The organism is Flavobacterium xizangense (genome assembly GCF_054075145.1).
Genome location: NZ_JBSIPG010000003.1, coordinates 288357 through 346027, shown reverse-complemented (window position 1 = coordinate 346027; position 57671 = coordinate 288357). Strand labels below are relative to the sequence as shown.

Sequence of the window (57671 nt, the reverse complement as noted above, 5' to 3'; positions counted from 1 at the left end):
TTACCAAACGATCAATCTATAAATCTATACGCCAGTTTATGTCTTTTTGAAGGAACGAATGTAAGTGTGGGACGAGGAACCGAAAAACAATTTCAAATTTATGGTTCTCCATACTTGACAAAAACAAATTTCAGTTTTACTCCAAAGCCAAATTTTGGGGCCAAAGATCCTCTTTATAACGGAAAAGAATGCTTTGGCGAAGATTTAACTTCATATCCTAAACTGACCAAATTAGAATTAAAATGGCTCATAAAAGCCTACCAAAATACCAACGACAAAACGAAATTTTTTAATGCTTTTTTTACCAAACTTGCCGGAACAAAAAAACTACAACAGCAAATAGAATCTGGAGTTTCAGAAAAAGACATTCGCGAAAGCTGGAAAAAAGATCTGAAAGCTTTTCACATCATGAGAAAAGCCTATTTGCTCTATTAAACAAAACTGTTTCTTAACCCCAAATTGACTATTTTTTATCAAAATAGAGACCCCTTATACAAAATATCGAAAGCATAAATATCATAAAATCTGCTGTTTCAAAAACCAAAAAAGAAAAGAAAAATGAAAAATAAAAATCCTGAAACTGAGCAAGAATCTTTATACAAAGATTTGGATCAAATGAGCGTGAAAGAACTTCTTATCAACATCAATACAGAAGATAAAAAGGTACCACATATTATAGAAGAACAGATTCCTAAAATTGAAAAACTGGTTAAAGCAATTGTAAAAAAAATGCAATTGGGTGGCCGATTATTTTATATTGGAGCAGGAACTTCTGGCCGAATCGGAATTTTAGACGCATCAGAATGCCCGCCTACTTTTGGTGTTCCGCATGACATGATTATCGGAATTATTGCTGGTGGTGATACAGCTATCAGAAAAGCGGTTGAAAATGCTGAGGATGATACGGAACAAGCATGGAAAGATTTAGCCAAATTTGAAATCTCAAGCTTAGATTTTATTATCGGGATTGCGGCTTCTGGAAATACTCCTTATGTTCTAGGAGCTTTGAAAAAAGCAAAAGAGCACAATATCAAAACAGGAAGTATTTCGTGCATCAGCAATGGACTTATTGCACAGGAAGCAGATTATCCTATTGAATTGATTGTCGGACCAGAATTTTTAACTGGAAGTACCAGAATGAAATCGGGAACAGCACAAAAACTAACCTTAAATATGATCTCGACTTCAGTTATGATCAAATTAGGAAAAGTCAAAGGCAACAAAATGGTTGATATGCAACTTTCTAATGAAAAACTGGTAAAACGTGGTATTAAAATGATTATGGAAGAACTTGATATTGAGTACGATTTAGCCGAAGAATTACTGCAGAAACACAAAAGTGTGAGAGCAGTTTTACAAGCTCACAACAAAAATCAGTAAAAAGCCACACTATTAAAATCTTTTTATAGATTTATACAAATCAAAAACTACATTTTTTCAATTTTTGAGTTTAACGGCGGCCTAGCAGAATTCAAAACCTGTTAGGTCTTATTAAAAAAAGGCCGTTTTAAATAATTTATAAAAGAAACACCAAAAAATAAAATGACACCAAGTACCATTCTTCTCCTTATTATCGTTTATTTCGGAACATTATTTTATATCTCACACAGAGTCAGCAAGAAAGATAGCGGAAACGATGCTTTTTTTACCGCCAATAAAAATTCAAAATGGTATTTAGTAGCCTTCGGAATGATTGGAACTGCGCTTTCCGGAGTGACTTTTATATCGGTTCCGGGTGAAGTTGGTGCCGTAAGTGGTGAACAATTCAAATATTTTCAGTTTGTTTTAGGTAATGCACTGGGTTTCATTGTTATTACAAAATTATTATTGCCTTTGTATTACAGAATGAATCTGACTTCGATTTACGGTTATATTGAGCACCGAATGGGCGTTTTTAGTTATAAAACAGCTGCTTCTATTTTCTTAATTAGCAGAACCATTAGCTCGGCGTTCCGACTTTATTTGGTGGTGATTGTTTTGCAGCGTTTTGTTTTTGATTTCTATCATATTCCGTTTGCTTTCACGGTTTTGATTTCACTATTGCTTATTTTCTCTTATACTTATAGAGGCGGCTTAAAAACCATTATTATTACAGATACTTTGCAGACTTTCTTCTTAGTAACTTCAGTTTTCCTTACTATTTATTTTATCTGCGACCGAATGGATTTGAGTGCCATCAGTGCTTTTGAAGAAGTGAAAAACAGTAATTATTCGAAAATCTTTTTCTTTGATGATTTTATGGGAAGTAAATTCCACTTTATAAAACAAATTTTAGGCGGAATGTTTGTTACAATTGCAATGACAGGTCTGGATCAGGATTTAATGCAAAAAAACCTGAGCTGTAAAAACATTGGCGAAGCACAAAAAAACATGTTCACTTTTACAGGAATATTTGTTGTCATCAATATTTTCTTTTTGAGTGTTGGCGCATTGTTATACATTTATGCTAATAAAAACGGAATCGCAATTCCAACTGATTTAGTGACAGGAAAACCAAGAACCGATTTATTATTTCCTGAAATTGCTTTAAATCATTTAGCACTAATTCCTGCCATCGTATTTTTATTAGGAATTATTGCTGCGACATTTGCCACTACAGATTCGGCCTTGACAGCCTTGACGACTTCTTTTTGTGTGGACTTTTTAGGAATGAACAAAGCAGAAAACAATCATAAGAAAAACACAGTACGAGTGAGGCATTTGGTTCATATCAGTTTTTCAGTTTTAATCTTTTTTATCATTTTGATTTTTAATTCGATAAATGACAGTTCTGTTGTCGGAATGATCTTTAAAGTGGCTTCTTATACTTATGGTCCATTATTAGGATTATATGCTTTTGGTTTATTCCAAAAAACAAGAAATGTCAACGATAAACTGGTTCCATTTATTTGTTTGCTTTCTCCATTTTTTACGTATTTAATCAATGAAAATTCGAAAGCATTATTTGGAGGATATGTTTTTGATAATGAATTAATCGTTTTAAACGGACTAATTACCTATTTAGGATTATATTTTACAAGTTCACGAAGTACTACCAGAATAAGTTTCTAAACAGCATAAGAATTACCCGAATAATCAATTGAAAGCTAAATTTTAGATTCAATTGTTTCAAAAAAAATTACATGAAAAATTCAATCTTAAAAATAAGTCTATACGCCGCTTTTATCTTTTTAATCACCAATTGTGCTTCCAAAAAAAATACAAATACAATTGATACCAAAAAAGGCATTTCTTTAAAAGATACCGTTGTGTATGATCAAAAAAAAGAAAGCGAAAAAAAGACTTTTTTCAAAGATTCCGACAAAGAAACGGCTTGGGTTGACAGCATTTATAATAAAATGTCGGTTCAGGAAAAAATCGGGCAATTGTTTATGGTTTCGGCTTATTCTAACAAAGATTCAGTTCACGTTAATCAAATAAATAAATTAGTTACCGATTATAAAGTTGGAGGTGTTATCTTTTTTCAAGGCGGGCCAGTTCGTCAGGCAAAATTGACCAATTTATATCAGTCAAAAGCAAAAGTTCCTTTGTTTGTTGGAATTGATGCCGAATGGGGATTAGCCATGCGTTTAGACTCTACATATCGTTATCCTTGGAACATGACTTTAGGCGCGATTAAGGATTTGAGTTTAATTGAAAAAGTGGGAAGAAATATGGCTGCCGAAAATAAGCGAATTGGCGTTCATTTTAATTTTGCCCCGGTTTTAGATATTAATACAAATCCTAAAAATCCAATTATCGGAAATCGTTCTTTTGGAGAAGATAAAGTAAACGTAAGTGAAAAAGCAATTGCTTTAATGAAAGGAATTCAGGGCAACGGCGTTTTCTGTACCGGAAAACATTTTCCAGGTCACGGCGACACTTCAACCGATTCGCATCACGCCTTACCTACTGTTAATTTTTCTAAAGAACGTCTTGATTTAGTTGAGTTATATCCATACAAAAGAATGTTTAACGAAGGTTTGGTTTCTGTCATGGTCGCACATCTTAATATTCCAAGTTTAGAATCACAGCCAAATTGTCCTTCTTCAGCTTCCTATAATGTAGTTACAAATCTGCTTCAAAAAGAATTAGGTTTCGATGGATTAATTTTTACTGATGGTTTAGGGATGAAAGGCGCTGCCAATTTTAAAGGTCCGGGAGATTTGGAAGTAGCCGTGATTTTAGCTGGAAATGATATTTTGCTTTGTCCTGATAATGTCCCAGTTGCTTTTCAAAAACTGGAAACCGCTTACAATGAAAAAGTAATTACAGAAGAACGATTGGCGCATTCTGTAAAAAAGATTTTGCATTACAAATACAAAGCAGGATTAAACAAATACAAGCCAATCGATATGGCGAATATTTATAACGATCTAAATCCTTCTAGTAATGATGCTTTACATTATAAATTGTATGAAAATGCAATTACAGTTTTAAAGAATGATAAAGAAATACTTCCTATTAAAGATTTAAGCGAAAAAATTGCTTACATAAAACTTGGTGAGGACACGAATAGTACTTTTGTTTCCACCTTAAAAAAATACACCGAAATCACAGAAGTTAAAGACACCAATCTTGACAGTCTGAACAAGGAATTGAAAAAATTTGACAAGGTTATTATTAGCTATCACAAAGTGAATAAACCTTGGGAAAAACAAGAATTTACTTTAACCGAATTGCTTTGGCTGAAAGAAGTCGCAAAACACAACAAAGTAATTCTGGATATTTTCGCAAAACCATATTCCCTTTTATCAATTGATAATTTTGAGGATATTGAGGGATTGGTGGTTTCCTATCAAAACTCAGATATCAGTCAGGTAGTTTCTGCAGAATTGCTTTTTGGAGCGATTGATGCGAAAGGTAAACTTCCTGTTTCGATTAATGATGCTTTCCATGTCAACGATGGTTTAACTACCGAAAAACTAAATCGGCTTGCTTTTACAGCTCCGGAAAATGTCGATATGAATCCTGCGATTTTATCTAAAATAGATGCTGTGGCACAAAAAGCAATTGATGGTAAAATGGCGCCAGGAATGCAGGTTTTGGTGGCAAGAAAAGGAAATGTAATTTTTCAGAAATCATACGGAGCGCAGACTTACGATAACGGAAAAAAAGTAACCAATTCTGATTTGTATGATGTCGCTTCGATTTCAAAAATGATTTCGACACTGCCAAATGTGATGCAATTGTATGATAAAAGCAAAGTAACGCTAGACACCAAACTGAAAGATATGTTGCCGTTTTTTGCCAAAACAAACAAAGAAAATATCATTTTCAAAGATTTGCTAAATCATTACGCAGGACTTCAGGCATGGATTCCGTTTTACAAAGCGACTTTAGACAATAACAATCAACCTTCTGATAAATACTATCGTAAAATAGCCGAAACTGGTTTTACAACAAAAGTTGCCGACAATCTTTATATTCGAAATGATTATCACGATACGATCATGAAAATCATTGCTCAAAGTCCTGTTTCACAAAAAAAAGAATACAAATACAGCGACTTTACTTTTATCATTTTAAAAGAATATCTAGAAAGAAAAACACATAAAAAACTGGAAGATTTAAGCAAAGAAAATTTCTACAGCACATTAGGAATGACGAACACGTTTTACAATCCGCTGGATAAATTTGATAAAAGCAATATTGCTCCAACTGAAATTGATAATTATTTCAGGCATCAGGCAATTCAAGGTTATGTACACGATATGGCGGCCGCGATGGAAGGTGGAATAGCGGGTCACGCCGGAATTTTTTCAAACAGTATGGATGTTGCCAAAATGATGCAGCTGTTTCTACAAAAAGGAAATTACGGTGGTATTCAATATTTTTCTCCACAAACTTTTGATGCTTTCAATACTTGTTATTACAAAAATCAAGGCGTTCTTCGAGGTTTAGGATTTGACAAAAGAGTACACAAAGGGGGACCAACTTGCAACTGCGTTTCTGAATCAAGTTTTGGACACACAGGTTTTACAGGAAACATGGCTTGGGCTGATCCTGAAACCGAAATTGTCTATATATTTCTTTCTAACAGAACATATCCAGAAATAGTTAATGATGAAAATAAATTAGCCAAAGGAAATATCAGAGAAGACATTCAAAAAATAATCCAAGAAGCAATCATAAAGTAAAGCAAGAATCTTGCATCTTGCCTCTTTCCTCTAAAAAAATATCTAACCACAAAAAAAACAAAACCCAATGACTAAAGAACGTTTAACTTCACTTGATGTATTTAGAGGATTTACCATCTTCTTGATGACAATTGTCAATAATCCAGGAAGCTGGTCTTCTATTTATCCCCCTTTAGAACACGCAGAATGGCACGGCTGCACGCCTACCGATTTAGTTTTTCCGTTTTTTGTTTTCATAATGGGAACTGCAATTCCTTTTGCAATGCCTGTAAAACATTTTGATGGAAGTGTCTTTAATAAGATCTTAGTTCGTTCACTTCGAATTTTTTGTTTGGGATTATTTTTAAGCGTCTTCAGCAGAATTCATTTATTTGGTTTAGAAGGAATTCCGTTATTGGGAGTACGATTGGTAATCGCTTTTGCAGTTGCTTATGCCCTTTTAGGAAATTTTTCAATGAAAGTCAAAACCTATCTTGCCGTAGGAATCTTTTTAATCTTGATTGCACTATCATTCAGCGGTCTTGAACATTTTGAAGATACAAGAATTCCAGGCGTTTTACAGCGAATTGCAATTGTATATTTCTTTACTTCTATTTTGTATTTAAAGACCAATTTAAAAACACAGCTTTTAGTTTTAGCGACGCTTTTAATTGGATACTGGTTATTGATGGCCTTTGTACCCGTTCCCGGATTTGGTCCTGCCAATTTTGAAAAAGGAACTAATCTAGCGGCCTGGATTGACGATACACTTTTAAACGGACATTTATGGGCATCTTCTAAAACTTGGGATCCAGAAGGAATCTTAAGCACATTACCAGCAATTGGAACCGGAATTTTAGGAATGTACATTGGTCAATTATTAAACTTATCAATCGATAAAATTGAAATTGTCAAAAAAACAGCCATCACAGGAATTGTTTTATTAATTGGAGGTTTACTTTGGAACATCATTTTCCCGATTAACAAATCACTTTGGACAAGTTCTTACGTTTTATATACTGCCGGAATTGCTACTATTTTGTTGACGCTTTTATATTTTATAATTGATGTAAAAGGTTATAATAAATGGACCAAACTATTTTTAATTTGGGGTGTAAATCCTATGATCGTATTTTTCTTTTCTGGAATAATTCCGAGAGTTTTAAGCGCTATAAAAGTTGCTGATCCAGAAATAGCCGGAGAAGAAATCAGCTTTCAAACTTCAATATACAAACACGGAATTGCTACTTGGTTTGAAAATCCATTAAACGCTTCATTAGCTTACGCTTTATTATACGCGACTTTCTGGTGTGTTATTTTGTGGGTTTTCTATAAAAAGAAATTGATTTTTAAAGTATAATTTCTTTTTTAATTAGAATAAAATCTTATTCGCATCATTGCTATTTTTAAATCAATGATGCGAATATTTTTTTATAGTTTTTAGAATCTAAGATTCAAGATTAAGAACTTCAATTTCACTCAAATCTGCAGAAAATTGCACGAAACTCGCAGGAAATCCAGCCTTTATTTTTCCGATTTTATCTTCCATTCCAATTGCTGAAGCCACTCTTGTATTTGCCATTTTTATTGCTTCATCTGCTGAAACATTCAAATGATTATAAGCATTTTGCACTGCTTCTTTCATAGAAATTGTAGCACCTGCCAAATTCCCATCTTCATTTCTGTAAAAACCATTTTCTAAATGCGCATCAAAATTATCCCATTTAAAATTGGCTACTTTTCGCCCTAAAAATGTCGCGTCGCTTATTAAAAAGAATTTTTCCTGCTTTAATTTATATGCCACTTTTGCTGCTGCATAATCACAATGTGCTCCATCCAAAATAATAGGCGCAAACACTTTTTCATTTTCAAAAACTGCCCCAACCAAACCCGGTTCACGATGCCCAAATTGTGTCATTGCGTTAAATAAATGTGTTACCAGATTTATTCCTTTCGAAAAATAAAATTGCGCTTCTTTGTGGGTTATTGTAGAATGTCCAACTGAAATGATAATGCCACTATCTAACAACATTTTCAGTTGTTCTTGTGTAAAACATTCAGGCGCAATTGTAATTACTTTTATAATATCTTTTCCATGTTTGATAATTTCTTCAAGTTCTTCATTCGTTGGTTTTCGAACCTGATCAATACTGTGCGCGCCACGTTTTAACGGATTTAAAAATGGGCCTTCCAAATGCATTCCCAAAACTCCGTTATTGTATTTTGCTTTATAATCACGTACCGCATCAATTCCTTTTAGGATTGTTTCTTTTGAAGACGAAATTAAACAAGGCAAAACATGCGTAGTTCCAAATTTCAAACTTGAATCATAAATATCCTGAATGGTTTCTTCATTGGGCGTTTGGCTAAAATAATATTGCTCTCCGCCGTTAATCTGAATGTCAATAAAACCTGCTGCAATATGATTTCCTTTAAGATCAATTTGTTTTATATCGTTTGGAATTTCCTTTTGTACTGAAATGATTTTTCCGTTTTCAATAACAATAACACCATTTTCAATTATTTCTTCACCTGTATGTACTACAGCATTTACAATCGCCTGTTTCATGATTTTTGTTCGCTCTTTTTCTTTCAAATTTAAAGAGTAAGATCGGATAAATTATCCACATTCACGTTATATTTTAGTGGATTTTTTAAGAATTTGAAACAATTTATTGCCTGCCAAAAAACGATATAAAATCTCGAATTTACACAAAAAAACGGAATAGCAGTTTCGCTATTCCGTTTTTACAATTTAACCTTGGGTAACAATAAATAAAAATTAATTAAAACTATTTTTAAAATTACAAATGCCACTTTGGAGCCAATTCAGATAATCATCGATATCTGGATTATATGCTGAAGTTTCATTTAGCGCTTCGCCTTCATTATTTACCAATACGTAAAAAGGCTGAGCATTTGTTTTGTATTTAATGGTTTGGAATTCACTCCATTTTTGTCCAATATATTTAATTTTTCTGCCTGTCAATTTTGATGCAACCTGTTCGTTTTGAGGTAATTCTCTTTTATCATCAACATATAGAGAAATCAAAACAAGATCATCTTTCAAAACCTTAAGGACTTTTTTGTCAGACCAGACATTATCTTCCATTTTTCGGCAATTCACACAGGCGTGTCCCGTAAAATCAATCATTACTGGTTTTCGCATTTTTTTGGCGTATGCCATTCCCGAATCATAATCGGTAAAAGCGATAATATTGTGGGGTCCAAATTCTGCTCCGGATGGCAATTTTGATGGTAATTCATCGGAATTTGTTCCTAAGCCGTTCGGAATTTCGCTGTAATTCAACGGTGGCGGAAAACCACTGATTAATTTCAAAGGCGCACCCCAAATACCTGGAATCAAATAAATTGTAAAAGATAAAACGACGATTCCAAGACTTAATCTCCCAACGCTGATATGCGATAACGGACTGTCATGTGGCAATTGTATTTTTCCCAATAAATACAAACTCAGCACTGCAAAAATCGCAATCCAAATCGCTAAAAAAGTTTCCCTTTCTAACCAATGTAATTGCAGCACCAAATCGGCATTGGATAAAAATTTAAAGGCTAAAGCCAATTCTAAAAATCCTAAAAATACTTTTACCGAATTTAGCCATCCACCCGATTTTGGCAATGAATTTAACCAACCAGGAAAAGCCGCAAATAAGGTAAACGGCAAAGCCAAAGCCAGAGAAAAACCCAACATTCCCATGAAAGGTGCAATTCCGCCTCTTGAAGCAGCTTCGACCAATAATGTTCCAACAATTGGGCCGGTGCATGAAAACGAAACAATCGCTAATGCCAAAGCCATAAACAATATTCCGATAATTCCGCCTCTGTCTGCCTGACTGTCTACTTTATTGGCTAATGAATTGGGCAGCATAATTTCAAAAGCGCCCAAAAATGACATTGCAAAAACAATTAAAAGCACAAAGAAAATCAGGTTAAACCAAACATTTGTGGAAAGCGCATTCAGTGAATCGGCACCAAAAGCCCAGGTTACAACGGCTCCTAGAAAAATATAAATCGTAATGATAAAAATACCGTAAAAAATAGCTTTTCTAATTCCCTGCGATTTACTTTTGCTTTGTTTGGTAAAAAAACTTACCGTCATAGGAATCATCGGGAAAACACATGGCGTGAGCAAAGCGGCAAAACCAGAGAAAAACGACAATATAAAAATCGTCCATAAACTATCTAATTCGGCTTTATTCAGCTTTTTGTGAACAACTGATTTTGTTGGTAAAACTGTTTTTTTCTGAACCGGAATTTCGGGTTTAACTTCTGCCAATAATGAATCTGTTTTTATTTCTTCAACAACTTCAACAGGAGCAATTTCTTTTACAATTGCGGCATTGGCATTAATCGTGGCGTTTACATCAAACTCAAGTTCATCATAACTCGGCGGAAGGCAATTTTCATCATTGCAAACCATATATTCCACCTCTGTTTTGATTTTAAAAGACTTTTTTCCAATGTTTTTTATACGTTGTCTAAATGTAGTTTCTTTTTCAAAAAACTTAATTGACATTTTGAAAACAGGATCATTTATGGTTTTTCCTTTCTCTTCTCTTACATTTCCAATCAATTGAAAATCTTGGCTTTTAGTAAAAACAAAATGAGTCGGAATTGGGCCGCCGTCAGAAACTTCCTGGCTGTATAAATGCCAGCCTGTGTCTAAAGTTGCTTTTGCCTGCAATTCATATTCAGTATCTGAAATCTTTTCGACACTGGTTTTCCACTTAATGGGAGTATAAATTTGAGCCTTTACCATTATTGTAAACAACAACAGCAAACTCACTAAAAATATGTTCTTGTTCATGGGTAAAATTTTAGAAAAGAGGGCTGAATAGCAAAAAACAACCCTCTCGTAAAATCCGATATTACAACTAATAATGCTTACTAATTCAAAATATCAATTGATTACGGAAGTACAAATTAAATTCTAGTAGATTATTTTGAGGGTTTGAAGACAATTTGATACGAATCGGCTTTGTTTAAAAACGAATTCGCAAAATTCTGAATATCTTTTGCAGTAATGGATTTTACAATATCTTCATAATTTTTAGGATCATTCATATTGAAGTTTTCCCTAAAGTAATTGTAAAGCAGATCGCTGGTATATTTATTGAAATTTTTACTGTCCTCTCTTGACTTCAAATAATTCGTTCTCGTTTTCTCTAAATCTTCAGAAGCGATTTCTCCTTTTTTAATTTTATCAATTTCCTGATAAACAATAGGCACTAAATGATCTGCTCTATTTGCATCACAATCAAATGAAATTTCAAGTTTAGTCGTTGGTACAGGATACTTTGTAGAAACGCACTGCACATAAGCGCCATAAGTACCACCTTCTTTTTCACGAAGACTTTCTGTATACCTTAAAGTCAAAATATCTCCAAAAAATGATGCCAACATTTTATTCTTTTCAGAGTAAGAATAGGCTTTTGTATAGTTGATTTTTACAGCACTTTTTGGCGTTTCCATTTTAATAAAAACTTCTTTATTTATTTTTTCCGAAATCCATTTTGCTCTATTATCCTTATATCCTTCTTTACGCTTAACTCCTTGAATGCTGGCAATATATTTTTCTAATAAAGGTTTTAAAACTTCAGGCGTTACATCACCTACTATATTGAATTCAAAATTTGACACATCAGAAAAGCGATCTTCATAAATTACTTTCATTTTATCAAAAGACAAATCATCAATGTACTTTTGGTCTATTGAATATACTCGCGGATTATTTTTTCCGTACACAGCAACTGACACACTATCTGACATTTTAGAATTAATATCTTTTTCTTTATTTTTTAGAAAATTTTGAAATCTTTGTTTCATCAATAAAAATTTCTCCTGATCAAATCTTGGTCCCTCAAAACGCAAATAAACCAACTGCATCATTGTTTCAATGTCTTTCACATTAGCTGACGCTGATACAAATTCAGACGAAGGACTAATTCCAACACCAGAACTAACTATTTTTCCTTTCAATATTTTCTCTAAATCAGTATCTGAAAATGAACCTAATCCCGACATCATAGCAAAATCTGCGCAACGTTGAGCTGATGGCATATCATCACCGTCATACAAAGAAGTTCCTCCATAACTATCTGCTTGCAGACTAACCGTCTTTTTATTTTTATCAGCAAATTTATAATGCACTTTTACGCCATTGCTTAAAATATAAGTAGTCGCACCAATTTCTTTAGTTTCTTTTTCTGATACTATTTTACCTGGCTTTAAATCTGTTCCATCCATAAGTGATTTAGCCACAAAAGTATCAACATATGGCTGTAACGATGAGTCGTTTTCCGCTTTCTGAATAATATCAAAAGCTTTTTCCTGAGTTAGATTTTCTTCGCCTTCTACTCCAGTTACCGTAATAACACGATTTTGTTTTGTGTATAATTTGGCAATTTGTTCTTGAAGAATTTTACTATCTAGACTTTTCAAAATGCTTTTCGTCATTTCAAATTCTACTTTCGGATCTGCAATTACTTCGTGATTCAAATAATTGTCTTTTACCATTCCGATTACTTGTTTATGCGAAATCTCATTTAGTTTTTCTAAATAATTTTCGTAACCCGAAATAGTTTCAGTAACGGATCTTTCAATTTCTCCTTTTGAAAAACCAAATTTGTACGCTCTAACCCATTCGTTCATAACAGTTGTAAAAGCTTCCGCTTGTTTCCCCGGTTTCGGACTTAGGCTTAAAGCAAAAACATCATTCAAACGAGAATATTTTTGATATCCAATTTGTGCTCCTTTAAAAGGACATTCCTGTTTCTGAGCCATTTCAGATAAACGATTGCTAATGATCCCAAAAGCAATGCTTCTCTGTGTTGATTTTTCTAAATCGGAAAAAGTCCCCGTTGGTTTTTCGGCGGAATGGCGAACCATGAAAGTGATATTTGAAGCCGAAATTTCTTTATCCAAAGCCAATTTAAAAGTTGGTTCTTCTTTCTCAGGAATTGCAATTTCAAAACGTTGTTTAGGATTTTGAGGCGTCGGAATATCCGCAAAAAGTTTTTTGATTTTTGCTTCAACTTCATCTGAATTAATATCTCCAACAATAGCAATCGCTTGTAAATCGGGACGATACCAATCTTTATAAAAATCTTTTAAAACCTGATATTTAAAGTTTTTGATGATTTCCATATCGCCAATCGGCATGCGATCTGCATAAAGCGAATTGTTGTAATAATAAGGCGCCAACTGATTGTAAATTCTTGCTCGGGCATTTTGTCTTGTACGCCATTCTTCTGTAATTACGCCACGTTCGGCATCGATTTCTTCATTTGTAAGCGACAAAAAATTTGACCAATCGTGCAAAACCAGCAAACATGTATCAACAACGCTTCCATCTTTTGACGGAATATTATCTAAATTGTAAACTGTTTCGTCTGTACTTGTGTATGCATTGATATTTTTCCCGAAAACGGCTCCTTGTTTCTGAAGCGTATTCAAGATTCCTTTTCCTTCAAAATGTTTGGTTCCGTTGAAAGCCATATGTTCCAGAAAATGCGCCAAACCTTTCTGCTGGTCGTTTTCTAATATCGAACCTACATTTTGAATAATGTAATAACTCGCCGTATTTTTATTTACATCTGTTGGATAAATATAATACGTCATTCCGTTTGGAAGAACACCTTTTTTGATTTTTTGATTGACCGCAATTGGGTCTGTTGATTTAAAATTCTGCGCTTTCGCGGATGAAAAACACCCAACGATGAATAATAAAATTGATATTTTTTTGCTGTACTTCATAAAGCTAATAATTAACCTTTCAATAATTTATCCAACTGCACTCTCAATTCCGGATTTGAAGGACGAAGTGCATCGGCATTGATGATATTTCCTTTTGTGTCAAACAATAAGAATCTCGGAATAGCATTCACATCATAGTTTTTAGCCACATCGGAACCAAAATCTTTATCTGCCATCAACTGAATTCCTTTCAATTGTTCTTTGGTAACGAAATCTTTCCATTTTTGAGCGTCTTTTGGTTTGTCTAACGAAAGACTTACAAAGACGATATTTTTTCCGTGATAATCCTCTTCAATTTTTTTCATGTGCGGAATCTCCGCTTTACAAGGTCCGCACCACGTTGCCCATAAATCGATGTAAACAAATTTACCTTTAAAATCTGAAAACGAAACTGGTTTATCGTTTATGTCGTTATACGTAAATTCAAGTCCTTTTTGACCCACATTTTTATGAAGCACTTTTTCGTATTCGATTAAAAACGTTTTACTTGCATCAGAAATCATATACGGTTTGATGCTTGGAGCTATTTTTTCATATTCTTCAATTTTCATTCTTGAAGTTGCTACCGCGTCACGAAGATAAACATCTTTTAGAGCCGGTTCTGTAATATGTGTAATTGCTTCTGCCAAATCCAAACGTTTTGGCGCATCACCACTATTCATTGTTACATAAAAGAAATAATTTGACATTAATGAAAGACCATTTTGCAATTTTAGCAAATCAGCATCTGTAAATTTTTTATCTGTCTGCCAAGTTTTAATAACCGCCGGGCGATCGTCTTTATCAGGAAAAGCACTTCTTGGCATTCTGAAAAAAGTATATGTCAATTCTTCGACATCAGTTGCTACGGCTAATTTTAATAATTTATCAAAAGCTGCATCTTTGGTTTTAATGCTTTTTGAAAATTCATTTGCTTTTGCAACGCCTTTATCAATCCATGGATAAAAATCTACATAAGTAATATTAGTTCCTAGTCTTGAAAACGGTGCAAATTCGTTGTAGATTTCATTTGCTTTTTGAACCAAAGCATTCTGTCCAACATTTTTGCCGTTCAAAACATAATTCTCTTTATTGATTAAAAGGCTAATGTCTAATTTTGGTTCCAAATACAAGCGAATCAATTGATTTCTGCTTTTCATCTGACCGTAATCAACGTAATAAAAACCAGCTGCTGAAACCGGTATCATAAAGCCAAATTCCCCAAGTGTGTTGACTTTTGCAGTTGCAGCGACCGCTGGTTTTCCTTCTTCGACATTATAAAGCGTAACTTCTTTTGCTTTAAAATCGGGAATTGAAACCGTTCCTTTAATAACTGCATATTCCGAAAAATTTGCAGCAAAACTCACCTGAACCGCAAAGCAGATCAAAATGAAATTTAAAATGTGTTTTTTCATGATATTCTATTGTTTTTTGTTGATAATTTTAAATTGAAATTCGCATCGATTGATCGCCTTGTTCTATGATGAAATCTTTGCTTTCTTTGGTTTCTTTAAGCTTTTTGAGATTTTCTGGATTCAGTAAGTCTTTGGCTTCAAAATCATTTATTTGAGTTACTTTGGCACCTTCTTTTACTTTTTTCAAATCTTCATTTTGCTGATCTATGATTCTTTTTACAATCAGGTTTTGGTTTTCATCAAAATCTAAATTCATTCCGCCTAGATAGAAAGAAGATATTTTTTTGAAATTTTTATTGGGTTCCAAATAAACCGTTTTATGCAAAAGATCAATTGTGAAATTGAAACGCTTTATTAAATCAATTCCGAGTGATCCATCGGCGAAAGCCCAGCTTTTATTGGCTTCGTCATATTCCTGCAACGCGATGGTTACGTTTTGAAAATTATTTCCGTTAATCGCTACATTTGGAATTGCCCCGCCGACAATTTTCGTTTGTTTTCCTAAACTGTAATTCACCGAAGTATATTCTGTTTTCAAACTTGCTTCGAGATTATTTTTATGATTGAAAGGTCCATATGCAATTAAATCATAACTTGCTCCAGTATCAAAAGTGAAACTGCCTTCGATTGTTTTTTTATCTTCAAAAGTCAGCTTCATTTTTACTACCGGAAGTCCTGATTTATAGTCAAAAACAAATGGTTTTACTTTTCCCCAGTAATTGAAATTTCCAAAATTGTACAAATCAATCGTCATCGTATCAAAATTGACAGAAGTAATAAAATTGCGAAGCAAATTTGCGCCAAATAATCCGTCGTAAACGCCGTGTTTTGGAAAAATAACCAAGCCTTGATTCTTCAAAACCTGATCGCCAATATAAATGGTATTGTCTGCCGAATACTGCACTTGCTGACTTCCGCCAACCACAGAAGCCGATTTGTTTTTGGTAACCACAACTCCAGCTTTGTATGCGCTGTCAGGATTCAAAGCCATTCCGTCTGCACCAGTATCAAAAAGCATTAAAAACTCGCGATCGGCTTTGTTTAGTTTTATTTTGATGGCGATTCCGTTTTCGACAATTTGAAACGGAATACTTGCTACTTCTTTGACGGTGGCATGTCGGTCAACTTTATACAAACCATCGAAAAAAGTTACATACAAAATTTTATTATCTGAATTGAAAACAATTTGAGACGGCTTTTTTTCTTTTCCTTTGAAACAAAAATCGGCCAAAACAAAAGTTTCATTTTTCATTGCTACCGATTTCCCAATCTGAATAGAATCCAAAACAGGAAATGCGTTGAAAATTCCGTTTAAATAAAATTCATTTGAAGAAGCATCTCCAACACCAACCGTAAACTCTGGAGCCAAAAGACTTTTAATCTCACTATAACTTTTATTTTGAAATGCTTTTTCGAAAGATTCAATAGATTTTTGAATGCTGTTTTGAGCATAAATAGTACATCCAAAAATCAATATTGAAAACAAGAATAACTTTTTCATTTTGGCTTACTTTTGTAAAGTATAGGGATTATTGGCTGCAGGTTTCTGTACCCCAAAATCTTTCAATAAAATGCCTTCAAATTTTGTCCAATCATCTGCAGAATAAATTGGTTTTACCTCATCAAGTAATTTTTTGAATGAAGCTAAATCGTTTGTTTTCTCCAATTCTTTTCTCTTGCGCTGCAAAATGGTAAATACATGATTCTCAACACTTGCTTTTCCGTAATCTTTTTCAAGTTGACTGACATTTTTCAGGAAAAAATCATCGTACTGTCTGCCAATTCTTAAACCTGTAATAATTACAAAAGGAACTTCGGCCAATAAAGAAGGTTGTGCTTTTAAATACGCATCGGCTGTTTCAAAAGAAACGTTTCGTTTATTTGCCAAATAAGCCTGTGCATAAAATTCCGGATATTCTTTTTCCTGAATTTGCGGACTGTATTTTTTAAATATTCCTTTTTTTGATGCTGTTTTTGCATTTTCAAGCAAAGCTGTAAATTGCTCAACACTTTGAAAACCACTTTCAACATCAATCACTTTTCCATCAGCATTCATAAATAAAAATGTTGGAAATCCTGTAACACCATATTTCATGCATAACTTTTTACCAATTTCTTCTTTCAAAATATCCGATTTGAAAGTGACAAAATCTTTGCTTAAAACAGCCGCTACTTTAGGATCTGGAAATACCTCTTTGTCCATTTGTGCACACGGCGCGCAACCTGTGAAATACAAATCGACAAAGATTAATTTTTTTTCCGTTTGAGCTTGTTTTTTAGCCAATTCCCAACTTTCATCAGCTGGATTTGTCTGTGCATTTAAGGCAATAGAAGAGCTGGCAAGCAGCAAAACTGCACTTGCGATTTTAAAAAAACGTTTCATAAGATGTGGTTTTTAGAAACCGAATGAAGAATGAATTTCGCGCTTCATCCGGTTTCGTTTTAGAGTATTTAGATTATCTGGCTCTGAATGCAACATCAACGATTTTGCAAAGACCTTCATATTTGTTTGTTAATATTAAATCGCCGTTTACTGGAGGAACTGTATAAAGTTCCATTGTGCCCGAAGTTCCATAGCTTCCAACAATCAGTTTTTTGTTGGCACCATCTTTTGCATTGCTGATAAAACCAATATAAGTTACTTCTTCTGAGCCTTTGTTGATCATTAATTTAGCCGATTGAGTCCCGTTGTCGTATTCATATACTTTGCTTCCAACCACATAAAATAAATATCCCGAATCTGGACTTACCGCAAATTTTGTTGCTTTATCAAATTCTGGAGCATTCAAAATTTCTTTATAATAACTCTGAATTAAACCTTTAGTGAAACGCAACAAATTGTATTTTCCTGTAGTACGGTTTTTTAATACAGCAACGTTTTCTAAATCATTATAATTTGATGTTGTCATGAAAACCAAATCAGAATTAGTATTATTCCAGTCTAAAACTGATTCAGATGGAACTACTGGAGGCATTGTAGAACAGTTTCCTTTTGAGTAACTGTAACGTACAAAACGACGCGCATTCTGATCAAAGAAAACTGGTGCTCCCGATGATCCACGATTTTCAGCAATAAATGGCGCCGCATAAAATGTTTTTGTTTCCGTTTCCATTATGTTTTGTGGCAAACCATATTTTATATTAAATGCGCGATAGAAATAGTAAATATCTCCTCTTGCATAAAGAAAGTTTTCGGATCCCGTTGGTGATTTCATAAAATCGACTCCAAAATTTGTTGGCAATGCACCTCCTACGGTCTCATAAGCAATATTTTGCTGTTGTGTCCATCCAAAAGAATCTGGATCAATTCTCGCCGTACCATTTTCTGTTGTTGTTACATAAATCCCGTAAGCTGCAGAAGTAGACAAAGCTTGAGAAAAACAAGAAACATCAACTGCTTTTCCTGTCAGTTTTAATGCCGAACCACTCGAATCTAAAACATCTTTCAGAATACGTGGTTGCGCGACACCTGGTATGATTGAAATCATATCTAAACGTGCTTTATTGTTAACATCCCCAATTAAAAGCCAGCCCTCATAAATAGCTGAAACCACGTTTAAAACAAACGGTTTTTGCTGCCAAGTAACGCCAGTTACTTTATCTTTAACAAAATAAAAAACATTATAAGTACCCGGAGCTAGCTTTACAATTCCATCAAAATTTTTAGTTGTCGCGATAAGCGTTTTTGACTCCAAAAGTAGTTTAGCAGGATTAAGTGCTACCCATTCATAGCTGTAACGATCTGTATTGGCAACGTCAACTAAAGTTTCATTCAAATCAGGCGCAATTTTAAAGTAATCACCAGTATAAACTGTATATGATTCTGCGATGCCGGTCGCGTGTATTTCATTTATAGCATTGTAATCGTAATTTCCTTCGTCTTGTGCGCAGCTATACATTAAAACCAACATCAGTGACAGAATAAATTGAATCTTTATATTTTTTAACATAATGTTCTATTTTTAAAATTTACTAAATGATTTTTAAGGAAAGATCATTTCTTTTCCGTCCTCTTCATAAATAGTGTTGCCCGATGCTTTTTGGTCAGCTAGATAACGTTTCATAAAAGCCTGGTAATACAAGAAATCGGCAATTGCAAGTCCAGTCCCTCCCAATTTTTGATTGAAAATCGCTGGATCCAAATGAATCAAGTCGCACATTAAGAAAAATTTCTTTGCCGAAAAAACGCCTAAATACGGTGCATACCAGCCAATAGGCTGCGTCAATTTATCATCAAAAGAGAGTTTGAAAGTAATAAAGCTGATTCTTTTATGGGTCAGTATATTAGTTTCTCTGCTCTTCATTTCAGTCTTAAATGATTCGTTTTCCTCTAAATTCAAAATCAGTAAAAAGCTATTTTTCTTCATATCTTCAGTTCTGAAAATCTTGATAGGAAGATCATTTACCACTTTTCCTGCAGGTATCACAAAATCTGCCGGAATTTCAAAATGAGTTCCAGCTATAGCAGTACTTTTTGGATCGACAACTACTTTTACTTTTCTGTCAACATCGCTTATATTTCCTTGTACTTGAATTGGAAGATTATAAGTTTTACCAACAATTACAGGTTTCTCTAAAGCAAAAGTAAATCCGACGCTATCCGTTACGGTTGTAGTTGCTCCATTATTAATTCCGAAAATGGATGGTGCAAAATATACGCTGTCCTTCCCTGAATATGTTGCAATTTCCTCTTGATCACATGAAGCAAGACCTAAAATTGACAAAAACAATATGCTTAAAATGAATATTTTTTTCATGTTACTTTGTTTTAAATTATTGGAAATTAACTTCAATATCTGGTAATGGCACAACATATTGAAGCGCTCCCATAGTCAGATTCCCAGAAGCTGCTGAGCCGTTAGGGATAGTAGTACTGTTTATTCTTTTGTAATAAAAGAATAACTGTCCCTCTCCTATAAATTCTTTTCTATACTCTTTTGTAACTTCTGTAGCAACATTTGCTGTAGCGGCTAAATTTGTTAAACCACGGTTAAAACGAAGCGTATTCAAAAAAGCAATTCCGTCTGCCGGTACTGGTGCTGTTTCTGCTGCGATCAGGTACATCTCTGAAAGTCTAAACATAGGAATCTGTAGACGGAAAAGCTTTTCTTTGTTTGTTACATCTTCATATTTATAAAATGTCTTTTGCGTTTTACCTCCAACCACAGGAACTTTCCAGCTCGGCAGGCTTCGGTAATCATTATCATTTGATTCAAAAACGGCCGTTAATCTGCTCAATAAAGGAGCATATATCATCCCATCCGATAAAATATAATCGAACAATAATTTTTGTTTTGTATATAATCTGTAATCACTTAAAGCGAAAAAGTTTTCAGATGAAAAAATTCGGTCCGGATTTGCCGCATTTGTAGCTTCTAAAAATGGAGTCCATGGGAAAAATGTCGTCGTTTTAGTAAAATTAATGACTTCGTTTGCAACGGCAAATGCGCCAGTTTTATCTCCAGAATATAATAATACACGCGCTTTAAGGCATTTTACTGCCAAATAATTCATACGCAGACCTCTGTTTGCTGAATAATAAGGATTAGCATCAAAGTCTGTTGTAGCATTATATTTTCCTGCAGTAAGAATTGGATCTTTTTGAAGCAACTCTAAAGCTCGATCTAAATCAGCCAAAATTTTAACCACAACATCTTTTGCCGAAAGCAAAGGCTGATTTGCTGTAACAGCAGTGCTATAATAAGGAATTGCTTGTAGCGAAGGATCGACTTTGTAAATTGGTCCATACAAACGCAACATATCAAAATGCAACATTGCTCTAATCCCGATAGCTTCACCTTTTAAAAGATCGGCTTTTTCTTTTGACACAATTCCGGCATGCTCGTCCATGCTTTCTAAAAACTTGTTGGCATACAAAATAGCTTTATATCCTGCTTCCCAAATATTAGAAAACACAGCTTTAGGATGGCTTTCTGTATAGGCGTAAGATGCTATTTTACTTTTAGAAACATTGCTTGTCATATTGTACTGCTGTCCTAAAATTTCGACTGCATCCATGGTAAGCTGTTGACCATAAAGATCTTCAGATACCAGGCTTAAATAAAGTCCATTGTGCACATTTTGCATTCCGGCTTCATTTTCAAATATTTGACTTTCTAAAATTTTATCCTGAGGCGTTACATCCAAGAAATCACTGCAGCTTGTCGCCGTCAATGAAATCAAAATAATGCATGCTATTTTATTTAAATACTGTTTCATAATTGCTGTATTAAAATGATACGTTTAGACTTAAAGAATAAATTCTTGAAAAAGGATACTCGATACCTCGCTCTGCTTTTATCGTAGAAACTCTAAAAAACTCATTTGCGTAAGCATTGAACCCTAAACCAGCCAAACCTGATTTATTAAGCCAAGCTCTATTGGTTACACGATATCCTAATCGAAGTGATTCTCCTGAGATATAATCTGCTTTTTGAATGAATCGAGAAGAAATTGGCGTTTCATTCGTCAAACTGATTGCTTTAAATTGGGCGATTTGGCCTGGAGTTGTCCATCGATCTGTAAAAGCCCTTGCATCTTGATTATCAAAAATATTGCTTGAGCTGATATTTTCAACTTTATCATATAAAGCGGTATTAAATTGATCTGCCCCAAAACTATATCTGATGAACACTCCTAAACTGAAATTGCCATAATTAACACTTGTAGAAAAAACACCAGTTGCGATTTCTCTTGAGTTCCCCATGATTCGCTCATCGTTTTTATCTAAAATAAATGTAGTTTGTCCATTTTTCTTCAAGAAAACTTCTTTTCCTGTAGCAGGATCAATTCCTAATGATGGTACTGCCCAAAGATCATTTGTGCTTGCTCCATCATAAAATCTTGTCAAACTTGTCGTTTTTTTAGCAGCATCATTTAAAGAAGCCAAAGCATTATTGAAACCACCTAATTCGTTTTCATTTGTAGTCGCTGTCACGCCAACTGCCCAATAAAAATCGGCTTTCGGATTGCTTATAATGGTATAATTTGCTTTAAGCTCCAGACCTTGAGTCGTAATATAACCAATGTTTAACGGGTACGCAGTAACTCCGGTTGAAGCAGCAAGATCGATTGCTACAATTTGTGGAGAAGTTCTACGTCTGTATGCTCCAAAAGTAGCAGTAAGCTTGTTTCTAAACATTGCCAAATCTAATCCTAAAGACAAATCTTTTGTTTTTTGAGGCTCTAAATCGACATTGGCCAATTGCGAAACATTTAATCCAGCACCAAAAATATTTGTATTTGCATCATAAGTATAAATATCATGAGAAGCAAATCCCACAAGGTTCTGATTTCCGGTTTGACCATAATTTGCACGAAGCTTCAAGATATTTACAATATCTTCATTCATGTTAAATTCGTAGTTCATATTCCAGCCAATACCAATGCCGTAATATGGAGAATATTTTTTGTTTGTTCCAAAATTCGTTGCTCCAGAAATAGTGTGAGTTAAATCAAGCAAATATTTTCTGTTGTAAGCATAGTTAAGCTGATTGGTTAAATCGACACTTCGCACCATTTCGCTGTAAGTTTCAGGTTTTGAATTGACTTCAAATCCAAAAGCAAAATTAGGATTACCCGGAACTCCTAAAGGAAAACCTCTTAAAGTAGAACCATAATAACCATATCTTGTTTCTAATGCAGAAGCTCTCAAAGTATAATTAAGCGAGTGAACATTATTGAAAACATTTGAATATGTTCCGCCAATATTTCCGTTCCATTTATTGGTCAGATAATCTGTCCTTTTATAACTTCCTTTTTCTGTTGGAATATCTGAAATGAATTGTGTGTCATCTGGCGAAATAAATTTAGTTGATGTAGTCTGTAATCTTGAAACTGAAATTGCTGCAGTTGTTTTGATATGAGGGTTAACATCATAATTTACAGCAAAGTTGTTTGTAAAATTAAAATCTACACCTTTGTCGTAGCTATTTAAACGAACATTATACAAAGGATTTTCTTCCTGATTTACGTAATCATTCACAATAGGATTTCCGACTGGAATATTTGTTCCGTCCATGTAACGTGTTGGAACTCCATTTTCATTATATTTTTCATAATACGGGCTTGCTTTTGCCCAAGTAGAAAAAGAGCCATATGGCGATTCCTGATTATTTCCACCCGAAACAAAGAAGTTATTGTTAAAGCTTACTTTTTTCTTTCTATAAATCAAATTCGCATTATACCCCCAAGTATTATGTTCAGAACCTTTCATTGTTCCTGACAAAGATTTGTAATTTCCGGCAAGATTGAATCTAAACTCGTCAGATCCTCCGCCAATTGCCAAACTGTGTCCAGAAGTAATTCCCATTTGGATCGGTTCATTCAGCCAATACGTATCAACGCCACGGCGCACATCAGCCAGACGTTTGTTGTAAATTTCATCCCATTTAAATTGTTGCGCATAGTCGCCAAGACGCGGCACAACATAAGCTTTCGAAAGTCTTTCGAATTCTAATTTCTGCTCGGCATTCATTAAATTATAAACACTTAAATCTGCCAATTCATAAGATGAATTATAGACATAAGAAATTTGTAATTTCCCTGGAATTGGTTTATTTGTTTCAATAACCACAACTCCATTTGCAGAACGTGAACCATATAATGCTGTAGAAGCAGCATCTTTAAGAAGCGTAATATTGGCAATTCTGTTGATATCTAAATCGACAATCTGCTGTAATGTTGTGGGGAATCCGTCCAAGATAAACAAAGGTTGGTTTGGATCTTCTTTAAAACGATCATTAACTTGGTTAACAGATAAACTGGTCTGTCCTCTCACTTCGATTACTGGCAAGACATTTGGGTTTGAGCCTGCAATGTTATTGTTCAAAACCATAAAAGAAGGATCTAACGTTTTTAAAGCCTGAACAACATTTTGCGTCGAAACTTGTCTTAACTCCTCACCTTTATAAGTAGAGACCGCTCCTGTAATTAATTCTTTTTTACGAACTGTAACTCCAGTGTTTATGACTACTCCGCCAAGTTCTTTGGTTTGTTGTTCTAAAACAACATTAATAACGTTTCTTTTATTAACAGGAATTATTTGTGCTAAATGCCCAATGTAGGTAAACAAAATTTGTCCATCTTCTGGGGCTTTGATCACATATTTTCCGTCAAAATCAGTTTGAGCAGCTACAGTACTGCCCTTCACTTTTATGTTTACGCCTGGTAAAGGTTCTTTTTTTTCATTGGTAACAATACCTTTAATTTCAATCCATTTTGACTGAAAAACGACTACGTTTTCTTTTGGTAATTTTCTAACTAAAATGGTGTTTCCGTTTGATAAACTAAAATCGAAATCTTTATTGGGAAAACTGGCTTCCAATAAATCATTTACTCTGATTTTACCTTTCTTCAAATGTACTTTCGGTAGTTTCTTAAATAAATCTTCCTGATAAATAAAAGTGTAGTCTGTTTGTTGTTTTATAAGATCAAAAACTTCGTCAACAGTTACCGTTTTATCGGCTGCAATTACAACTTTTGTGTTTTGTGAAAATAAATTTGCGGGTGAAAAACCAAAAATTGCAGTACAAAACAAGAATATAAAAGTTCTCATAATGTTAATAATTAGTCTTTTTCTAAAATAGAAAAAGACGTCGGTTAATTTAAATTTCATAAATTTACATGTTAATTGGTTGGTCGGTTGTTAAATGATTAATTGATTAATACACAGAAAGGGATGAAGTGCGGTACGGTGAGAGGTCTGAACTTTAATCCCTTTTCTTTTTTATTTGATTATAATCTTATTGTCTTTTTTCTCATAGGCATTAATAAAATTAATATTCTTGATCGTGGTTAATATGTCTTCTAATTTTTGATTTTTGTTCAAAACACCATTAAATCTAACATTGCCAAGTGCCGGATCTGCAAACTCAATATCAACATCATACCATCTTGACAATACTCTTGCAATATCTTTCAGAGGCATTCCTTTAAAAACAAACAATCCTTTACGCCATGAAATTTCGTTGTAAACATCAACTTCTGAAATTGCAATTCGATCATCACTTTTGCTGATTCTGGATTGCTCGTTTGGCGCTAAAATTTCTTTATTACTTGCATTGCTAACAGCAACTTTTCCTTGTACCAATGTGGTATAAATTGCCGTTTCATCTCTGTAGGCTTTGATATTGAATTCGGTACCAATAACCTCTACATTCTGCATTGCTGTTTTTACCTTAAACTTAGAGCCTTTATGTTTTGTGCTTGGAGAAACTTCAAAATAAGCCTCGCCATAAACCAACTCTACTTGTCTGATTTCGCCATCAACAAAAGCAACAGGATATTTTAGTTGCGATTCTGAGTTCAGCCAAACTTTTGTACTGTCTGCCAATTGAACAAAAAACTGTCCTCCTCTCGGAATCGTTAGAAAGTTATTAGCAATTGCCGCTTGCTTATTGTTTTTAGAATTATAAATCAATTTCTCGCCATTACTGATCGCATTTCCTTGATTGTAAGATTCTCCTTTTTTCAATTCAATTACAGAACCGTCTTCTAAGGTCAGCGTTGCTTTGTCGCTTCCAATCAAAATATTTTTATTAGCAACAACTGGAATATTTTGTTTTGAATTTTTCTCTGTATTGAACAACAACGAAATTGAAATCAGCATGGCAACTGAGGCCGCAACTGCAACTTTAAAGCTTGTTCTCGAATAGAATGGCCTTAACGGAATAACTTTTGTTTCCTCCGATTTTATGGCTGCCTGAATCCGATGCAGCATTTTATTTTTAATTTCTTCTTTTGATCCTAAACTTTCATCCCATTCTTCTGAAGTTTGGAAACTTTCATAAAAATGCAACATTTGCTTATTCTCCTCCCGATTCGTATCGCCAGAAAGATATCTGTTTAATAACGTTAAGAATTCTTCTTTTTTCATTTTTTTTATTATTAATGCAGGAGTATATTAGGTAAGTATCTAAAAAGATATTTACCCCCTAGTCCAAATTGTATTTTTTTTGATTTTTTTTTAATCTTTTAAGAAAAGCCTCGCCGGAAACTAGAGAAATCAACGTTTTAGGCTTAAAATCGGCAATCATTTTTATTTTCCTTTAAAGATTTTTAGACAGCCATAAAACCATTGCTACGCCCAGCGTACTGCCCATAGAGAGACGAATTGTCTGAAGCGCTTTGGTAATATGATTTTCAACAGTTTTGGTTGAAATATTAAGACGTTCAGCGATTTCTTTGTGGCTCAATTGTTCTTCTCTGCTTAATTTATAAACTGCCTGACATTTTTCAGGAAGCGTTTCAACAATTAAATGAAGTTGCTGCACTAATTCTTCGTGCATCAATTGTGTTTCGGGTGTAGTATATTGAAATCGTTTTTCTAAATCATCAAAAAGTTCGACGTGAATTTTGTCTTTGTTTTTTCGTAAATGATTAAAAACCTGATATCGCGTACAAGCATACATATATCCTTTTAATGAAATATGAATTTCTAACTTTTCACGATTTGTCCAAATATTCAGGAAAATATCCTGAATAATATCCTCGCACAATTCTTTGTCTTTAATGACATTGTAAGCCGATAAAAAGAGCGCCTGCCAAAAGGTATTGTACAATTCCGTCAAAGCCGATTCATCTCCGGAACGAAGACGATCGATTAAAGTTTTATCTTGATTTGATAACAGTGACGGCAAGTTTTTTGGCTTTTGGTAAATTGAATAATTCGCAACAAACTTAATAATATTATCCAATAATCCTAATTTGTTGTTCTGCCGATCATCTATTCTTTGTTGTTGATTTTATTTCACAAAAAACCAAAATCGTTATAAATTCGGCAATCAAAAACCTTGAATAATCTAAAAAATTATAATTTGCATAATTTTTAACCTTTTAAAAACGGATTTTACAAACCTGTTCATGTTAAGATAAAATCATGTTTTTATTAATTATTACAAAAATAGCGTAGCCAATTTCTTAGTTCATAAATACAGCAGAAAATAGCTTTTATAAATTAGTAAAAAAAGTTTTACTATAATTTTAGGTGTGCTTTATCAAACCTAAGAGAAAAAAAAATCGGAAGAAAACTTCCGATTTTAAATTTATGATTCACAACTACTGCAGGTAACCAAACTTGTGACCAATTCTTTTGAAACGCTTTGACTTCGTTGATAATACAAACTTTTGATTCCGAGTTGCCAGGATTCAATCATTAAGCGATTTACCTCTTTAATAGGCAATTCAGCAGGAATATTCAGATTTAAACTTTGTCCCTGATCTACAAATTTTTGGCGAATTGCCGCTTGCTGTACAATTTCCAATTGACTGATTTCTTTGAAAGTTTTAAACACATCTTTCTCTGTTTGAGTAAGTTGTTCTATATGTTGTACACTTCCGCCATTCAACATGATTCCTCGCCATACTTCTTCATTATCAAGGTCTTTTTCCTCTAATAATTTTTTCAAATATTTATTCTTACGCATGAAATTTCCTTTGCTCAAACCAGCTTTGTAATAATTACTACTAAAAGGCTCAATTCCAGGAGAAGTCTGCCCTAAAATCGCCGATGAAGAAGTAGTTGGAGCAATTGCCATTGTGGTTGTATTTCTTCTTCCATAACCTTTCAGCAATTCTGGTTCACCGTAAATTCGAGCTAAATCCTGAGTCGCTTTATCGGCTTTATCACTAATATGTTTGAAAATTTCTGTCGTTTTCATTTTGGCTTCTAAACCTTCAAACGGAATCATATTTTTTTGCAAATACGAATGCCATCCTAAAACGCCTAAGCCTAATGCGCGATGTCTTTTTGCAAATTTATTCGCTGCTGAAAGATAATAATTGCCTTCGGTTTTTTCGATGAATTCCTGCAATACAGCGTCCAGGAAAAATATCGCTAATTTTACTGCCTCAGTATCTTTCCATTCCTCATAAAGTTCCAGATTCATTGACGAAAGACAACAAATAAACGATTCATCAAAATCTGACGGAAGCATAATTTCACTGCACAAATTGCTGGCATTGATTCGGAGATTTTTATCTTTATAAACCTGAGGTTTGTTTTTGTTTACATTGTCACTGAAAAAAATATAAGGCAATCCTTTTTGTTGACGGCTTTCCAGAACTTTCGCCCAAATTTGGCGTTTTTCAATATCGCCGTCAATCATTTCCTGCATCCAATAATCGGGTACCGAAATTCCGGTAAACAAATTCTGAATGGGGTTACCAATACTTTTAATCTTCAAAAACTCTTCAATATCCGGATGATCAACGTCTAAATAGGCTGCAAATGCGCCACGACGCACGCCTCCTTGTGAAATTGTATCCATCGCAGTATCAAAAAGTTTCATGAAACTTACTGCACCGCTGCTTTTTCCGTTATCAGTTACGGCGCTTCCTCTTTCGCGTAATTCTCCAAAATATCCAGATGTACCTCCACCAATTTTGGTCTGCATGATTACTTCGCCTAGTTTGTGTGTAATTTTTTCGATTTCGTCTGGAACGTGAACATTGAAACACGAAATTGGCAAACCACGTTCGGTTCCCATATTTGCCCAAATCGGCGAACTGATACTCATCCAGCCGCGCTCAATCATTTCGACAAAAGATTCTTTTAATTCTGGTTTATAAAGTCGGCGGGCTGCCGCTGTGCAAATTCGGTCAATTGCACCTTCAACAGTTTCGCCTTTTAAAAGATAACCACGATTTAGGATTTGCTCACTTTCAGAATTTTTCCACCACATTTTATTTCCAGCTTCACTCATCGGGATGCTGTTTTCTCCATTTATATCTAATGCATTCATCGTTTTATTCTTTTAAAAAAGGTCGTTTGCCGTTATACTTTTATCGTGTTTGGTATATTCTACTGGTCTTTTTGCGAAGAAATCGTCAAGACTGTTGGCAAAAACTTCTTCCTCAAACCATAGCATCGCTTTATATTCTTCTGCCGAAACATCAAATACGGTTGGAATTCCAATTTGTTTCAGACTTTCATCCAATCTGAATTTCATAAAATTAACCAGATCTGTTTTGTTGATCGATTCGATTTCACCATCTTCAAAAATCCAATCTAAAATATCCGATTCAACATCGATAGAATACTTAACCGTATCTCTGATGGTCAGCAAAGTTGCATCATCAAAATAATCCGGAAATTCTTCACGTATTTTATTGATAATGAAAATTCCTCCATTTGCATGAATTTGCTCATCGATTGAAGTCCACGCAATAATGTTGCTTACATTTTTCATATAACCTTTGAATCTTGTGAACGAAAGCAAAATTGCAAACTGACTGAAAAGCGATACATTTTCAATCAAAATGCTGAACAAAATCAGCGAAACCATATATTTTTTGTTGTCCTGCGAACGCGTATCTTTTAAAACATTTGAAAGATAATCGACACGCTTGCGGATTACAGGAACATCAAGTAATTTTTCGAATTCATCATTATATCCTAAAACTTCCAGCAAACGTGAATACGCTTCAGAATGCCTGAATTCACATTCGGCAAAAGTAGTTCCAAGGCCATTAAATTCAGGCTTTGGAAAATGCTCGTAAATATTGCCCCAAAAACTTTTTACGGCAACTTCAATCTGAGCAATTGCCAGCAGACTATTTTTGATTGCCGTTTTTTCAGCTGGTGACAAATGCGAATGAAAATCCTGTGTATCAGCTGTAAAATCAACCTCTGTATGAACCCAGTACGCTTTGTTTATGGCTTCAGTAAATTGTAGTACCTCCGGGTATTCAAAAGGCTTATAATTAATTCTTTTATCGAAAATAGACATAATAAATTGTATTTAATGGTGAATATGTGAGTAAACGAAATGCAGATTTGGGAGGTATTTTTACATATCGTTACTTACAAATTTAAGCCACGAATTTTTGTTTTGTTTTCGTTTTGATGTTAAAAATAGAAGCAATTATCAACAGGAAAAATTGTGGTTTTTTATTCGTTAAAAAAGTTTTTATCAACATCACTTTTTAAAGTCATAATGCTCAAAAAATCAGTTATTTAAAAAGAATCTAAATAAAGTTGTCAACAGGAAAAAACGCTTTTATTCTTCGATTAAAAAAACAGTTATCAACAGCAAACTCAAAAAAACGCAAAATTTTGTCCAAAAAACTGTTACAAAAAAATGACTTTAAAGTCTCATCTGTACACTAAAAAAGTTTGAAGTTTAAAAAAAATCAAATTGCCTAAATTAAACTAAACATTTAATTTTAAACATTTTACATAATTTAAGAATTGTTTAAACTCTACTTTCTAAATCTGAGGAAAGAAATAAAAATGAGCTTTTTTTTCTTAAACAGTTTCAAAATACACGACAAACAATATGACGACAGATATTATAGAATTGAATGACTTTATTGTTTTAATCGAACAATCGGATACGAAAAAAACTATAATTCAGAAATGCGAAATCGACGGTGACGCAGTTGGTTTTGCTTTTTATGGATCTGGCAATGTCGAACTGGAAATCAAACATAATAATCAGACAAAATATTTGACAAATACGACTGGTTTAGCGATTTGTTTTTTCGGAAATCAAAAAGTGGAATTCTCACATAAAATCGAACCCGACAAACCCTTGCAATCGATCAGTATTTTTACAAAACCGAAACATTTAAATTCGCTTCCTGAAGCCGAAAAAGAGATTTTTGAAAAACACCTTCCCGAATTATTAAATCCGAAGGAACATTTTGTAAAGGGTCCATCGTATTATATGACGCTCGATATGCAATTGGCCGTTCAAAAAATCTTCAACACCGCTTACGTTGGCAATACGCGATTACTGTTTTTAAGAAGTCAGATCAACGACTTTTGGCACATTTTTTTGCTCTTTTGAGTACCGATACTAAAATTGACTTTTCGGAAATTGACAAAAACAAATTATACAAAGCGAAAGAAATTGTAACAAACAGTTATTCCAAACCGCCTTCAATTACTCAATTATCGCAAATGGTTGGATTGAACAGCAATAAACTAAAAAAGAATTTTAAAGAACTTTTTGGCATTCCGGTTTTCAAATATGTTCAGGAAGAACGGCTTCATAAAGCGTATGAATTACTACGCGAATGCGAAAAAACGGTTCAGGAGGCGGCTTGGGAAGTTGGCTATGAAAGTTTGAGCTCTTTCTCGAATGCTTTCTATAAAAAATTCGGAATGCGTCCGAATGAAGTTCGGCTTCAATTCCTTTCAAACAAATCATAATTCTTTTGCGACAAATGTTTCTTTTTTAATCTAATCAACTTTGTATCAGTAATCATTTAAAGAATATTGATATGAGCAAAAAGAAAATTTTAGTTTTAGGTTCCAATGGGAAAACAGGACGCAGAGTAACTGAAAGATTGAAAAACAATTCAGATGTTGAAGTTCGTTTGGGTTCCCGATCTGAAAAAGTTCCTTTTGATTGGGAAAATCCAGAAACCTGGAAAAACGTGTTGAAGGATATTGAAGTTGTTTACATTACATTTCAGCCCGATTTGGCCATTCCTTCGGCAGTTGAGACAATTCAGAAATTTACCGTTTTGGCAACAGAATTGGGCGTTCAAAAAATGGTTTTATTATCTGGAAGAGGTGAAAAAGAAGCACAACTTTGCGAAGAAATCGTAAAAGAAAATGCCAAAAAATGGACGATTCTACGGGCAAGTTGGTTCAATCAAAACTTTAGCGAAAGCATTTTTTTAGAACCTATTTTAGCAGGAATTGTTGCTTTGCCCAGAGCCGAAGCACTTGAACCTTTCACAGATGCCGACGATATTGCCGATGTAGTTGTTGAATCACTTTTGAATGATAAACACAATGCAAAAACATACGAATTAACCGGCCCAAGATTATTGACTTTTAAAGAAGCCGTAAATACAATTGCTGAAGCAAGCGACAGAAATATTACTTTTCAGAGTTTATCATTGGATGAATATTCGCAAATGCTGAAAGAATATCAGGTTCCGGAAGATCATATCTGGCTTGCAAATTATCTTTTTGAGCAGGTTTTGGATGGAAGAAATTCGCACATAACTTCGGATATTGAAAAAGTTTTGGGCCGAAAAGCAAAAGATTTTACCGCTTACGCAAAAGAAACAGCCAAAACCGGAATTTGGAATTCTTAAAACTAAAAAGATGAATTATTTCAGAGCAATCTTTTCCGGATTTATAGTTTGGATTTTGGTCAGTATTTCATTTTATATTTTGGATCAAATTCGGTTTATACAGAATTTTTTTTGGATTCAGTCCATAATCGTAATGTTTGGGATTATCTTTTTTGGGATTCTTGGAGCAAAATTATATTATAAAAAAGTTCTCGAAACCCACGGCCTATTCCTTGGAATTGCAATGTCGACAACGGCTTTGGTTTTGGATATTCTGATAACCGTTCCTTTTGTAGAAATACCTAACGGACGAAGTTATTACAGCTTCTTCAGCAATCCGGTTTTATGGCTTTTGGCTACTATAAATGCGCTTACCGTTTATTTTTATTGGAAGAAAAACATAAATGTTTGAAGTTATAAAAAACAAAAAGCTTGTCCCGCAGAACAAGCTTTTGTTTTTCCTAAAATGGGATTTAAACACATCGAAACATAGATTTTAGATGTTTAAAAGGATATGAAAAGAAACTAAGTTTCTAACACATAGCTATGTTTATTAATGCAAGTGATACGCCTTTATTAAGCCAACAACCCTATGTTTCTATATGTTAAATCAACTAGCAAATTAAATATTTGAGTTTTTAACTTTAGCCTTTGCCAATTGATCTACACGCCATATTAAAAACACTGTACTTAAAGTAACGACCGCAATTACGTATCCTAGCATATCATAATTTTCTAGTGGAGAAGTTTTTGTTTTTTGATGTACGATAAAGCCCGCGCAAACTGCCGCAATTCCGCCTGCAATCTGTTGTAATGAAGAGGTGATCGACATATAAGCGCCACGATCTTTCATATCTGGAATTGCAGTATTCAAAGTGGTTGCCGGAATCATACGACTCATGATTCCCATAAATAAAATCATATTGATAATCACAATTTCCCAAAGTGGAATTGGATTAAGATTCGTATAAATCAAAATCATGATTATCGAAATTGAAGATCCAGCAGCAAACAATTTAAATTTACTCACCTTATCACTTAATTTACCAATAAGAGGCATGATGAAAAGCACTGAAAGTCCAGTAAAGAAAAATACCATTGGTAGTTCAAGCTGACTGATATGAATATTGTTTACTAAAAATGCACTTCCAAAAGGCTGCAGCATAAATCCTCCAACTGAAAGAAATGCAATTGCTGTAAAGCCAACCTGATATTGCTTATTACTTATAGTATGCCAAAGATGCAAAAAAGGGCTTTTATCTGACTGTAGCTCCAAATGTTGTGTAATAGGCTTCATTTGAGTAAAAATGGCGATAAGAATCAGCACGGCCAGAACCGCAATCATAATAAAAGCAGAATGCCATCCCCAATTATTGGCAAAATACAAACCTACCGGAATTCCTAAAATCTGGCTTGTTGCAAAAGCCATTTGTATAACACCCATCACGCGTCCGCGTTGTTGAATCACAAATAAATCGGTTACGATGGCTAATGAAACCGAACCAATTACACCGCCAAAAAGTCCCGTTACAATTCGTGCCATAAGCAACATTGTATAACTTGTCGAAAGGGCACAAAAAACAGTTCCTATAATGAAACCTGTATAAAAGAAAATTAATAATTTTTTACGGTCAAATTTATCGGCAAAACCTGCTGCCAATAATCCTGAAATTCCGGCACTAAAAGCATAGGCTGATACAGCAAAACCAAAATTTGAGGTTGTCATATCTAATGTTTTCATTAAGATATCTCCAAGTGGGGAAATAACCATAAAATCAAGTATGACCGTAAATTGCAAAAGCGCCAGTATGGCAATAATAATTTTTTGATGTGAGGTGAAAGCTGGGCTTTCAATGGTAGTTTTTTCCATTAATTTATAAATATGTTTTAAGACAATTCCTGGCATTCAAAGCCCAAATTGGTGATTATTGTAATAATTTCATGAGGTTTCAAAGTCTCTGAAACCACGCGTAAAACGCAGTCAACATCTTCACAGTCTATACTCCACTGTTCAATCTTTTGATGATTATTCAGTACATAATGCGCAGGGCATTCTGCGTTAATTGCACTGATATTGGTTTTAAAAATATGTATGCTATTTAAATCTGTTTCCATAATTTTTCAAGGTTTTAAGCCTTTAACAGCTGCTTGAAAGGCTTCTTTCATAATTTCTTTTGTAAGCACAAATGGTTTTCCTCCCATACTTTTGCGTTCGGCATGCATGTTTAATAATGTATAAAGAGGTCCGTACGCCACACACCAAAACGCTTCAAAACTCATTGGGAGAAGTTCTTTGTTCCGAAGTGCGTTGTCTGTAAATTGAGTCATAATGGCTCTGAAATCAGCAAATTCTTTAATAGAATCCAAAATGATTTCTCCGTGAGGCGAATGTTTGATAATTTCAAAAAATGCAACTTCTTTAGGATATTTCATTGCAAAGTTGGCGCGGTTTTCCCATTGTCTCCACAAACCTTCTTCAAATGACATGTCGGGCGAAAAGTCTTTTATGGTGCTTTTAAAAAACTTCAGCGCCATGCTGGCTCCTATTTTTTGAATTAAATCATCTTTGTCAGCATAATAAATATAGAGCGTACCAACAGAAATTGAACAGGCTTTCGCCAATTTATTCATACTGAAACCTTGAAATCCTTCCTGCACAATCTGGTCAATCGCCATTTCAATAACCAGTTTTTCTTTGTCAATGTCTCTAACTCTCATAGCTGTATTTTTTGACAAAGATAAAATAATAAATGAATGAACGCTTTTTTATTAATTATTTTTTTTCTGTTTTTAGAAAAAAGAGATAAGAAGCAAGATGAAAGAAGCAAGATTTAGAAAATGTAGAATACTTATTTCTTCGAAATAAAATCCATAAAAAAAGTCTGTAAACAAAACGCTTACAGACTTTAAAAAACACTAAACAAATAAAATTAAATTACTTTCTTCTCTTTTTTTTCTTCTAATATCTAAACTCCAGTTTCTTTCATCTTGCCTCTTTCATCTTGCTTCTTTCATCTTGCCTCTTTCATCTTGCCTCTTTTTTCTAAATTTTACTTCCCACTTCTAACTAAAGAAACATCATCTACTAAACAAAAAGATTTTGCTTTTCCATTCGCAAGAAATCCTACTTCGGCCTTCCCTCCTTTTATAGCTATATTATTGATGACAATTGTTTTCCATTCTGGATTTTCCTCTTTTACAACAAATTGAAATCTTTTTTCATTACTTAAAACATAGACCTCAAGATTATCAAATCCACTGCTGTTTTTAATTTTGGCAGTTAAAGTATATGATCCATCTTCCAGTTTTACGTATGGTGAAGATGTTATAACCTGAAATACTTTTCTCTTAAAATCAATTTTATCACTGATATTCAGACTCTTTTCTCCAATGACGATTTTTCTTTCGGCTTGTGTATTAAAATGATTTAAAACTGGCGAGGTAAGGGTGTCTAAACTTATTTTATTTCCTTCAACAACCTCGCTTGCCCAACCGGTTAACTGAATCTGTACGGGTTTTACAGGACTCGGAATATGTCGGCGATCTGCTTCAAAACTACCGTTTTTTACGTAATTATTTTCTTTGTTGACTTTCCAATTTCCTGTTTTTGCATCCAAATCCCAAGCGCTGAGCGAATTGAAATAAGGTTCACTTCCATCAAATGACATTGGGCACCATTGATTGTATCCTAAACCATTTCCTGCAAAATCAGCCCAACGATCTCCACAATACACAATGGTTTCTTGTTTAGTTCCTTTTACAGAAAAGAAAAATCCGGTTTGCGAAACGTGCGCAAAATCATCTTCAGCCCCTTTTGTAATCAACATTTCATTCGTTGGAAGATAAGGTCCACGAATATCATCGGCAACTAAATAATAGGCAAATGAACCGTCCCATCCATATATATTTGAAGCGTACATATAATAGCGGTTTTTGTATTTGAACATACAATTTCCTTCTCTGCTTTCGCCTTTGAAAATTTCGGTACAATCCAGCAAATTCACTTTTCCGTCTTTGATTCCAATTTCAGAAACATAAATTTTGTTTCGCCCTCTACCATACGAATAAATCAAATACGATTTTCCGGTGTCTTCATCTGTAAAAACGGTTTGGTCCCCAGTATTGCTGGTTCCAATCATTTTTTCCATATTTATCTTTTTATCCCACAAAAATTCACCTGTCGGAGAATCAGAAAGCGTAATTAGAACCTCACTTCCATGCTGTACAAACATGGCATATTTATTTATTTCTTTAATGTAACAAACACCTAAACGCCCAACCCAGGTTTTTCCAGTTTTGTTCGCTTCTTCTTTTGATAAAACATTTTTTTCAAAAGTCCAATTCACGAAGTCAGTAGAACTATAGCAGGTTACAGCTTCAAAATTATTTTTTTCATGCGTCACCGAAGGATCTGCTCGATATTGATCAGCTTCGGCATAATGCACGCCATACCAATAATATTTTTGTTTTCCAGTTTTAGGATCCGGAAATTTAAAGATACCACCGCCTTGACTGTTTAAAGGTTTTCCGTCTTTTGTATTCCAAAAAACATCATTTTTAATCGTACGATTTTGAGCTATTGTTTTATTTGATATTCCGAAGAAAAACATTGTAAAAACAATACTTAGGGAATACCACTTTTGAAATTTCATATTTATTACGGTTAGTTAGTTCGTAATAAAATTATTGAATAGCTATAAAGTTTGCGTCATGTACTATCCTGTTTAGTAATAGATATGTAAAAGAATTGTAGATTTTGAATGATCAATAATTTTTTCAAGTCTTCTAAAAAAAACTTCGCTTATCATTGGACATCCGTGGCTTCGTGGAATATAATAATCTTGCTCTACTTCGGGAACTGCAGAATATGAATGTAAAACAATGGCTCTTTTCTGGGCATTGTTATTCGTTTGAGATAAACCATGTAATTTGTATGATTTTCCGAACATACCTATATATGATTTTTTAATTTCATATAAACCTAAAGATGTAGCATTTGAATTTGGCTCATTACTGAATTTCAAATTACCGGCAATTCCGGTTTCAGAACCGCAACCATGTGCAACAAGTCCTTCGTCGATAATTTTATTGTTTTCCAAATCATATACAAAGAATCGGTTTTTGCCTGATTTGATTTTCATATCAACAAAAAAAGCAATTTTTGTATTATATAAATTGCAGGTTTTTATTTTCTCTTTTACTTCAGCCAGTTGATTGTTTAATCTTTCGGCTTCCGTTTCAGTCCAATTTTCTTTGCTTGAAATTGGTTTTGCATTTCCAAAAATAGATAATGAAACAAATAAGATTAGATTGAAAATTTTCACAAGAGTGGTATTTAAAAATTTACGTTGAACAACTTCTTAAAAAACTGTTTTATTTTGATGCAAATTTATCTTGTCTCCGCATGAAAGACCACACCTTAAAAGTCTTAAAAACAATATAATAAGATATTATTTCAGTCAATTATTTCTAAGTTTTCTAAAAAATTCCTTTAAAATAAAAGGTTTCGAATCATTTTTCTATTTCAGCTTATTTACATTCTTATCTCCCTTTCAACATAAAACTAACACATTGATTAAAAGAATCTTACAATAAGAATTTTAAGACGAATGCTTTTTTATATGCGTAATATTATCTAACTTGCATGTAGCAAATTAAAAACCAACACATTATGAAAAAATTTCTATTCTTTTTTTTAGCAGTTGTGATTAGTTTATCAAGCCAACCTATTTTTTCTCAATCTGGTGAAGATGCGCCGGCTTTGAATCTTCCGGGAGATAATCTGGATCTTTATGCCGTATTGACGTTATTTCAAAAATCAAAAACTATAGAAGAATTTGAAACAGCATTAAATAAAAAAGAAACTGGAATTAATAATCTTGATCTTAATCTGGATAAAAAAGTAGATTTTATAAAAGTCACTACAACAAAAAAAGATAATGCTTTCACGTTTGTACTTCAGGATGCAGTCAGCAAAACTGAAACTCAGGATGTCGCTGTCATTTTAGTAAATAAAGATAAAAACGGAAAAGTTTCTATTCAATGTGTTGGAGATGAAGATCTTTATGGTAAAAATTATGTTATTGAGCCAAAAAGTACGCCTGCAGTTACTGCAAATCCGGCTTATCAGGGTTCCAACCCTGTTACTGTAAGTACCCCTGCAACAACGGTAGTGGTCGAATCAGCTCCAATAGTTCAATATGTTTATTCGCCTGCTTACGTACCTTATTATCCTCCTTATTATTATGGTTATTACCCTCCTTATTTTGCAGCATTTACAGTTCTTGCAGTTGGTATTTACCGCCATAACAACTGGTATCATGGCGGTTATTATGGAGGCCATTACAGCCGTAATACAGTAATTATCAACAACAACAATAGAAATAGCATCAATCATTACAATAACAATCGAAACAGATCCAATACGGTCGCTAACAATAATAGAAATGGAAACTATGGCAATCGTGCCGGCAATACAGGCGTTTCTAACCGAATGTCAAATGGATCTGGAAACAGAGCCGGAGTATCGGACAGAGCATCAAACGGAGCCGGAAATCGTGGAGCAGGAGTGTCTGACAGATCTTCTGTAAACCGCCCTTCTGCTGGAACATCAGATAGATCATTTGATCGTCCATCAACATCAAATCGCAGTTCCTCTAACTTTAATTCTGGTGGTCGTACAAGATCAGGCGGAAGCGGGTTTAGCGGTGGAGGCGGTGGCTTTCATGGCGGTGGAGGCGGCTTTGGCGGTGGCGGACGCAGACGATAAAAAAACGTTTTAAAATAAAAAAGGTGATTGAAAAAAATTATTCAATCACCTTTTTATTTATATAGTATCTTGTTTTAGTTCGGAGGAGTGTCAGAAGCACTCATATCTCTAACACATACATATTTGCCCTCTTTCTTTTCAAACAAACTCATGTAATTTCCAGTTGAAATTGTTGCATTTGTCGAATCAACTACCGTATAAGCACCAGTTTCAACAACCTGATTTCCGTCAGTCGAAACAAAAACTTCATTTGTTTTAAATGAAATTTTATTCGAATTTGCTACTGCATCAGCTTTTAAGAATTCAACAATCGCTGCTTTTCCAACTAATGGTGGACGATTCTGAAAAAAAGTTGTAGCATTGTCATCGTAGTAACCAATGCTTTTTATTTCGCCAGAATTATAAACATCAGCAAATTCATTTTCTTTAGCCTGAATTTCTTTTTTTATCGCTTCTTTATCAACCACGACAGGTTCTTCTTTTTTTGTATTGCAGGCAAAGACAAAAGTTAAAATACCCAACAATAAAATTTCTTTTAAGAGATTGTTTTTCATATATTTAAGGATTTAAAACTATACCTTAAAAGTACTTATAAAAATTAAAATATCAAGTTATTTCGCATAAAAATATCATTTAAGCAAATTGGAAATTTTAAAAACATTTTACTATATTCAAATGAACTACAACAACTTAAACAAAAACATATTGCATTGCCAATATTTTTGAGTGATACCAAGAAGTTATTAGCGCAATATTTATTCGTTGTCGAAAAAATAGCTCTATATTAGCAGTACAAAAAGCGTATTATTGACAATAAATTAACCTAAGGCCTGTTTAAATGATAAAAAATCAGCAATACATTATCAAAAATAACTGAAGCACATTGGCTTATATTTAATGGTAGATTTTTTCGGCAAACACGTTTTCAAATTAATTTTACTTCCATCTATAAAAATGAATAAAAAACATTACAATATTTTACTAGCAGATGATGATGATGATGACTGCTCTTTTTTTAGAGAAGCAATAGATGAATTGAAGCTTCCTGTAACACTTGTAACAGTGCATGATGGTGTACAATTAATGGATTATTTAAAAGCCAATTCTCCGGACGCTTTGCCAGACATTCTTTTTTTGGATCTTAATATGCCACGTAAAAATGGTCATGAATGCCTTAAAGAAATCAAGGAGCTTAGTGAGTTTGATATACTTCCTGTGATTATTTTTTCAACTTCTTTAGATATTGAAATTGTTGATTTGATGTACCAAAAAGGAGCTACACATTATATTCGAAAACCTGGCGAATTTGCTAAACTAAAAACGGTAATCAACAATGCTTTGACTACAACTGTCGAAAACAATCAAAAACAGCCTGCACGAGAACAATTTGTTCTTCAGCCGTAATTTTTTTCTGGAATGAGCCATAAAAACAGGGAACATTATTTTATAGCCGATGGCGGTGAAATGGGTGAATTAATGCGATCCAAAGACTGGAGTAAAACCTCATTAGGCGATCCTGATTTATGGCCGCAAAGTCTGCAAACAATGGTTTCGGTAATACTCAGCAATCCATTCGGAATGTACATTGCGTGGGGAAATGATTTTACCCAAATTTATAATGATGCCTTTCGCCCTATTTTAGGCGCAACAAAACATCCTGAAGCTTTAGGAATCAGTTCAAAAGAAACATTTTCGGAAATTTGGGACACAATTGGCCCCATGTTTAAAGATGTAATGAAAGGAAACGCAGTCAGTTCTCCCGATTTAATGGTTGTTTTAAACCGAAATGGTTATGACGAAGAATGTTATTTTGACTTTTCATACAGCCCAATAAAAAAAGAAGATGGCGAAGTTGGCGGAATTCTGGTAACTGTAATTGAAACGACCGAAAAAAATGAAAAACTTTTAGCGCAGTCGAAAGTTAAGGAAAGTGAACAGAAAATAAGACAATTAGTCGAAAATGCACCATTCCCAATTGGTGTTTATACAGGCAAAGAAAAACGCATTGAACTTGCCAATCAAGCCATTATGGATGTTTGGGGAAAAGGCAATGATGTTGTTGGGAAATTATATACAGAAATTCTACCTGAGCTTGACAATCAATCAGTTTTTGAGCAAGTAAACCACGTTTTTGAAACCGGAGAGTCTTTTCATACTAAAAATGCCCGTATTGACCTTACAATGAATGGCATTCTGGAAAGCTTTTATTTTAACTACAGTTTTACACCGCTTTATGACACAAATGGTAATATTTATGGCGTAATGAATACGGCTGCAGATATTACGGATCTGCATCTTGCCACTAAAAAAATAGAAGAAGCAGACAAACGTTTTCGTAATACTGTAAAACAAACTCCTGTGGGGATTACCATTTTAAGAGGACCAGAATATATGGTCGAAATGGCTAACGACGCTTATTTAAAAATTATTGACAGAGAAGAAAACGATTTTGTAGGTAAGCCCCTTTTTGAGTCACTGCCAGAGGTCAAAGAAAGTGTGAATAAACTTTTAAATGATGTAATGACAACCGGAATTTCGTTTCATGGAAATGAAGTTCCAATTCCCCTCATACGTTTCGGAAAACTCGATATTTCGTATTTTGATTTTCTTTATTATCCGCTGAAAGAGGAAAATGGCGAAATCTCAGGAATTATTGTTACAGTAACCGAAGTAAGCGAAAAAGTTGAGGCAAGAAAAAAAATCGAACTCAATGAAGAAAGGCTAAAAATTATTGTAGAAGCCAGCGAACTAGGTACTTGGGAATTAAATGTCAAAGAAAAACAAGTGCATTATTCCCAACGTTATTTGGAAATTGTAACCGGAAATAAAAAGAACATCAATTTAACACATGAACAAATTCTTACCTACATTCATCCAGACGATTTAGAAATACGAAATCTGGCTTATAATGAAGCACTTGTTAACGGAGTTATAAATTATGAATTAAGAGTAATCTGGAAGGACAATTCGATTCATTGGATTGAAGCCAAAGGAAAAGTCTTTTTTGATGACCATAAAAAACCCGAAAAACTTCTGGGTACTGTAAGAGATATTACAGAAGAAAAAAATCATCAACAGGAGCTAGAAAAAAGTGAGAAACGTTTCCGTTCTTTAGCAGAGAGTATTCCACAATTAATTTGGGAAACAGACGAAAAAGGGAATTCTTTATTTACTTCTGGAAAATGGTTTGAATACACCGGAATTTTTCCTGAGGGAAAAAAATCCTGGCAAGACATGATTCATCCCGATGACTATGACGAAAATTATAAAATTTGGAGCCACAGCCTTGCAACAGGAGAAATATACCGATGCGACGTACGCATCAAAAGACATGATGGCATTTATAGATGGCATACTGTAATTGGCGAGCCTATTTTTAATGAAGAAAACAAAATCATAAAATGGGTTGGTGCTTTTACAGATATTCATACTGAAAAAGCATTTACAAACGAGCTGGAACAACAAGTAACGGCAAGAACCAAAGAACTGATTTTGATGAACGAATCACTTCAAAAAAGTGAAGAACGTTATCATTTAATGGTTGAAGAAGTTCAGGATTACGCCATTTTATACCTCAATCATGAAGGAATTATTGAAAACTGGAATCTTGGGGCGCAAAAAATAAAAGGCTACAAAGCAGAAGAAATTATCGGAAAAAGCTTTTCAGAATTTTATACCGAATCAGACCGAAAAAACAATCTTCCTCAAACTTTATTGAACCTGGCCATTGAAAAAGGAAAAGCAAGCCACGAAGGATGGCGCGTTCGCAAAGACAAAACCCTTTTTTGGGCAAATGTAACAATTACAGCTGTTCATAATAAAAAAAATCAGGTTATTGGTTTTTCAAAAATGACACATGACTTGACGGATAAAAAAACTGCCGATGACAAGCTGAAATTAAATGCCTTAGAACTTGAACAGAAAAACAAAGAACTTGAAAAAATGAATCAGGAACTTCAGTCTTTCGCTTATATTTCAAGTCATGATTTGCAGGAACCGTTGCGCAAAATCCAGACTTTTGCGACACAGATTATGGAGAAAGAATCGGAAAATTTATCTGATTATGGAAAAGATAAATTTAAACGAATGCAAAATGCAGCACAACGCATGCAAACGCTTATCAACGATTTACTTTCTTATTCCAAAACAAATGTTCAGGAAAGAATTTTCGAAAAAACGAATATTGGCAAAATTATAAACGAAGTAAAAGAGGATTTAAAAGAAGAAATTGAACAAAAAAATGCCAAAATTGAAAGTTTGAAAAATTGTGAAGCAAAGATTATTCCGTTTCAATTTAGACAACTTTTGTACAATTTAGTAAGCAATTCTCTTAAATTTTCAAATCCTGAAAATCCGATTGTCATTAAAATTAATAGTGAAATCGCTAAAGGTTCGACTTTAAATAATGAAAGTTTAGAAGCAGAAATTAACTACTGTCACATCAGGATTGAAGATAACGGAATTGGTTTTGAACAACAATACAGCTCAAAAATTTTCGAAGTTTTTCAGCGTTTACACGGAAAACTGGAATATACCGGAACCGGAATTGGGCTTGCTATCGTAAAGAAAATCGTAGACAATCATAACGGAATCATCACGGCCAAAGGCGAATTGAATAAAGGAGCTGTTTTTGACATTTATATTCCGGCGAACTAGTTAAAGTTTATCAAAAGCAAATCTTATTTATAATTTAAAAACTATGAAAAAGCTATTTTTTATTCTGCCATTGCTGTTTTTTGCATCAGCAATTTTTGCACAAAGCCAAGATCCTTCGTCAAAACGCATTTTAGGAAATTGGTATTCGAACACTAACCGAACTACAAAATGGGTATTTACACAGGATGGTAAACTTTACAATTATGACAAAGACATAATGAAAGTAATGTATAAATATTCTATATCAAACAGCTGTCAGAACAATTCAAGTGATACTTCTGAATTCATAACCTTAAGAGACAGAGACGGTGATGAGTATTGCTTTAAAATAAATGGAGTAAATGAAAACAAAAATGGCGTTTTATCACTTACCAATTTGAGCAATATGCAACCGCTAATTTTTGTAAATGATGTAAATTTGAAGATTGCGCAGTAGTTGAAGAACAAAGATCAAAGAAAAAAGAAAAAAGAAAAAAGATCAAAGAAAAAAGATCAAAGATGAAAGAACAAAGATGAAAGAAAAAAGATCAAAGAAAAAAGATCAAAGATGAAAGATGAAAGAAGTTTTCGTCAATTCATTTTTCTTAATCGGATAATTTTAAAATAAAAAAGCAGGATTTCGTTATTTGAAATCCTGCTTTCTTTTTCATCTTTATTTATCTAAACTTCCCTCAAAAGGCGAAGCTGGTAAATTTTCTTGATTATATAGATTTGCCTCAATTGGATTATCCGCCCAAGCGTATCGAACTTTTACTGGTTTTGAAATATTCTCATTCCAAATTTTGATTTTGTTTCCTTCGATCGTGGCATTTGCCCAAATAAATTTTCCGTCGCTTCCTGCGATTTCAAAACCTTTCAAACTGGAGTTATTTTTAGCTATTAACCCGCTTCCTGTATCTGTAAAAGACAAAATAAGTTGATTTCCTTTTTGTTCCATTGATTTAAAAAGCGGTCCTGAAGAAACTATATTTTTTTCTTCATAAGCCAATTTTCTAGCTTGCAAAGCTAATCTTTTCCCAACGTCGTATTTATTTAGTGGATGAATATCATTCCATTCCCCTAAATCAATAATTACTGCCATTCCTGTATTTGGAACTGCTAAAATATTTTTTTGCTGTTGTCTTAAAGCTGCCCAATTGCTTTCAGTTGGTTCTGTTTTTGGTTCCATAAAATTTGCCAGCTGAACATATAAAAACGGAAAATCACCCTGCTTCCACTCTGTTCTCCAACTTGTGATTAAGGTTTCCATAAGTGCTGCATATTCCTGAGGCTTTTTAGTACTTGCTTCCCCCTGATACCAAAGCACGCCTTTTATTGCGTAATTTTTCAAAGGGGCGATCATAGCATTATAAAGTCCGACAGGTTTCCATCTAATGAAAGTCGATGGTGGCAAAGGAGGCATTTTTACTCCTAATTTGTATTTCCATTCTCCTTTCAAATCAAGGGAATCTTTATCTAAAATCAATTGATAAGGTTTGTCTTCAACAAAACCACCTTTTCCAGAATTATTAATAACTCTGATTGCAATTTCATTTTTTCCTTCTTTTAAAAACTTTGGATCAAATGAATATTTTCTCGGCGGATATAAATATGAAGTTGTTCCAACGAAATTTCCGTTAACATAAACTGAATCAGCATCTACAATTCTTCCTAAAATCAATTTTGCCGAAGAAGCTTTTAAATTTGATAAATTAACTTCTTTCCTAAACCAGACTGCTCCATTCGTTTTTTCTAAAGTATAGTCGCCCCAATATCCTGGAATATTCATAACCGGCCAATCAATATCATCTAAATCTGCTTTTGCCCATTGTTTTTTCAACCCCTCATCCTGACGATTTACTTCAGAATACCAGTCGGTGCTGATTTTTCTGTCGTTTGCTTCGATTTGTGCACCTAAAGTTCCGTCTTTGAATTTCTGGTATTCAGCATCATAATCAGGGAATTTTTTAATGGCATCGGCGCTAAGCCAAGATTCAGCCGGAGAACCTCCTAAAGCACTGTTGATTAATCCAATCGGAACTTTATATTTTGCATAAATTTCGCTGGCAAAAAAATAGGCAACAGCTGAAAAACTCAAAATATTTGATGCGTTTGCTTCTTTCCATTCACCACTTGACAAATCAGTATTTTCTTTTGCAAACTCATATTGATCTGGCACTAAAAACTGTCTGATTTCTGAGTTATTTGCTTTTGCAATTACATCCCTGTATTTGTCTTTTACACGTTCCATAGGAAGTTCCATGTTCGACTGTCCGGAACAAAGCCAAACATCACCGAACAAAATATTCTTTAAAACAATTGTATTGCTTGCCGTTAAAGTCATTTCATAAGGTCCGCCTGCTTTTTGAGAGGACAGTGTGATTAGCCAATTTCCCTCTTGGGAAGTTATGGTCTGAAACTTTTTTTTGTTGAAGGTAATTTCGATTTTCTCATTAGGCGCTGCCCATCCCCAAATTTTTATGGGTATATCGCGCTGCAAAACCATTCCGTCACTAATCAACCTCGGGAGTTTTATTTGTGCATGAATGATGCTGCAAAAAAGCACACTGATAAAAAATAGTATTTTTCTCATTTTTATGATTTATGTTTCTGCTTTAATTCTGAAATCTTTTTTAAAGATAATTATTCTCCCTTAGATCTTTAAGGCAAAAAGCCGAGAGGGCTCAACTCTCGGCTTTTTTATAAAACAAATTTGTTAGCAGTTCTAACCAATTCGGTAAAACAAACACTTATTTACAACTTCATCCAACTTAATTGCTGCTTTAATTTGTTTTATTATTTTGATTGGAGATAAATCAACATTCATTTTCTAGTATCCAGGATTTTGATATATCGCTTTCTCTTCATTAGTCATAATCATTGCATCAAACTGACCTTGAGGAATTGGACGTAAATAATGGTAGGGCTTAATATCTCTTGCTACAGTAAGTGGTGTATGGTTTCCGTATGCTGGACCACAAATTTGGTAAGAACTTGAAAGTTCTGTCCATTTTTGAGTACGAAGCAAATCATACCAACGGTATCCTTCACCAAAATATTCACGAGAACGCTCTGCCAAAATATAATTAATATCAATAACTGCTGGAGTTGCTGCGACCATTGCCGCACTGTTATCAACTGATTTTACTACATTTCCATTGTTATCAAATCTCCATTTTCCAGCACGAGCGCGTAAAACATTTACTAATTCTCTCGCACTTTTTCCGCCTTGAGGTGTAGCTCCCATAACAGCAGCTTCAGCAGCAATTAAATAAAGCTCTGATAATTTTGCAATATTATAAGGACGGGTGCTTGCTCCATTTGGAGAGCCAAGTCCAGTTCCGTTGTCTGTTCTGTAAGTTCCTAATTTCCATAAACCTGGATATATAATTCTACTAATACCACTTGGAGCAATAACAAAATCAGATCTTCCTGGTAATACTCCTGCTCCAACAGCTCCACCTTCAGGACCGTTTCCTGCTGCATAAACAATAGCTGGATTTTCAGTATTTAAGAAGGAAAGAATTGCACCTCCTGGAGCAACTGGCAAACCGTTTGCATTATTTAAAGTTGGCGTTGTTATACCCGCTTTATTCCAATTTCCTCGATATACGGTTGTAAATGTTCCATCGTAACGAGAATCGTTTGTTTTATCAGCAAAAGTATTCGTAATGGCACCGATAGTTGGACACATACGAGTAAATGGGCGCCCTAAATGCTGTTCTGCCTCACGCTGTACTGAACTTACACCTGAACTTCTGATAACAGTATAATTAGGAGTCATCATCCAAACTGCGAAATTTTCTGGAGCATTACCGCCTGAAAATGTAAGACTGCTGGCATTAAAAAATTCGCTTTTTTCAGTGTGATCAGCGTACAATAAAATTTCGCTATTGCGGTCATTGCTTCCTAAGTTTACATCATAATAAGTTGGTTGCAATGCAAATGCACCGTGGCTGTCAATTCCTGCCGCCGCTACATCATAAGCTTTCTGGAAATACCAAGCTGCATCATGTCCGTCTGGATCAATACGAGTAGTTTCAGGATAAGTTGGAATATTATTTGGATTTTTCAACCACCAAGCATACGTCAAATACGCTTTAGCCAAATAAAGTCTGGCTGCCGTTTTAGTCACACCTCCTTTTACTCTACCTGCATCTGGCAAATCATTAACTGCTGTTACTAAATCAGGAAAAATAGCTTTTGTATAAACTTGTGGTACCGTATTTCTAACAGAGAATCTTGACGGACTTGTATTGAACTTAAGTTCGCCCGCACCCAAATCTAATGGCACTCCTCCAAAAGTCTGAACTAACAAGAAATAATCAAATGCGCGGAAGAATCTGGCTTCAGCAATCATTGCATTTGAAACCGTTCCAATTGCTGTAGCATTTTCTATAACTCCGCTCGCTGTATTAATGTTGATGAATGCAGGTTGCCACAAAGCATCAGCACGGCTTGAAGAAGGTGTAATTGATCCTACACCAGAAAGATCCATATCCTTAAAGTTGGCATCAGCACTTTGTGCATAAGTCGCTTCATCAGTTCCGGTTTCGGTCGTATTGTAATAATAGCCTTGGCCATAGATATAGCGCAAGTGGGCATACATAGATGTTAATCCTGCAACAACACCTTTTTCAGTTTTAAAATATTCGGGAGTGTAAATACTGCGAGGTTCTTCTTCTAAAACATTAGAACATGCTCCCAGGAACAGCGTTATCATTGCTGTTGCCATAAAAGTTTTTATTTGTATAGGTTTCATTGTTATCTTTTTTAAAATGTTAAATTAAGGCCAAGCAAAAAGGTACGAGTTGAAGGAGTGTTTGTTCCTAATGTCAGTAAACGTCTTTTGTAGAAATCAGTTACTGCAGCATTTTCGTTACCGTATGAGTTGGTTTCAGGATCCATACCCGTTTCTTTGTGGTAAGGTGAATAAATTACGAATGGATTCTGCACAGTGCAGTAAAGACGAAATCTATCAACTCCTAAATCCTTAATGAATTTTTCAGTAATGTTATAACCAAGGGTGATTGTACGGATTTTAGCATAAGAAGCGTCAAAGTATCCTAAAGTAGATCCGTATTTTGGATTGTCATTACTTGAAATTCCTCCTGGTCTTGGATATTTTGCATCTGTATTTTCTGGTGTCCAATAGTCCACTTTTACGTTTCCTCTACGACCACTTAACATATTTAAGTAACCTGTTGAAGAGTAAAGTGTACTGATCAAAACTCCTCCGCTCTGGAAAGCTCCTACTACACTAAGATCAAGATTTTTATAAGCGACACGAGTATTGAAACCTCCAAGGAAATCAGGATTTACATCTATGATTTGTCTATCCGCAGGTCCAATTTGTCTTGTTGGTGAACCATCTGCGTTAAAATCTCCTGTATATTTTACTTTAATCATACCAACATTTCCTCCTGGCTCATATTTAGTAAGATTTGCATCTCCTTGTTGCCAAAGTCCTGTTTTCTCATAATCAAAAATCACATCAATTGGATGGCCAACAAACCACCAGTTATTCTCGTCACGAGTCTGTCCCGAAGACAAGGCTACTAACTTGTTTTTGTTCGAATAAAAGTTAACTCCAACATCCCAAGACCAGCCATTTGGATTGTCAAATATTGCTCCGTTAAGCGTAAATTCATAACCTTTATTTTGAGTTTGTCCAATATTTGCTGTGTAACTTCCTACACCTGCTGTTGGAGGCAAACCTACACTTAAAAGAATATCTTTTGTATCTGTAACATAATATTCCGCCGTACCAGTTAATCTGTTTTTAAAGAAACCAAAATCGATACCGTAATTCATTGTAGTCGAATATTCCCAGCCTAAATCAGGATTAGGAAGCGTTGATACATAATATCCAGTTGTATTTGTCTCTCCAAAATTGTAAGGTCTTGAAGCTAAACTTCCAAGTGTAGAATAAGGTGCAACCGCCTGGTTAGAAGTTTCCCCATAACCTGCGCGTAATTTTAACTGCTCCAGCCAATTCACATTTTGCATAAATGCTTCATTTTTAACATTCCAGCCAGCAGAAACCGCAGGATAAGTATGCCATTGATGTCCTTTAGCAAGTCTTGAAGAAGCGTCAGAACGAACAGTCGCTGTTAGCATATAGCGATTGTCATAAGAATACATAGCACGCGCCATGTAAGAAACCAATCCGCTTTGTTGATAGTCCTGATTATCTGGGTTAACCGAAATTTCACCTGCCGCTCTTCCTAAATTGTAAAATTGGAAATCGTCTGAAGGAATATCTTTTGCAGAAATCTGCGATCTGTTATATGTAGTTTGCTCTGAAGAATACATAGCAACTGCATTTACCTGGTGTTTTCCAAAAGTACGATCGTACGTAAGCAAGTTCTGAATCGTCCAGTTCGTATTTAGCGTATTTGTAACAGAAGCCGTAGAAACTGTTGTTGGATTAATACTAAATACTCCTTCACCTGTATATTGACCTCCATTAGTAGTACGGAAATTACCTCCCAAATCTATATGGAATTTTAAACCTTCAACACCTGGTATTTTTACCTCGGCATATAATGTGTTATAAGAACTATATGCTTTTGTCTGGTCGATCCATTTATCTCCCAAATTTTCTATAGTTTCTCTTGTATATACCCAGTTTTCATCTAATGGCATCTTAACTGTTCTTTTTAAAGAGCCATCCGCATTATATGGATTAGATATTGAAGTCGTACTTAAAGTATTATAAAGACTTAAATTACCACCGTTTGAAATAGAATAATTATTATTAGTCGTGAAACCAACTTTAAAGTACTGTCCTATTGCCTGATCTACAGCTGCTCTTAATGTTATACGGCTGTAGTCCTGTCCTGGCACTACTGCTTCTTCTTTGTAATAACTAGTTCCAAAATTATAGTTCCCCGTTTCAGTACCACCCGAAACACCAACATCATGATTAGTTACCAAACCTGCACCATACATTAAATCCTGCCAATCTGTATTTATATTGTCAGCTTCATCTGTCCCATTTGTGTAAAGCGGAGTAGTTGTTCCCGGAAGTGTAGCAGCTTTACGCAAAGCAACAAATTCAGGTCCGTTCATCATTGGGAATTTAGCAAAAATGGTTTTCAAACCACTGTATGTATTGTATGAAAACTTTGCTCTTTGTCCTTTTTGTCCTTTATTTGTTGATATTAAAATAACTCCATTTGCACCACGAGATCCGTAAATGGCTGTTGCCGAAGCATCTTTTAAGATATCAATACTTTTAATATTGTCTGGACTAATATCTCCAATTGATCCTGCAAATGGGACTCCGTCTAAAACTACCAGCGGATTGTTGTCAGCCGTTAGCGAACGTGTACCTCTAATACGAATTTGCATTTCGGCACCAGGTTTAGAAGATGTTTGATTCAATTGCACTCCCGCCAAACGCCCTTGCAAAGCCTGAGTAATATTAGCCGATGGTACTTCACGAATTGCCTCTCCTTTAATTGAAGAAACAGATCCAGTTACGGCCTCTTTTCGTTGCGTACCATAACCGATAACTACAACTTCCTGCAGGTTATTCTGGTTTTCCTCTAAAACTGCATTTATTTTATTCTTTCCTCCAACAGGAATTTCTTTATCCTTTAAACCTAAAAATGTAAATACTAAAACACCATTTGAAGGCACGTTAGTAATAGAATAATTTCCGTCAAAACCTGTAGCGACACTGTTTTTAGTGCCTTTAACAGTCACATTTGCCCCTGGAATTGGCCCACTTGCGTCAGATACAACTCCAGTTACTGTACTCTGAGCCGTCGCACTCACAGAAAACAGAAACATCAGAGATAAAAACCCCAAACATTTCAGGAGCTTTAATTTGCTTTTCATTTTAAAAAAGTTAGTCATAAAAATTGAGTTAGATAGTTAATATATAGTTTGAGTTAGTTGAATATCCAGAGGCAAAATCATATACTTTCATATAGGTCAAAAAATATGTTTTTGCATTACTTTAACAAATATATATAAAATTTCAAATCACACAACCGGTTGTGTATTATTTTTTTATTTATACCAAAAAAAATTACCATATAAATTAAACACTGAATAATTTTAAAGCTAAATAATTAAAAGATTGATAACAAAGCTTCTTTTTCAGCAAAACAATTAAAGCTATTTTTACTGATTTAGATCAATCGCTAATAATTTACTAAAACTCTCTAAAATTGGACTTATAAAGCATTTTAAAAGCAATTTAGCAAGCAAAAAAACAAGTGTACTTTAAAAATTTGAAGAAGTATTTCAAAAGACTTGGAAACAATTATTTAGATTATTTAAAGAAGTCAATAATGAAACTTTTATTTATCCGAAAAAGAGCTGATTTAAACACAATCGCTTGCACAAAAACTAAAAAAAAAGCTTCTTTTTTCAAAAAGAAGCTTTAGAATTTAATTCGCAAATATTTATCAAAAAGTAAATGCAAAAATCATTTCATTTAGATAAGTTTCGCCTGCCCTTAAAATTGAATTCGGGAAATGTTTTTTATTCGGTGCATCAGGAAAATTTTGAGGTTCAAAACAAATTGCCGGAAACTCTTTATATTGGTCATTATTTGAAAATGGCAAAACCGGAAATTTTTCTGGCGTATAAACAACCATTGCCGGCTGATTCGAAAAAATATACATATTAATGCCGCTTTCTGCAGAAGATAAAGAGGCTTTTAACTGCTTTTCATTAAATACAAAGGTATCATCAAAACCTTTAAAATCTTCTCTTTTGATTTTAGCTTTTTGATTTCTATCAAAAGCAGTTCCTTCAGATTTATTTAATTTTCCCGTAGGAAGTAATTGTGGGTCAACATCTAAATAAAAATCGCTGTTAATTTGCAATTCATGATCTAAAACAGACCCTTTTCCGTTTAAATTAAAGTAAACATGACTTGTCAAATTTACAGGAGTTGCCTGATCAGTAACAGCTTTGTAAGTAATTTTCACTTGATTTTCTGGTGTCAATTCAAATATAGCTTCAATATTCAAATTTCCAGGATAACCTTCTTCAAGATGTTTGCTTTCATATGACAACACTAAACGGTCTTCTGTCACTTCTTTTGCGGACCAAAACTTTTTGAAAAATCCGTTTTCGCCTCCATGAAGATGAACGCCATTCTGATTTTCAACCTTATAAAAGCTATCTTCAATTTCAAATCCACCACCAGAAATTCTTCCAGCATATCTTCCAATACTTGACCCTAAAAAGAGTTTTACATTTGAATAAGGCGCTTCTAGATAATCGGAAGCTTTTTTCAAACCTGCCGCAACATCAAAAATTTCGCCTTTTGCATTTTGAACTTTTAGCCCAATTACAGTAGCACCGAAATTGGAAATGGTCATTTCCAAAGCAACTTTATTTTTAATTGTAAATACTTCTAAATTTTCCATATCCTGATGCGATTCTGAATTAAAATCTTATAAATTCATTTTTTTAGCATCTTCTACAAATTGGTTCAAACCAATATCAGTAAGAGGATGTTTCAACAAACCTTTAATTGCTGATAATGGCCCAGTCATAACATCAGAACCTACTTTGGCACAATTGATTATGTGCATTGTGTGTCGCACAGAAGCCGAAAGAATTTGTGTATTGAAAGCGTAATTATCATAAATTTCTCTGATTTCAGCAATAAGATGCATTCCGTCCGTTGATACATCATCTAATCTTCCTAAAAAAGGAGACACGTAAGTCGCGCCAGCTTTGGCTGCAAGAAGCGCTTGTCCAGCCGAAAAAACTAATGTTACATTTGTTCTGATTTCTTTATCTGAAAAATATTTGCAAGCTTTAATTCCGTCAGCAATCATCGGTAATTTTACCACAATTTGCGGATGCAAGGCAGCAAGTTCCTCACCTTCTCTGATCATCCCATCAAAATCTGTCGAAATAACTTCTGCCGAAACATCACCGTCTACAATATTGCAGATATCCAGATAATGCTTCAAAATATTGGCTTTTCCCGTAATTCCTTCTTTCGCCATTAGCGACGGATTTGTTGTTACGCCATCTAAAACGCCTAATGCCTGCGCTTCTTTTATATCATTTAAATTTGCTGTGTCAATAAAAAATTTCATTGGTTTTTGGTTTTTATATTAATAGAGATTTCATATTTCCAATTCATTACAAAATGAATATCAAATAAAGATGAAAGTTTTTTTTATGTTTTAATTTGAAATAAAAAGCAAAAGAAATTGCTTTGAAAAGACAGCAGAAAACTATCTTTTTGAGTACAGAATTAATATACGGCCGTCAGCGCTTCAATCATCCAACGGCCATAATTACTAATTAATAAAGTTTTCCCTGGCGCATCAACTAACCTTCAAATATGCACCAGAGAAGAAAAACTACAAAAAACAATCTTCATTCCGATTTTATAACCTCACACAAAACCGAAAATTATTTTATGCAAAGCTGTATTCACAGCTTGTTAAATTAAATATATTGATTGATAATATTTTCAAACAATTCTTGTTTACCGCTTTGAAGATTTAATTCTCCATTTTCGTGAGCGATAGTATAAAGATCTTTAAGGTTTAATCTTCCATCAGCAAAATCTTTACCTTTTCCAGAATCGAAAGAACTGTATCTTTCTTTTCTTAATTTTTCATAAGGAGAAGAAGTGATGATTTTATCTGCAGTCAGTAACGCTCTTGCAAAAGTATCAGCTCCACCAATGTGCGCTAAGAAAACATCTTCTAGATCTGTAGAATTTCTTCTGATTTTAGCATCGAAGTTAACTCCACCACCTTGTAATCCACCAGCTTTTAAGAAAACCAACATTGCTTCAGTTGTTTCTTGGATGTTATTTGGGAACTGGTCTGTGTCCCATCCATTTTGGTAATCACCTCTGTTGGCATCAATACTTCCTAACATTCCTGCTTTTGCAGCTACTTCTAATTCGTGTTGGAAAGTATGTTGTGCCAATGTAGCATGGTTTACCTCAATGTTGATTTTGAAATCTTTGTCTAAACCATATTCTTTTAAGAATCCGATTGCTGTAGCCGAGTCAAAATCGTATTGGTGTTTTGATGGCTCCATTGGTTTTGGCTCAATAAAGAAAGTTCCTTTAAATCCTTGAGATCTTGCATAATCTCTTGACATTGTTAAGAATTGTGCCATGTGGTCTAATTCTCTTCCCATATCGGTGTTTAATAAAGACATGTAACCTTCTCTACCTCCCCAGAATACGTAGTTTTCTCCTCCTAAAGCAATTGTCGCATCCAAAGCTAATTTCACTTGTCCTCCGGCTCTTGCTACTACATTAAAATCAGGATTTGTAGCTGCTCCGTTCATAAATCTTGGATTTGAGAAACAGTTTGAAGTTCCCCAAAGTAATTTAATCCCAGATTCTGCTTTTTTCTGTTTTAAGTATTCTGTAATGAATGCCAAACGTTTTTCTGATTCGGCAAAAGTTGGTCCTTCAGCAATCAAATCATAATCGTGGAAACAGAAATAATCAAATCCCATTTTGCTGATAAATTCAAAAGCTGCATCAGCCTTATCTTTTGCTGCCTGATAAGGATCTGAAGATTGATCCCAAGCAAAATGTTGTGTTCCTGGTCCGAATGGATCACTTCCTTGTCCACAGAATGTATGCCAGTAAGCAATAGCAAATCTAAAGTGCTCACGCATTGTTTTTCCAGCTACAACTTGTTCTGGATTGTAATATTTAAATGCCAATGGATTATCAGATTCTTTTCCTTCAAATTTAATTTGGCCAATACCTTTGTAGTATTCTTTATCTCCTAAAACTATCATTTGTTCTTTTATTTAGTTGTTAATATTAATTCTAATTCTTGTTTCCATTTTTTATAAGCCATTTCGTAAGGTGCTGCGTTGTGCAACGGTAAAAACGTCATTACGTGATCGTTGTCACTAACATTAGCGCCAAATTTGCTGTAATCACCATCTTTTAGACCAACTGCTCTTGCTGCACCAACCGCTCCGGTTGTATTATAAATTTCAATTTCATGACCGATTAAAGTCGCTACAGTATTGGAGAAAATCTCCGAGCGAAAAAGGTTATCATTTCCTGCTCTAATGACATTAATCGTCGCATTATCATCTTTTAAACATTCCATTCCGTAAACAAACGAAAAAGCAATTCCTTCTAAAGAAGCTCTAAACAAATGCGCACTGTTATGAATATTCAAATTCAGATTTAAGAAATGCGTTCCAATGTTTTTATTGTTGAACATACGCTCAGCGCCATTTCCAAACGGAATCACCACAACGCCTTCTGATCCAACCTCAACATTCGAAGCTTTTTCGTTCATTGCTTCATAACTTTCGTTGCCCATATTATTACGAAGCCATCTGTACTGAATTCCCGCTCCGTTAATATTCAATAATTTCCCAACTCTAGGTGTTTCCAACTCGTAGTTCACATGAACGAAGTTGTTTACACGAGTGCTTTTTCCAGAAGACATTTCGCTTACCGCATAAAAAACGCCCGAAGTTCCCCCCGTTGCCGCTACTTCTCCCGGATTTAACACATTTAACGACAAAGCATTATTAGGCTGATCTCCAGCTCTGTAAACAATCGGAATTCCTACTGGTAATCCAGATTCTTTTGATGCTTTTTCAGTAACAACTCCTTGATTCGTAAAATTCTCTACAATTTTTGGCGTCAACGATTTATCGATTCCGTAGTAATCTAGAAGCCAATCGGCTACTTTATTTTCTTTATAATCCCAAAGCATTCCTTCAGACAAACCGTTTTTAGTTGTCGTTACTTCGCCCGTTAATTTCAAAGCGATGTAATCTCCCGGAAGCATGTATTTAGAGATTTTATTGTAAACTTCAGGCTCGTTTTCTTTTACCCATTTTAATTTTGAAGCGGTAAAATTCCCTGGAGAATTCAATAAATGCGACATGCATTTTTCTTCTCCAATATCGGCGAAAGCCTTATTCCCGATTTCAACCGCACGGCTGTCACACCAAATAATTGAATTTCGAAGCGCGTTTCCAGCTGCATCCACAATCACCAATCCGTGCATTTGATACGAAATACCAATTCCCTGAATTTTTGATGCATCAATATTAGCTTCTTTAATCGCTCTTTTTGTTGCCGTACAAATGTGCTGCCACCAAATCTCCGGATCTTGCTCCGCCCAATCTGGGTGAATAGATAAAATTTCCATTTCGTTCTGCGGTTCATTCAGAACGATTACTTTTTTACCTGTTTCTGCTTCTACCAAGGCTGTCTTGACAGAAGAACTTCCAATATCATAACCTATATAATACATACTTACAATGATTCTCTTATTATTAATTTTGTCGGCACATAACACTGCGTTTCTTCGTCATGCGTAATAAATGCCGCTGCTTTGGTTCCTAATTCTTTGAAATCAGTTGACACAACCGAAATTCCTTTGTAAATAAATTTTTTCATTGGTGTTTCGTTATACGACAAAAAGCCAACGTCTTTTCCGGGTTCATAATCTTTCTCTTTACACTGTTCTAAAAAGTGTCCCAAAATCCTATCACTCACACTGATATAAGCAATTCCTTTTTCGATATTGAACTTTTTCGGATCTGTAATCATTTCAAATTCAAAATTGAAATCAGCACAAAATTTCTTGAAATATTCTACTGTTTCCCAAGGATGATTGGTAAAATCCGGATATACAAAATGTATCTTTTTATACTTTTTGAACAAATCTACAGCCTCTGTCAGAGACTCATAAAACGCTTTCCCAAAATCCTGAAAAACATAATTATTTGTTTTCTTAGCTTGAATATTCCAATCAATCAAAAGCAATTTATCTTTCGAAATTGCCGATAATGCCGGGGCAATCTCTTTGTGATCAAAATTCATCACCACATATTTGTAATATTTCCCAATTCCGTTATTGATGATTGTTTTAAAAACATCAATATTATAATGATGAAACTGCACATCAGTAATCACATTATCCGGCACATTATTCACAAATGAATGATACAAAACCTCTTTAT

At 34.3% G+C, this 57671-nt stretch carries 41 protein-coding genes (2 of these 41 cut by a window edge); 13 read left to right on the top strand and 28 right to left on the bottom strand.

Annotated elements, in window-relative coordinates; genetic code table 11:
• The 5 genes from ACWA1B_RS11645 to ACWA1B_RS11625 form a co-directional block, all read left to right on the top strand.
• Nucleotides 1-435, top strand: the final stretch of a protein-coding gene (locus tag ACWA1B_RS11645) for an exo-beta-N-acetylmuramidase NamZ family protein (protein ID WP_456907025.1). It extends 765 nt beyond the left edge of the window; 435 of the gene's 1200 nt are visible here — the last part of the coding sequence; its start codon lies beyond the left edge, outside the window; its stop codon occupies nt 433-435.
• A gap of 123 nt (nt 436-558) precedes the next feature.
• A complete protein-coding gene (murQ, locus tag ACWA1B_RS11640) occupies nt 559-1380 on the top strand; it encodes an N-acetylmuramic acid 6-phosphate etherase (RefSeq protein ID WP_456907023.1) in 822 nt (273 codons plus the stop codon).
• Nucleotides 1381-1542: 162 nt separating this feature from the next.
• On the top strand, nt 1543-3051 hold the full coding sequence (locus ACWA1B_RS11635) for a sodium:solute symporter (RefSeq protein WP_456907021.1): 1509 nt from the start codon (nt 1543-1545) through the stop codon (nt 3049-3051).
• A 71-nt stretch (nt 3052-3122) separates the two neighbouring features.
• The gene (locus tag ACWA1B_RS11630) at nt 3123-6119 is read left to right on the top strand and encodes a glycoside hydrolase family 3 N-terminal domain-containing protein (protein ID WP_456907019.1); all 2997 of its coding nucleotides are present in this window, start codon (nt 3123-3125) and stop codon (nt 6117-6119) included.
• Nucleotides 6120-6186: 67 nt separating this feature from the next.
• Nucleotides 6187-7458, top strand: a complete 1272-nt coding sequence (locus tag ACWA1B_RS11625) for an acyltransferase family protein (RefSeq protein ID WP_456907017.1) — start codon at nt 6187-6189, stop codon at nt 7456-7458.
• 87 nt (nt 7459-7545) lie between these two features.
• Here ACWA1B_RS11625 and nagA read toward each other — a convergent pair whose 3' ends face one another.
• From nagA to ACWA1B_RS11555, 14 genes are all read right to left on the bottom strand, one after another.
• Nucleotides 7546-8667 (bottom strand): N-acetylglucosamine-6-phosphate deacetylase, encoded by a 1122-nt coding sequence (gene nagA / locus ACWA1B_RS11620; protein WP_456907015.1) that lies wholly within the window; start codon nt 8665-8667, stop codon nt 7546-7548.
• Between the two features lie 213 nt (nt 8668-8880).
• Complete coding sequence (locus ACWA1B_RS11615; protein ID WP_456907013.1) at nt 8881-10926, bottom strand: protein-disulfide reductase DsbD family protein; 2046 nt, start codon at nt 10924-10926, stop codon at nt 8881-8883.
• A 131-nt stretch (nt 10927-11057) separates the two neighbouring features.
• Nucleotides 11058-13874, bottom strand: coding sequence for a M16 family metallopeptidase (locus ACWA1B_RS11610; RefSeq protein ID WP_456907011.1), 2817 nt, complete (start codon nt 13872-13874; stop codon nt 11058-11060).
• Between the two features lie 11 nt (nt 13875-13885).
• The gene (locus ACWA1B_RS11605) at nt 13886-15268 is read right to left on the bottom strand and encodes a TlpA family protein disulfide reductase (RefSeq protein WP_456907009.1); all 1383 of its coding nucleotides are present in this window, start codon (nt 15266-15268) and stop codon (nt 13886-13888) included.
• A 28-nt stretch (nt 15269-15296) separates the two neighbouring features.
• Nucleotides 15297-16769 carry an aspartyl protease family protein gene (locus ACWA1B_RS11600; protein WP_456907007.1) on the bottom strand — a complete coding sequence of 491 codons (1473 nt, stop codon included), beginning with the start codon at nt 16767-16769 and terminating at the stop codon, nt 15297-15299.
• Between the two features lie 6 nt (nt 16770-16775).
• Nucleotides 16776-17651, bottom strand: coding sequence for a thioredoxin family protein (locus tag ACWA1B_RS11595; protein ID WP_456907005.1), 876 nt, complete (start codon nt 17649-17651; stop codon nt 16776-16778).
• 73 nt (nt 17652-17724) lie between these two features.
• Nucleotides 17725-19218 (bottom strand): PKD-like family lipoprotein, encoded by a 1494-nt coding sequence (locus tag ACWA1B_RS11590; protein ID WP_456907003.1) that lies wholly within the window; start codon nt 19216-19218, stop codon nt 17725-17727.
• Between the two features lie 33 nt (nt 19219-19251).
• Nucleotides 19252-20025 (bottom strand): DUF4843 domain-containing protein, encoded by a 774-nt coding sequence (locus ACWA1B_RS11585; RefSeq protein WP_456907001.1) that lies wholly within the window; start codon nt 20023-20025, stop codon nt 19252-19254.
• A 16-nt stretch (nt 20026-20041) separates the two neighbouring features.
• Nucleotides 20042-21487, bottom strand: coding sequence for a RagB/SusD family nutrient uptake outer membrane protein (locus ACWA1B_RS11580; RefSeq protein WP_456906999.1), 1446 nt, complete (start codon nt 21485-21487; stop codon nt 20042-20044).
• Between the two features lie 10 nt (nt 21488-21497).
• Entirely contained in the window at nt 21498-24824 is a 3327-nt protein-coding gene (locus ACWA1B_RS11575) for a SusC/RagA family TonB-linked outer membrane protein (RefSeq protein WP_456906997.1), read from the bottom strand.
• A gap of 171 nt (nt 24825-24995) precedes the next feature.
• A complete protein-coding gene (locus tag ACWA1B_RS11570) occupies nt 24996-26144 on the bottom strand; it encodes a FecR domain-containing protein (protein ID WP_456906995.1) in 1149 nt (382 codons plus the stop codon).
• Nucleotides 26145-26316: 172 nt separating this feature from the next.
• A complete protein-coding gene (locus ACWA1B_RS11565; RefSeq protein ID WP_456906993.1) occupies nt 26317-26907 on the bottom strand; it encodes an RNA polymerase sigma factor in 591 nt (196 codons plus the stop codon).
• Between the two features lie 405 nt (nt 26908-27312).
• Nucleotides 27313-28971, bottom strand: a complete 1659-nt coding sequence (locus ACWA1B_RS11560; protein WP_456907041.1) for a ribonucleoside-diphosphate reductase subunit alpha — start codon at nt 28969-28971, stop codon at nt 27313-27315.
• A 51-nt stretch (nt 28972-29022) separates the two neighbouring features.
• Complete coding sequence (locus tag ACWA1B_RS11555) at nt 29023-29997, bottom strand: ribonucleotide-diphosphate reductase subunit beta (RefSeq protein WP_426484310.1); 975 nt, start codon at nt 29995-29997, stop codon at nt 29023-29025.
• Nucleotides 29998-30546: 549 nt separating this feature from the next.
• Here ACWA1B_RS11555 and ACWA1B_RS11550 point away from each other — a divergent pair.
• From ACWA1B_RS11550 to ACWA1B_RS11535, 4 genes are all read left to right on the top strand, one after another.
• The gene (locus ACWA1B_RS11550) at nt 30547-31059 is read left to right on the top strand and encodes a hypothetical protein (RefSeq protein ID WP_456906991.1); all 513 of its coding nucleotides are present in this window, start codon (nt 30547-30549) and stop codon (nt 31057-31059) included.
• Nucleotides 31035-31424: a helix-turn-helix domain-containing protein gene (locus tag ACWA1B_RS11545; protein ID WP_456906989.1), complete on the top strand. Its 390-nt coding sequence runs from the start codon at nt 31035-31037 to the stop codon at nt 31422-31424. Before ACWA1B_RS11550 ends, ACWA1B_RS11545 begins: the two co-directional genes overlap by 25 nt.
• 71 nt (nt 31425-31495) lie before the next feature.
• The gene (locus tag ACWA1B_RS11540; RefSeq protein ID WP_456906987.1) at nt 31496-32323 is read left to right on the top strand and encodes an NAD(P)H-binding protein; all 828 of its coding nucleotides are present in this window, start codon (nt 31496-31498) and stop codon (nt 32321-32323) included.
• 10 nt (nt 32324-32333) lie between these two features.
• The gene (locus ACWA1B_RS11535) at nt 32334-32714 is read left to right on the top strand and encodes a DUF5367 family protein (RefSeq protein WP_456906985.1); all 381 of its coding nucleotides are present in this window, start codon (nt 32334-32336) and stop codon (nt 32712-32714) included.
• A gap of 210 nt (nt 32715-32924) precedes the next feature.
• Here the strand turns inward: ACWA1B_RS11535 and ACWA1B_RS11530 are convergent, their stop codons facing one another.
• From ACWA1B_RS11530 to ACWA1B_RS11510, 5 genes are all read right to left on the bottom strand, one after another.
• Nucleotides 32925-34172 carry an MFS transporter gene (locus tag ACWA1B_RS11530; RefSeq protein ID WP_456906983.1) on the bottom strand — a complete coding sequence of 416 codons (1248 nt, stop codon included), beginning with the start codon at nt 34170-34172 and terminating at the stop codon, nt 32925-32927.
• A gap of 17 nt (nt 34173-34189) precedes the next feature.
• Entirely contained in the window at nt 34190-34417 is a 228-nt protein-coding gene (locus ACWA1B_RS11525; RefSeq protein WP_456906981.1) for a hypothetical protein, read from the bottom strand.
• Nucleotides 34418-34423: 6 nt separating this feature from the next.
• Nucleotides 34424-35020, bottom strand: coding sequence for a TetR/AcrR family transcriptional regulator (locus ACWA1B_RS11520; RefSeq protein WP_456906979.1), 597 nt, complete (start codon nt 35018-35020; stop codon nt 34424-34426).
• A 332-nt stretch (nt 35021-35352) separates the two neighbouring features.
• On the bottom strand, nt 35353-36954 hold the full coding sequence (locus ACWA1B_RS11515) for a family 43 glycosylhydrolase (protein ID WP_456906977.1): 1602 nt from the start codon (nt 36952-36954) through the stop codon (nt 35353-35355).
• 72 nt (nt 36955-37026) lie between these two features.
• Nucleotides 37027-37626, bottom strand: a complete 600-nt coding sequence (locus ACWA1B_RS11510) for a murein L,D-transpeptidase catalytic domain-containing protein (protein WP_456906975.1) — start codon at nt 37624-37626, stop codon at nt 37027-37029.
• Between the two features lie 347 nt (nt 37627-37973).
• On the opposite strand from ACWA1B_RS11510, the gene ACWA1B_RS11505 reads away from it, so the two are divergent.
• On the top strand, nt 37974-39071 hold the full coding sequence (locus ACWA1B_RS11505; RefSeq protein WP_456906973.1) for a hypothetical protein: 1098 nt from the start codon (nt 37974-37976) through the stop codon (nt 39069-39071).
• Nucleotides 39072-39145: 74 nt separating this feature from the next.
• Here the strand turns inward: ACWA1B_RS11505 and ACWA1B_RS11500 are convergent, their stop codons facing one another.
• On the bottom strand, nt 39146-39625 hold the full coding sequence (locus ACWA1B_RS11500) for a YybH family protein (protein ID WP_456906971.1): 480 nt from the start codon (nt 39623-39625) through the stop codon (nt 39146-39148).
• A gap of 400 nt (nt 39626-40025) precedes the next feature.
• Between ACWA1B_RS11500 and ACWA1B_RS11495 the strand changes: the two genes are divergently transcribed.
• The 3 genes from ACWA1B_RS11495 to ACWA1B_RS11485 are packed head-to-tail and all read left to right on the top strand — an operon-like array spanning nt 40026 to nt 44163.
• Nucleotides 40026-40475 carry a response regulator gene (locus ACWA1B_RS11495; RefSeq protein WP_456906969.1) on the top strand — a complete coding sequence of 150 codons (450 nt, stop codon included), beginning with the start codon at nt 40026-40028 and terminating at the stop codon, nt 40473-40475.
• Nucleotides 40476-40487: 12 nt separating this feature from the next.
• Entirely contained in the window at nt 40488-43727 is a 3240-nt protein-coding gene (locus tag ACWA1B_RS11490; protein WP_456906967.1) for a PAS domain S-box protein, read from the top strand.
• Nucleotides 43728-43770: 43 nt separating this feature from the next.
• Complete coding sequence (locus tag ACWA1B_RS11485; RefSeq protein WP_456906965.1) at nt 43771-44163, top strand: hypothetical protein; 393 nt, start codon at nt 43771-43773, stop codon at nt 44161-44163.
• A gap of 216 nt (nt 44164-44379) precedes the next feature.
• Here ACWA1B_RS11485 and ACWA1B_RS11480 read toward each other — a convergent pair whose 3' ends face one another.
• The 8 genes from ACWA1B_RS11480 to ACWA1B_RS11445 form a co-directional block, all read right to left on the bottom strand.
• Nucleotides 44380-46299, bottom strand: a complete 1920-nt coding sequence (locus ACWA1B_RS11480; protein ID WP_456906963.1) for a sialate O-acetylesterase — start codon at nt 46297-46299, stop codon at nt 44380-44382.
• 237 nt (nt 46300-46536) lie between these two features.
• On the bottom strand, nt 46537-48468 hold the full coding sequence (locus ACWA1B_RS11475) for a RagB/SusD family nutrient uptake outer membrane protein (protein WP_456906961.1): 1932 nt from the start codon (nt 48466-48468) through the stop codon (nt 46537-46539).
• An 11-nt stretch (nt 48469-48479) separates the two neighbouring features.
• Complete coding sequence (locus tag ACWA1B_RS11470) at nt 48480-51554, bottom strand: SusC/RagA family TonB-linked outer membrane protein (protein ID WP_456906959.1); 3075 nt, start codon at nt 51552-51554, stop codon at nt 48480-48482.
• A gap of 575 nt (nt 51555-52129) precedes the next feature.
• The gene (locus ACWA1B_RS11465) at nt 52130-53101 is read right to left on the bottom strand and encodes an aldose epimerase family protein (RefSeq protein ID WP_456906957.1); all 972 of its coding nucleotides are present in this window, start codon (nt 53099-53101) and stop codon (nt 52130-52132) included.
• 27 nt (nt 53102-53128) lie between these two features.
• Nucleotides 53129-53785: a fructose-6-phosphate aldolase gene (gene fsa / locus ACWA1B_RS11460; protein WP_456906955.1), complete on the bottom strand. Its 657-nt coding sequence runs from the start codon at nt 53783-53785 to the stop codon at nt 53129-53131.
• Between the two features lie 358 nt (nt 53786-54143).
• Entirely contained in the window at nt 54144-55469 is a 1326-nt protein-coding gene (gene xylA / locus ACWA1B_RS11455) for a xylose isomerase (protein WP_456906953.1), read from the bottom strand.
• Nucleotides 55470-55477: 8 nt separating this feature from the next.
• On the bottom strand, nt 55478-56959 hold the full coding sequence (locus ACWA1B_RS11450; RefSeq protein WP_456906951.1) for a xylulokinase: 1482 nt from the start codon (nt 56957-56959) through the stop codon (nt 55478-55480).
• A 2-nt stretch (nt 56960-56961) separates the two neighbouring features.
• Nucleotides 56962-57671: the 3' portion of a GntR family transcriptional regulator gene (locus ACWA1B_RS11445; protein WP_456906949.1), read on the bottom strand. The gene runs 298 nt beyond the window's last position; 710 of the gene's 1008 nt are visible here — the last part of the coding sequence; its start codon lies beyond the right edge, outside the window — the gene reads right to left on this strand; it ends in the stop codon at nt 56962-56964.

Bases quoted from the DNA above. Each gene is read 5' to 3' on its own strand.
- murQ (WP_456907023.1), top strand. From the start codon at position 559: ATGAAAAATAAAAATCCTGAAACTGAGCAAGAATCTTTATACAAAGAT.
- ACWA1B_RS11635 (WP_456907021.1), top strand. From the start codon at position 1,543: ATGACACCAAGTACCATTCTTCTCCTTATTATCGTTTATTTCGGAACA.
- ACWA1B_RS11630 (WP_456907019.1), top strand. From the start codon at position 3,123: ATGAAAAATTCAATCTTAAAAATAAGTCTATACGCCGCTTTTATCTTT.
- ACWA1B_RS11625 (WP_456907017.1), top strand. From the start codon at position 6,187: ATGACTAAAGAACGTTTAACTTCACTTGATGTATTTAGAGGATTTACC.
- nagA (WP_456907015.1), bottom strand. From the start codon at position 8,667: ATGAAACAGGCGATTGTAAATGCTGTAGTACATACAGGTGAAGAAATA.
- ACWA1B_RS11615 (WP_456907013.1), bottom strand. From the start codon at position 10,926: ATGAACAAGAACATATTTTTAGTGAGTTTGCTGTTGTTGTTTACAATA.
- ACWA1B_RS11610 (WP_456907011.1), bottom strand. From the start codon at position 13,874: ATGAAGTACAGCAAAAAAATATCAATTTTATTATTCATCGTTGGGTGT.
- ACWA1B_RS11605 (WP_456907009.1), bottom strand. From the start codon at position 15,268: ATGAAAAAACACATTTTAAATTTCATTTTGATCTGCTTTGCGGTTCAG.
- ACWA1B_RS11600 (WP_456907007.1), bottom strand. From the start codon at position 16,769: ATGAAAAAGTTATTCTTGTTTTCAATATTGATTTTTGGATGTACTATT.
- ACWA1B_RS11595 (WP_456907005.1), bottom strand. From the start codon at position 17,651: ATGAAACGTTTTTTTAAAATCGCAAGTGCAGTTTTGCTGCTTGCCAGC.
- ACWA1B_RS11590 (WP_456907003.1), bottom strand. From the start codon at position 19,218: ATGTTAAAAAATATAAAGATTCAATTTATTCTGTCACTGATGTTGGTT.
- ACWA1B_RS11585 (WP_456907001.1), bottom strand. From the start codon at position 20,025: ATGAAAAAAATATTCATTTTAAGCATATTGTTTTTGTCAATTTTAGGT.
- ACWA1B_RS11580 (WP_456906999.1), bottom strand. From the start codon at position 21,487: ATGAAACAGTATTTAAATAAAATAGCATGCATTATTTTGATTTCATTG.
- ACWA1B_RS11575 (WP_456906997.1), bottom strand. From the start codon at position 24,824: ATGAGAACTTTTATATTCTTGTTTTGTACTGCAATTTTTGGTTTTTCA.
- ACWA1B_RS11570 (WP_456906995.1), bottom strand. From the start codon at position 26,144: ATGAAAAAAGAAGAATTCTTAACGTTATTAAACAGATATCTTTCTGGC.
- ACWA1B_RS11560 (WP_456907041.1), bottom strand. From the start codon at position 28,971: ATGAGTGAAGCTGGAAATAAAATGTGGTGGAAAAATTCTGAAAGTGAG.
- ACWA1B_RS11555 (WP_426484310.1), bottom strand. From the start codon at position 29,997: ATGTCTATTTTCGATAAAAGAATTAATTATAAGCCTTTTGAATACCCG.
- ACWA1B_RS11550 (WP_456906991.1), top strand. From the start codon at position 30,547: ATGACGACAGATATTATAGAATTGAATGACTTTATTGTTTTAATCGAA.
- ACWA1B_RS11540 (WP_456906987.1), top strand. From the start codon at position 31,496: ATGAGCAAAAAGAAAATTTTAGTTTTAGGTTCCAATGGGAAAACAGGA.
- ACWA1B_RS11535 (WP_456906985.1), top strand. From the start codon at position 32,334: ATGAATTATTTCAGAGCAATCTTTTCCGGATTTATAGTTTGGATTTTG.
- ACWA1B_RS11530 (WP_456906983.1), bottom strand. From the start codon at position 34,172: ATGGAAAAAACTACCATTGAAAGCCCAGCTTTCACCTCACATCAAAAA.
- ACWA1B_RS11525 (WP_456906981.1), bottom strand. From the start codon at position 34,417: ATGGAAACAGATTTAAATAGCATACATATTTTTAAAACCAATATCAGT.
- ACWA1B_RS11520 (WP_456906979.1), bottom strand. From the start codon at position 35,020: ATGAGAGTTAGAGACATTGACAAAGAAAAACTGGTTATTGAAATGGCG.
- ACWA1B_RS11515 (WP_456906977.1), bottom strand. From the start codon at position 36,954: ATGAAATTTCAAAAGTGGTATTCCCTAAGTATTGTTTTTACAATGTTT.
- ACWA1B_RS11505 (WP_456906973.1), top strand. From the start codon at position 37,974: ATGAAAAAATTTCTATTCTTTTTTTTAGCAGTTGTGATTAGTTTATCA.
- ACWA1B_RS11500 (WP_456906971.1), bottom strand. From the start codon at position 39,625: ATGAAAAACAATCTCTTAAAAGAAATTTTATTGTTGGGTATTTTAACT.
- ACWA1B_RS11495 (WP_456906969.1), top strand. From the start codon at position 40,026: ATGAATAAAAAACATTACAATATTTTACTAGCAGATGATGATGATGAT.
- ACWA1B_RS11490 (WP_456906967.1), top strand. From the start codon at position 40,488: ATGAGCCATAAAAACAGGGAACATTATTTTATAGCCGATGGCGGTGAA.
- ACWA1B_RS11485 (WP_456906965.1), top strand. From the start codon at position 43,771: ATGAAAAAGCTATTTTTTATTCTGCCATTGCTGTTTTTTGCATCAGCA.
- ACWA1B_RS11480 (WP_456906963.1), bottom strand. From the start codon at position 46,299: ATGAGAAAAATACTATTTTTTATCAGTGTGCTTTTTTGCAGCATCATT.
- ACWA1B_RS11475 (WP_456906961.1), bottom strand. From the start codon at position 48,468: ATGAAACCTATACAAATAAAAACTTTTATGGCAACAGCAATGATAACG.
- ACWA1B_RS11470 (WP_456906959.1), bottom strand. From the start codon at position 51,554: ATGAAAAGCAAATTAAAGCTCCTGAAATGTTTGGGGTTTTTATCTCTG.
- ACWA1B_RS11465 (WP_456906957.1), bottom strand. From the start codon at position 53,101: ATGGAAAATTTAGAAGTATTTACAATTAAAAATAAAGTTGCTTTGGAA.
- fsa (WP_456906955.1), bottom strand. From the start codon at position 53,785: ATGAAATTTTTTATTGACACAGCAAATTTAAATGATATAAAAGAAGCG.
- xylA (WP_456906953.1), bottom strand. From the start codon at position 55,469: ATGATAGTTTTAGGAGATAAAGAATACTACAAAGGTATTGGCCAAATT.
- ACWA1B_RS11450 (WP_456906951.1), bottom strand. From the start codon at position 56,959: ATGTATTATATAGGTTATGATATTGGAAGTTCTTCTGTCAAGACAGCC.